At 66.2% G+C, this 57,671-nt stretch carries 46 protein-coding genes and 1 pseudogene (1 of these 47 running past the window's edge); 17 read left to right on the top strand and 30 right to left on the bottom strand.

Annotated features, from left to right (window positions below):
* On the top strand, positions 1 to 205 hold the 3' portion of the coding sequence (locus tag QM682_RS12795) for a hypothetical protein (protein ID WP_415130326.1). Its footprint begins 143 nt before the window's first position; the window shows 205 of its 348 coding nt (coding positions 144-348); its start codon lies beyond the left edge, outside the window; the stop codon is at positions 203 to 205.
* Between the two features lie 99 nt (positions 206 to 304).
* On the opposite strand, the gene ilvN is transcribed toward QM682_RS12795, so the two are convergent.
* The 3 genes from ilvN to QM682_RS12780 all read right to left on the bottom strand — a co-directional run bounded on the left by ilvN (position 305) and on the right by QM682_RS12780 (position 3,647).
* Positions 305 to 865 (bottom strand): acetolactate synthase small subunit, encoded by a 561-nt coding sequence (gene ilvN, locus QM682_RS12790; protein WP_415130364.1) that lies wholly within the window; start codon positions 863 to 865, stop codon positions 305 to 307.
* Positions 866 to 886: 21 nt separating this feature from the next.
* Entirely contained in the window at positions 887 to 2,644 is a 1,758-nt protein-coding gene (locus QM682_RS12785; protein ID WP_415130324.1) for an acetolactate synthase 3 large subunit, read from the bottom strand.
* 169 nt (positions 2,645 to 2,813) lie between these two features.
* The gene (locus QM682_RS12780; protein WP_415130322.1) at positions 2,814 to 3,647 is read right to left on the bottom strand and encodes an arginyltransferase; all 834 of its coding nucleotides are present in this window, start codon (positions 3,645 to 3,647) and stop codon (positions 2,814 to 2,816) included.
* Between the two features lie 288 nt (positions 3,648 to 3,935).
* Here QM682_RS12780 and QM682_RS12775 point away from each other — a divergent pair, with 288 nt between their 5' ends.
* Entirely contained in the window at positions 3,936 to 6,749 is a 2,814-nt protein-coding gene (locus tag QM682_RS12775) for a glutamine-synthetase adenylyltransferase (RefSeq protein ID WP_415130320.1), read from the top strand.
* 269 nt (positions 6,750 to 7,018) lie between these two features.
* Here QM682_RS12775 and QM682_RS12770 read toward each other — a convergent pair whose 3' ends face one another.
* From QM682_RS12770 to QM682_RS12735, 8 genes are all read right to left on the bottom strand, one after another.
* Positions 7,019 to 8,740, bottom strand: coding sequence for a GH32 C-terminal domain-containing protein (locus QM682_RS12770; protein ID WP_415130318.1), 1,722 nt, complete (start codon positions 8,738 to 8,740; stop codon positions 7,019 to 7,021).
* 132 nt (positions 8,741 to 8,872) lie between these two features.
* Positions 8,873 to 10,156, bottom strand: a complete 1,284-nt coding sequence (locus QM682_RS12765; RefSeq protein WP_415130316.1) for an oligosaccharide MFS transporter — start codon at positions 10,154 to 10,156, stop codon at positions 8,873 to 8,875.
* 180 nt (positions 10,157 to 10,336) lie between these two features.
* Positions 10,337 to 11,350: a LacI family DNA-binding transcriptional regulator gene (locus tag QM682_RS12760; RefSeq protein ID WP_415130314.1), complete on the bottom strand. Its 1,014-nt coding sequence runs from the start codon at positions 11,348 to 11,350 to the stop codon at positions 10,337 to 10,339.
* Between the two features lie 114 nt (positions 11,351 to 11,464).
* Positions 11,465 to 12,493, bottom strand: coding sequence for an NAD(+) diphosphatase (gene nudC, locus QM682_RS12755; RefSeq protein ID WP_415130312.1), 1,029 nt, complete (start codon positions 12,491 to 12,493; stop codon positions 11,465 to 11,467).
* Between the two features lie 227 nt (positions 12,494 to 12,720).
* Positions 12,721 to 13,482, bottom strand: a complete 762-nt coding sequence (locus QM682_RS12750; protein WP_415130310.1) for an amino acid ABC transporter ATP-binding protein — start codon at positions 13,480 to 13,482, stop codon at positions 12,721 to 12,723.
* A complete protein-coding gene (locus QM682_RS12745) occupies positions 13,466 to 14,119 on the bottom strand; it encodes an amino acid ABC transporter permease (RefSeq protein ID WP_415130308.1) in 654 nt (217 codons plus the stop codon). The genes QM682_RS12750 and QM682_RS12745 overlap by 17 nt, the downstream gene beginning before the upstream one ends.
* A 3-nt stretch (positions 14,120 to 14,122) precedes the next feature.
* Positions 14,123 to 14,785: an amino acid ABC transporter permease gene (locus tag QM682_RS12740; RefSeq protein ID WP_415130306.1), complete on the bottom strand. Its 663-nt coding sequence runs from the start codon at positions 14,783 to 14,785 to the stop codon at positions 14,123 to 14,125.
* Between the two features lie 15 nt (positions 14,786 to 14,800).
* Positions 14,801 to 15,604 carry a transporter substrate-binding domain-containing protein gene (locus QM682_RS12735; protein ID WP_415130304.1) on the bottom strand — a complete coding sequence of 268 codons (804 nt, stop codon included), beginning with the start codon at positions 15,602 to 15,604 and terminating at the stop codon, positions 14,801 to 14,803.
* 473 nt (positions 15,605 to 16,077) lie between these two features.
* Between QM682_RS12735 and QM682_RS12730 the strand changes: the two genes are divergently transcribed.
* Genes QM682_RS12730 through QM682_RS12705 form a run of 6 tightly spaced genes read left to right on the top strand, consistent with a single transcriptional unit; the run spans position 16,078 to position 21,704 of the window.
* Positions 16,078 to 17,571 carry an ABC transporter substrate-binding protein gene (locus QM682_RS12730; protein WP_415130302.1) on the top strand — a complete coding sequence of 498 codons (1,494 nt, stop codon included), beginning with the start codon at positions 16,078 to 16,080 and terminating at the stop codon, positions 17,569 to 17,571.
* A 15-nt stretch (positions 17,572 to 17,586) separates the two neighbouring features.
* Positions 17,587 to 18,549, top strand: a complete 963-nt coding sequence (locus QM682_RS12725; RefSeq protein WP_415130300.1) for an ABC transporter permease — start codon at positions 17,587 to 17,589, stop codon at positions 18,547 to 18,549.
* Positions 18,546 to 19,355, top strand: coding sequence for an ABC transporter permease (locus tag QM682_RS12720; RefSeq protein ID WP_415130299.1), 810 nt, complete (start codon positions 18,546 to 18,548; stop codon positions 19,353 to 19,355). Before QM682_RS12725 ends, QM682_RS12720 begins: the two co-directional genes overlap by 4 nt.
* Positions 19,352 to 20,164, top strand: coding sequence for an ATP-binding cassette domain-containing protein (locus tag QM682_RS12715; RefSeq protein ID WP_415130297.1), 813 nt, complete (start codon positions 19,352 to 19,354; stop codon positions 20,162 to 20,164). The genes QM682_RS12720 and QM682_RS12715 overlap by 4 nt, the downstream gene beginning before the upstream one ends.
* Entirely contained in the window at positions 20,161 to 20,928 is a 768-nt protein-coding gene (locus tag QM682_RS12710) for an ABC transporter ATP-binding protein (protein WP_415130295.1), read from the top strand. Before QM682_RS12715 ends, QM682_RS12710 begins: the two co-directional genes overlap by 4 nt.
* Positions 20,925 to 21,704: a DUF1684 domain-containing protein gene (locus QM682_RS12705; protein ID WP_415130293.1), complete on the top strand. Its 780-nt coding sequence runs from the start codon at positions 20,925 to 20,927 to the stop codon at positions 21,702 to 21,704. The genes QM682_RS12710 and QM682_RS12705 overlap by 4 nt, the downstream gene beginning before the upstream one ends.
* A gap of 203 nt (positions 21,705 to 21,907) precedes the next feature.
* Here the strand turns inward: QM682_RS12705 and QM682_RS12700 are convergent, their stop codons facing one another.
* Entirely contained in the window at positions 21,908 to 22,885 is a 978-nt protein-coding gene (locus QM682_RS12700) for a LacI family DNA-binding transcriptional regulator (RefSeq protein WP_415130291.1), read from the bottom strand.
* A 202-nt stretch (positions 22,886 to 23,087) separates the two neighbouring features.
* Between QM682_RS12700 and ptsP the strand changes: the two genes are divergently transcribed.
* From ptsP to QM682_RS12685, 3 genes are all read left to right on the top strand, one after another.
* On the top strand, positions 23,088 to 25,595 hold the full coding sequence (gene ptsP, locus QM682_RS12695) for a phosphoenolpyruvate--protein phosphotransferase (RefSeq protein ID WP_415130289.1): 2,508 nt from the start codon (positions 23,088 to 23,090) through the stop codon (positions 25,593 to 25,595).
* The gene (gene pfkB, locus QM682_RS12690) at positions 25,592 to 26,551 is read left to right on the top strand and encodes a 1-phosphofructokinase (RefSeq protein ID WP_415130287.1); all 960 of its coding nucleotides are present in this window, start codon (positions 25,592 to 25,594) and stop codon (positions 26,549 to 26,551) included. Before ptsP ends, pfkB begins: the two co-directional genes overlap by 4 nt.
* Before the next feature lie 72 nt (positions 26,552 to 26,623).
* Positions 26,624 to 28,363: a fructose-specific PTS transporter subunit EIIC gene (locus QM682_RS12685; protein WP_415130285.1), complete on the top strand. Its 1,740-nt coding sequence runs from the start codon at positions 26,624 to 26,626 to the stop codon at positions 28,361 to 28,363.
* A gap of 130 nt (positions 28,364 to 28,493) precedes the next feature.
* On the opposite strand, the gene QM682_RS12680 is transcribed toward QM682_RS12685, so the two are convergent.
* Positions 28,494 to 29,867, bottom strand: coding sequence for a dicarboxylate/amino acid:cation symporter (locus QM682_RS12680; RefSeq protein WP_415130283.1), 1,374 nt, complete (start codon positions 29,865 to 29,867; stop codon positions 28,494 to 28,496).
* A 200-nt stretch (positions 29,868 to 30,067) separates the two neighbouring features.
* Here QM682_RS12680 and QM682_RS12675 point away from each other — a divergent pair, with 200 nt between their 5' ends.
* From QM682_RS12675 to QM682_RS12665, 3 genes are all read left to right on the top strand, one after another.
* Positions 30,068 to 31,774, top strand: coding sequence for a sensor histidine kinase (locus QM682_RS12675; RefSeq protein WP_415130281.1), 1,707 nt, complete (start codon positions 30,068 to 30,070; stop codon positions 31,772 to 31,774).
* Complete coding sequence (locus QM682_RS12670; RefSeq protein WP_415130279.1) at positions 31,771 to 33,114, top strand: sigma-54-dependent transcriptional regulator; 1,344 nt, start codon at positions 31,771 to 31,773, stop codon at positions 33,112 to 33,114. Before QM682_RS12675 ends, QM682_RS12670 begins: the two co-directional genes overlap by 4 nt.
* Before the next feature lie 186 nt (positions 33,115 to 33,300).
* Positions 33,301 to 35,628, top strand: coding sequence for a Tex family protein (locus QM682_RS12665; protein ID WP_415130277.1), 2,328 nt, complete (start codon positions 33,301 to 33,303; stop codon positions 35,626 to 35,628).
* Positions 35,629 to 35,980: 352 nt separating this feature from the next.
* Here QM682_RS12665 and QM682_RS12660 read toward each other — a convergent pair whose 3' ends face one another.
* The 17 genes and pseudogenes from QM682_RS12660 to QM682_RS12580 form a co-directional block, all read right to left on the bottom strand.
* Positions 35,981 to 36,961: a M23 family metallopeptidase gene (locus QM682_RS12660; protein WP_415130275.1), complete on the bottom strand. Its 981-nt coding sequence runs from the start codon at positions 36,959 to 36,961 to the stop codon at positions 35,981 to 35,983.
* A gap of 364 nt (positions 36,962 to 37,325) precedes the next feature.
* A pseudogene (locus QM682_RS12655) lies at positions 37,326 to 37,526 on the bottom strand (IS5/IS1182 family transposase); the annotation flags it as partial.
* Positions 37,527 to 37,687: 161 nt separating this feature from the next.
* Positions 37,688 to 38,524: a pyridoxal kinase gene (gene pdxY, locus QM682_RS12650; RefSeq protein ID WP_415130273.1), complete on the bottom strand. Its 837-nt coding sequence runs from the start codon at positions 38,522 to 38,524 to the stop codon at positions 37,688 to 37,690.
* Complete coding sequence (locus QM682_RS12645; protein ID WP_415130271.1) at positions 38,521 to 39,201, bottom strand: MOSC domain-containing protein; 681 nt, start codon at positions 39,199 to 39,201, stop codon at positions 38,521 to 38,523. Before QM682_RS12645 ends, pdxY begins: the two co-directional genes overlap by 4 nt.
* A gap of 51 nt (positions 39,202 to 39,252) precedes the next feature.
* Entirely contained in the window at positions 39,253 to 40,224 is a 972-nt protein-coding gene (gene nrdF / locus QM682_RS12640; protein ID WP_415130269.1) for a class 1b ribonucleoside-diphosphate reductase subunit beta, read from the bottom strand.
* 66 nt (positions 40,225 to 40,290) lie between these two features.
* The gene (gene nrdE, locus QM682_RS12635; protein WP_415130267.1) at positions 40,291 to 42,417 is read right to left on the bottom strand and encodes a class 1b ribonucleoside-diphosphate reductase subunit alpha; all 2,127 of its coding nucleotides are present in this window, start codon (positions 42,415 to 42,417) and stop codon (positions 40,291 to 40,293) included.
* Complete coding sequence (gene nrdI / locus QM682_RS12630) at positions 42,399 to 42,815, bottom strand: class Ib ribonucleoside-diphosphate reductase assembly flavoprotein NrdI (protein ID WP_415130265.1); 417 nt, start codon at positions 42,813 to 42,815, stop codon at positions 42,399 to 42,401. Before nrdI ends, nrdE begins: the two co-directional genes overlap by 19 nt.
* A gap of 9 nt (positions 42,816 to 42,824) precedes the next feature.
* Positions 42,825 to 43,046 (bottom strand): glutaredoxin-like protein NrdH, encoded by a 222-nt coding sequence (gene nrdH, locus QM682_RS12625; RefSeq protein ID WP_415130263.1) that lies wholly within the window; start codon positions 43,044 to 43,046, stop codon positions 42,825 to 42,827.
* A gap of 369 nt (positions 43,047 to 43,415) precedes the next feature.
* A complete protein-coding gene (gene otnC, locus QM682_RS12620; protein WP_415130261.1) occupies positions 43,416 to 44,057 on the bottom strand; it encodes a 3-oxo-tetronate 4-phosphate decarboxylase in 642 nt (213 codons plus the stop codon).
* Positions 44,050 to 45,315, bottom strand: a complete 1,266-nt coding sequence (gene otnK, locus QM682_RS12615; RefSeq protein WP_415130259.1) for a 3-oxo-tetronate kinase — start codon at positions 45,313 to 45,315, stop codon at positions 44,050 to 44,052. Before otnK ends, otnC begins: the two co-directional genes overlap by 8 nt.
* A gap of 50 nt (positions 45,316 to 45,365) precedes the next feature.
* Positions 45,366 to 46,496, bottom strand: a complete 1,131-nt coding sequence (locus QM682_RS12610; protein ID WP_415130257.1) for a M20/M25/M40 family metallo-hydrolase — start codon at positions 46,494 to 46,496, stop codon at positions 45,366 to 45,368.
* A complete protein-coding gene (locus QM682_RS12605; RefSeq protein WP_415130255.1) occupies positions 46,493 to 47,668 on the bottom strand; it encodes a M20 aminoacylase family protein in 1,176 nt (391 codons plus the stop codon). Before QM682_RS12605 ends, QM682_RS12610 begins: the two co-directional genes overlap by 4 nt.
* Positions 47,625 to 49,325, bottom strand: coding sequence for an ABC transporter ATP-binding protein (locus QM682_RS12600; protein WP_415130253.1), 1,701 nt, complete (start codon positions 49,323 to 49,325; stop codon positions 47,625 to 47,627). Before QM682_RS12600 ends, QM682_RS12605 begins: the two co-directional genes overlap by 44 nt.
* Before the next feature lie 3 nt (positions 49,326 to 49,328).
* Positions 49,329 to 50,204, bottom strand: a complete 876-nt coding sequence (locus QM682_RS12595; protein ID WP_415130251.1) for an ABC transporter permease — start codon at positions 50,202 to 50,204, stop codon at positions 49,329 to 49,331.
* Entirely contained in the window at positions 50,204 to 51,145 is a 942-nt protein-coding gene (locus QM682_RS12590) for an ABC transporter permease (protein ID WP_415130249.1), read from the bottom strand. The genes QM682_RS12595 and QM682_RS12590 overlap by 1 nt, the downstream gene beginning before the upstream one ends.
* Before the next feature lie 69 nt (positions 51,146 to 51,214).
* Positions 51,215 to 52,780: an ABC transporter substrate-binding protein gene (locus tag QM682_RS12585; protein ID WP_415130247.1), complete on the bottom strand. Its 1,566-nt coding sequence runs from the start codon at positions 52,778 to 52,780 to the stop codon at positions 51,215 to 51,217.
* Positions 52,781 to 52,844: 64 nt separating this feature from the next.
* On the bottom strand, positions 52,845 to 54,368 hold the full coding sequence (locus QM682_RS12580; RefSeq protein WP_415130245.1) for a M81 family metallopeptidase: 1,524 nt from the start codon (positions 54,366 to 54,368) through the stop codon (positions 52,845 to 52,847).
* A gap of 134 nt (positions 54,369 to 54,502) precedes the next feature.
* Between QM682_RS12580 and QM682_RS12575 the strand changes: the two genes are divergently transcribed.
* The 3 genes from QM682_RS12575 (at position 54,503) to QM682_RS12565 (ending at position 57,434) form a co-directional block, all read left to right on the top strand.
* Positions 54,503 to 55,240: an IclR family transcriptional regulator gene (locus QM682_RS12575; protein ID WP_415130243.1), complete on the top strand. Its 738-nt coding sequence runs from the start codon at positions 54,503 to 54,505 to the stop codon at positions 55,238 to 55,240.
* A gap of 86 nt (positions 55,241 to 55,326) precedes the next feature.
* Complete coding sequence (locus QM682_RS12570; RefSeq protein ID WP_415130241.1) at positions 55,327 to 56,589, top strand: NAD(P)/FAD-dependent oxidoreductase; 1,263 nt, start codon at positions 55,327 to 55,329, stop codon at positions 56,587 to 56,589.
* A gap of 416 nt (positions 56,590 to 57,005) precedes the next feature.
* Positions 57,006 to 57,434, top strand: coding sequence for a VOC family protein (locus QM682_RS12565; protein ID WP_415130239.1), 429 nt, complete (start codon positions 57,006 to 57,008; stop codon positions 57,432 to 57,434).
* Positions 57,435 to 57,671 lie beyond the last annotated feature (237 nt).

Below are 57,671 nucleotides of genomic sequence, written 5' to 3'. Positions count from 1 at the left end.
GTTGGAATCAGAGACGATCGAGACCCTGCGCCATGCTCGCTCGGTCATCCTGGTTCCGGCGCTGAAACGCTCGGAACTGCCCAGCCTGCTGGGCGAAATGGGCCAGGGCGCGACCACCAGGCAGCAGCCCGTGCTGCGGGTGATATCGAACTCAAACTACGCGGAAAAACCGGCCGCAGCGCAGAAAGTCGCAGTGGCGGGCTGATCGAAGGCCCATTTCACGTCGAAGCGCAATAGGAAAGGTTCCGAGCCATGGCCCGGAACCTTTTTTGTTTTCATCCCGCGCGGGGCGGGTTTAAGGTTCCTAGAGGCCGCGTGCCAGGGCCGCGACGCCGGTGCGTGCCATGTCCGTCAGTCCCAGCGGGCGCATCAATTCGGCAAAGGCGTCCAGCTTTTCGGGCGTGCCGGTCATCTCGAAGACAAAGCTCTCCAATGTCGAATCGACCACGTTGGCGCGAAAGATCTCGGCGATTCGCAGCGCCTCGACCCGCTTTTCGCCCTTGCCACCGACCTTGAAGAGGCCAAGCTCGCGTTCGACGCTGGGGCCTTCGACGGTCAGGTCGTGGACATCGTGGACCGGGACGATACGGCCAAGCTGGGCCTTGATCTGTTCGATCACCGCCGGGGTGCCGCGCGTGACGATGGTGATGCGCGAGCGGTGGCCCAGATGGTCCACCTCGGCCACGGTCAGGCTGTCGATATTGTAGCCCCGGCCGGAAAACAGGCCGATCACGCGGGCCAGGACGCCCGGCTCGTTCTCGACCAGCACGGCCAGGGTGTGGCTTTCGTTCAGCTCGGCATTGGGGTCGCGCAGGTCATAGGCCGAATGGCTGGACGCGCCCTTATGGATGTTCAGTGCCGCCATGTTCATCTCGCTTTCCGTATATCAGACCAGGGCCGCGCCGGCGCCGGTGATGGCGCCATCGGTCGAGGCTTCGCCCAGCAGCATCTCGTTATGCGGCTTGCCCGAGGGGATCATCGGGAAGCAGTTCTCATGCTTCTCGACCATCACGTCCAGGATGAAGGGACCGTCATAGTCCAGCATCTCCTGGATCGCTGCGTCCAGGTCGGCCGGATCGCTGACCAGCCGGCCCTTGCAGCCGAAAGCCTCGGCCAGCTTGACGAAGTCGGGCAGGCTTTCGGACCAGCTTTGGCTGTAGCGTTCGCCATGCAGAAGCTGCTGCCATTGCCGCACCATGCCCAGCCGCTCGTTGTTCAGGATGAACTGCTTGACGGGCGCGCGGAACTGCACGGCCGTGCCCATTTCCTGCATGTTCATCAGCCAGGACGCCTCGCCCGCGACGTTGATCACCAGCGCCTCGGGATGGGCGACCTGCACCCCGATCGAGGCGGGCAGGCCATAGCCCATCGTCCCCAGGCCGCCCGAGGTCATCCAGTGGTTCGGTTCCTGGAAATGCAGGAACTGCGCGGCCCACATCTGATGCTGGCCCACTTCGGTGGTGATGTAGCGGTCGCGGCGGTGTTTGGTCAGCGCCTCAAGCCGTTCCAGCGCGTGCTGCGGTTTGATCACCTTGTCCGAATTGCGGTATTTCAGGCAGCCGACCGATTTCCACGCCTCGATCTGCGCCCACCATTGCGTCAGGCCCGCGCGGTTCACCTTGCGGCCGCGCGACTTCCAGATGTTCAGCATGTCTTCCAGCACATGGCCGACATCGCCGGGGATCGGCAGGTCCACATGGATGACCTTGTTGATCGAACTGGGGTCGATGTCGATCTGCGCCTTGACCGAGCCGGGGCTGAAATCCGCCACCCGCCCGGTGATGCGGTCGTCGAAACGTGCGCCGACGGCGATCATCAGGTCGCAGTCGTGCATGGCCATGTTGGCCTCGTAAAGCCCGTGCATGCCCAGCATGCCGATCCACGCCTTGCCCGCGGCAGGATAGGCCCCCAGCCCCATCAGCGTCGAGGTGACGGGAAAGCCCGTCGCATCGGCCAGTTCGCGCAGAAGCTGGCTGGCACCGGGACCGGAATTGATGACGCCGCCGCCGGTGTAGAGGATCGGCCGCTCGGCCTTTTCCATCAGTTCGACCAGCCGGGTGATCTGTTCCGGGTTGCCTTTCTTCGCCGGCTGATAGCTGGGCTTGGCGATCTGCCTGGGACCGACATATTCGCCGGTCGCGAATTGCACATCCTTGGGGATGTCGATCAGCACCGGCCCCGGACGCCCCGAGGTCGCGACATGGAACGCCTTGTGGATGGTCGTCGCCAGGTCGTCGGTTTCCTTGACCAGCCAGTTATGCTTGGTGCAGGGGCGGGTGATGCCGACGGTATCGGCCTCCTGGAAGCCGTCGGTGCCGATCAGGAAGGTCGGAACCTGACCCGACAGCACGACCAGCGGGATCGAATCCAGAAGCGCGTCGGTCAGGCCGGTGACCGCATTGGTCGCGCCCGGCCCCGAGGTGACCAGGACGACGCCGGGCTTGCCGGTCGAACGCGCATAACCCTCGGCCATGTGGACCGCGCCCTGTTCGTGGCGCACCAGCACATGCTTGATGTCGTTCTGCTGGAAGATCTCGTCATAGATGGGTAGCACCGCGCCGCCCGGATAGCCGAATACCGTATCGACGCCCTGATCGCGCAGAGCTTCGATAACCATTCTTGCACCCGTCATGCTTCGGGACATGCCCATTCTCCTTGATCCAGAACGAAAGCGGCGGGTCATGGGGTGATCCGCGCCGCGCTGGCGGAAACTATGGGCAGAGTCGGGCGGGGTCAATGCCGAATATCCAAGAAAATGACCCTGAAACCCAAATTATTGAAATTTTATTACCGAATATTGATCTTTCTGGCAATTATTTCTGTTTTTGTGGTAAGGTGATCCTGGCCACCTGCTCGACGATGGGGTCGATGGAAAGCGGGTGGATGTCTGACGCGTGCTGCGCCGGGTCGCCGATGGGCTGCCAGACGCCGCCCTTGTAGATCTCCAGCGCCGAAAAGCGGGCCTTGTAATCCATCTTGCGGCTGCCCGGCACCCAGTAGCCTAGGTAGACGAAGGGCAGGCCCGCGCTGCGCGCCAATTCGATATGGTCCAGGATGATATAGGTGCCGATGCTCGACCCCTCGAACCGAGGATCGTAGAAGCTGTAGACTAGGCTCAGCCCGTCATCCAGAACGTCGGTCAGGCAGGTCGCGATCAGCCGGTCCCCGTCCGAGACCGGCGCGCCCGGCTCGGTCAGCCGGTATTCGATGACGCGGGTGCGGACCGGCGTTTCCTCGATCATGGCGGCGAATTCGAAGATGTCCATGTCGGCCATGCCGCCATCGGCATGGCGTTCGTCCAGGTAGCGGCGGAACAGCTCATACTGCTCCTCGGTCGCCCAGGCGCTGGTGGCAAGGCGCCGCAGCCCCTGGTTGCGCCGCAGCACCCGCCTCTGCGTGCGCGAGGGCTGGAATTCCGAAATCCTGATCCGCGCGGACATGCAGGCCACGCAGCTTTCGCAGCTGGGCCGGTAAAGCACGTTCTGCGAGCGGCGGAAGCCCTGCCGCGACAGCGCGTTGTTCAACTCGTTCGCATTGTCGCCCGCCAGGGCGGTGAACAGCTTCCGTTCGGCGCGGCCATGCAGATAGGGGCAGGGCTGCGGCGCCGTCACATAGAACTGCGGCGCGTGGGGAAGGGTGTGGCGCATCAGCCGCGCCCTCGTGCGGACGGTCCATGCGGCCACGGCGAGCGGGGCGAATCTGATCGGTCTGGACTGGCGCGCATCTGTCTGAACGGCGTTTTTCGGTGAAACATGGAATGGAATGTGCCGGAGCCTAGCAACAGTTCCCGCGCCCGCCAAGCGTCGAAACCCGAAGTTTTTCTCGATCGCCGCCAAATCCCTGTCCGGGCGGGCGAAAGCGGTGCCAGACGCGGCCCGTTCGCGTGGCGCGGCGCACCCATTGACCTTGCCCCGGCGCCGTTTAGGCTTTGTCCCATGAGCTTTTCATCGCGCATGACCCGCCTTCCGATTCCCATGGTGCCCGCCCGCGGCCAGGCGGCGGCCGAGCGTCTGGGCCTGTCCGATTCCGCCCTGTCCGACCTTCTGCGCGGCGCGGCGGGGTCCAGCCCCTATCTTGCCGGGCTGATCGAGCGCGAAGCCGAGTGGCTTTCCGCGCGTTTTGGCGGGACGGTCGTCGACCCCGGCCAATTGGTCGCCGAGGAAACGGCGGGCTTCGGCGATCTGACGGCCGACCGGCTTGGCCCATCCCTGCGCCAGGCCAAGCGGCGCGTGGCGCTTTGGACCGCGCTTTGCGATCTGGGCGGGGTGTGGCGGCTTGAGCAGGTGACAGGCGCGCTGACCGACCTGGCGGATCGGGCCACGGATCTGGCGCTGCGCGTCCATGTCGCGCAAGAGCGCGCGCGCGGCAAGCTGCCGGCGACCGATTCCGACGCGGGCGGGATCACCGCGCTTGCCATGGGCAAGATGGGGGCGGGGGAACTGAACTATTCCTCGGACATCGACCTGATCGTCTTTTACGACGATGCCGCCTATGCCCTCGACGACCAGCATGAGGCCCGCGCGGCGCTGATCCGCGCCACCCGCAAGGCGGCGGCGACGCTTTCGGACATTACCGATCAGGGCTATGTCTTCCGCACCGATCTGCGGCTGCGCCCCGACGCGGCGGTGACGCCGGTCTGCATCTCGGTCTCGGCGGCGCTGGCCTATTACGAGGCCGAGGGGCGCACATGGGAACGCGGCGCCTATATCAAGGCGCGACCCTGCGCAGGAAACATTGCCGTGGGCGAGCGTTTCCTGCGTGACCTGACCCCCTTCGTCTGGCGCCGGCACCTGGATTTCGCGACCATCCAGGACACCGACGACATGCGCCGCCGCATTCGTGATCACAAGGGCCTGAACGGCCGGATCGAGGTGCCGGGCCATAACATGAAGCTGGGCCAGGGCGGCATCCGCGAGATCGAATTCTTCACCCAGACCCGGCAATTGATCGCCGGCGGACGCGACCCCGACCTGCGCGTGCGCGGCACCTTGCCGGGCCTGGCGCTGCTGGCCGAAAAAGGCTGGGTGCCGCCCGAGGTGGCCGAGGCCCTGGCCCGCCATTACCGCGAGCATCGCGATATCGAACATCGCATCCAGATGGTGAACGACGCCCAGACCCATCTGGTGCCCTCGACGCCCGATGGGGTGGCGACCATCGCCCATCTTTCGGGCGAGGCCGACACCGCCGCCTGGTCGCGGCGCCTGGCCGGACGCCTGGCCGAGGTCGAGGCGCTGACCGCCGATTTCTTCACCCCGGCGGATCGTGGCAGGCGCCCGGACCTTCCTTCCGAGGCCGAGGCGCTGGTCGCCCGCTGGCCCGCCTATCCGGCGCTGCGTTCGGAACGCGCGCGGCAGGTCTTCACCCGGATCGAGCCGGAACTGCTGAACCGCCTGACCGCCGCCGCCCATGCGGGCGAGGCGCTGGCCCGGTTCGACTCTTTCCTTTCGCGCCTGCCCGCCGGGGTGCAGCTCTTCTCGCTTTTCGAGGCCAATCCGCAGTTGATAGATTTGATCGCGGACATCTGCGGCACCGCGCCGGGCCTGGCCGCCTATCTCGCGCGTCATGCCGAGGTTCTGGACGCGGTCCTGGGGGGCAGCTTCTTTTCGGAATGGCCGGGCGGCACGGCGCTGCGCCGGGATCTGGAAACCACGCTGGCGAATGTGCTGGCCGCACCCGGCGGCGGGTATGAGCGCGCGCTGGACGCGGCGCGGCGTTGGGCGCATGAATGGCAGTTCCGCACCGGGGTGCATCACCTGCGTGCCCTGATCGGCGCCGAAGAGGCCGGGACGCAATATGCCGACATCGCCGATGCGGCGGTGGGCGCGCTGTTTCCGGTGGTGGCGGGCGAATTCGCCCTGCGCCACGGTCCGCCCCCCGGTCGCGGCGCGGTCGTGCTGGGCATGGGTTCGCTTGGCGCGCGCCAGCTTAATGCCGCCTCGGACCTGGATCTGATCGTCATCTATGATTCGGATGGAGCGGAAAGCTCGGCCGGACCGAAGCCGCTGGCGCCGCGCGCCTATTACGCGCGGCTGACCCAGGCGGTGATCACCGCGATTTCCGCGCCGACCTCGGCCGGCAGGCTTTATGAGGTGGACATGCGGCTGCGCCCCTCGGGGCGGCAGGGGCCTGTCGCGACCTCGGTGCAAAGCTTCCGCGACTACCAGATGACCGAAGCCTGGACCTGGGAACATCTGGCCCTGACCCGCGCCCGCGTCATCGGTGTCTGCGGGGCCAAGGGCGCGGAATTGGGAGACCTGGTAGAGGCGCTGCGGGTCGAGGTGATGGCCGCGCGTGGCAACGACGCGCGTGTGATCCCCGACCTGGCCGAGATGCGGGCGCGCATCTTTGCCGCCAAGGCCCCGGATGGCGCCTGGGAGGCCAAGATCGGCCGGGGGCGCTTGCAGGATATCGAGCTTCTGGCGCAAAGCTTCGCCCTGCGCGCCGCCACTCCTGCCCGAGGCGCGATGGCGCAGTTGCGCGCCGGTCCCCGCGCGTCCCTGATCGACCGCGCCCGCGCCGAGGATCTTGCCTCGGCTCGCCGGTTCCTGTGGAATCTGCAAGCGGCGGGCCGGCTCTTGACGGAAAAGCCGCTCGACATGGAGAATATCGGCAAGGGCGGCCAGGCATTTCTGCTGCGCGAGACCGGGACGACCACCCTGGACGAGCTTGCCGCGTGCCTGACCGCGCATGTCGAGACCGCCGGCCAGATCATCGACGCAGCCCTGACCCCTGCCGTGGCCAAAGATTGAAGGCGCCTGCCGCCCGAACCGCCCTCGGAGTGATCGGTGGCTGGATCAAGGATGAAGCCACCCGCATCCGGGGTCGAAAGCGCGCATCGCGCGCGAGTTCACCCCAGTTCGACCCGCAGCCGCCTGGCTGTCGGGTAAAACCGGGGCAGGACCAGATATCCGGGCGTGGAAATCGGATCAGGTCGCGTCCATAAGGACCTGGGCGTTACGCATTGCGGATGGCTCTTTGCCGTCCGGGCGGAAGCGCGGGTTCTTTGGGCGGCGGTGCGTCAGCCTTTCGCCTCCGGCTGGGAATTGCCCTGGGGCAGGGAACCCGCCGGACGCAGGGTCCAGACCTGAACCGTCCCGACCGCATCGGCATCGCCATGAAACCGGATCCCGGTGAATGGTTCATCGCTGTCCAGGCGCTTCGTCGCGCACCAGCGGCCATCGTCGGCATAGATCTCGATCAGGCCGGTATCGACGAAGATGCGCAGCCGGGTGATCGCGGCCTCCTCGGCGGCATAGCGCGGAACCGTCCGTGTGCCCGGCGGATCGAATTGCAATTCCAGCGACGTGCCGGTCGAGACCAGCGCGACATGATGCGTCGGATGCGTCAACTCAAGCGAGAAGGTCGCGCCGGGCGAGGTGAGCTCAAGCTCGATCTCGGCCAGTCCCTGCGGCAGGGCCAGCGGCTGGGCCCGCGACTGGGCCAAGGCGGCGGGATCGTTCAGGATCAGATCCTGGCGCAACTCGGCCACCGTCTCGACCGGCGGGGTCAGCAGCCTCCCGTCCCGCCACAGCAGGCGGCGCGGAAAGGTCATGGCGCTGGGGAAGTCGCGGTCCTTGAACACATCGGTCCAGTTCGCCGCCCAGGCCATCGCGATGGGGCCGTGCTGGCCGTGGCGGAAGCTTTGGAAAGCATAGGCGTCGGTGGCGAAATCGGCCTCGCGCCGGGCGATTTCGTGGAAGCGTTGCCCGTCGAAGCGACCGACCAGCGCATAGGACATGTTGCGCCGGCGCGAAATCTCGTCCCGCGCGCCGATCAGGCCGAAGAACAGCACCCAAAGCCCTTCGCCCTCGCCCTCAAGCGCGATCATGCAGGGGCATTCGACGGGAATGCCTGCCCGCATCGGCTCGGCATGCAGCGGGCCTATGAAGGTCCAGCCGTCGGCGGCCTCGGGGTCGGCGGTTTCGTAAAGCAGCACCAGCCCGCCCGCGTCGTCGCCGCCGCCCAGCAGCATCTTCCACCGCCCGTCCGGGCCGCGAAAGACATAGGGATCGCGCATGTCGCGCCGGAAGCCGGGCAGGGGCGGGCGGTCGCGGACCACGGCCCGCGATTCCGCGGGTGTCAGAAGATCGGCCGTATCGGTCAGCATCTGCCATTCCCAGTTCGGTTCGCGGTCGTCCTGCCGGTCGGTATAGAACAGCCGCAGCGAACCATCGGCCCGGACGATCGCGGAACCCGAAAACGCGCCGCCGACCTTGGCGTCATCGGCCAGCAGTTCCGGCCGGGGATCCAGGAAGATCGGCAGATGCACCCAGTCGACCAGGTTCGCCGAGCAGGCATGGCCCCAATGCATGGTGTTCCAGCGGCGGCTGTGCGGATAGTGCTGGTAAAAGGCATGGGTCACGCCGCCGATCTCGATCATGCCGTTGGGGTCGTTCATCCAGCCCCATGGCGGTTGCAGGTGCAACTGGTAGCGGCGGCCGTCATTGGCATTGCGGGGCGTGGTCCACAGCAGGCGTACGCCGTCCTGGAGCACGCGATTCCCATAGGCATAGGCCAGCGAGACCTGGGTATCGTCATCGGCCCAGCGGACCGTCACCGGACCCGGCGCGGCGATGCGATGGCTGGCCCGGCGGTAGTCGTCGCTTGCGCTGCCCGCCAGTTCCGTCCGGCCGCCCTTGGCGTCAAGGATCTCGACGCGCCACTCGCCATGGTCGGGGCAGGGGCGGGCCCAGATCTCGATGAGGTCATCCTGGGCAAGGACGGTGTCGAAGGCTGGCATGTTCGTTCATTCTCCTAGTGCGCGACTTCGGGTCGCGGAGCCGATGGGTTTGCAGGCGGAAGGCTGGCGGTGATGGGGTTGCCAGCCTTCGTGGTTCTTAAGACTTGTCGGCGCGTTGGCCAACCGGCTGGCTCAGGACAGGCTGCCCTCGGCCTGGGGGCGCTGCCCGTCGCGGATGAACGGCTCGCCCTCGACATCCTCGTCGTCCTTCTTCAGCGCGAAGAACGCCCAGACGCCGGAACAGGCGACGATGCCCGCGATCACGAGGAACGTGGGCTGGTATCCCAGCGCGTCCCGGATGTAACCGAAGGGTGTCGAGAAGAGGGCACTGCCGAGTTGCGCCGAAATCTCGAAGCCGACCATATACATCGTCGCCGAGAGCGATGCCGGGAAATGCAGCGTGAGGTAGCGGAAGATCCCCAGCACGAACAGCGGCACCTCGACGGCGTGGAACATCTTGATGACCGAGACGGCCACCGGGTCGGTGAAGATCGCCGAACCCAGGATGCGCAGGCACATCACCGAGACGCCCATCAGCAGGATGTTGCGCACGCCCACGCGGCGCATCAGCAGCGGCACGAGCATCATGCAGAAGCCTTCCAGGAAGACCTGCGCCGAGTTCAGGACGCCGTAGGTGCGCAGGCCGGTATCCTCGTTCTCGAACAGTCCCCGGTAGAAGTTCGGGAACATCTGATTGTCGTAAAGGTTGTAGAACGTCCAGCTGAAGACCACGAAGCCGATCACGACCCACAGGTTCTTGTATTTCAGCACCGACAGGATTTCGCGCAGGCTCGGCGCGGTCGGGTGTTCGCTGTGCCCCGGCGCGAGCGGCACCTTGTCGGTCTTCCAGAAGATCTGCACCAGCAGGCAGATGATGCCAAGCAGCGAGCCGAGATAGAAGTTGATGTGCGGGTTGATGGTGAAGATGAAGCCGGTGAACAGCGCGGCGACGGCATAGCCGAGCGATCCCCAGCCACGGGCCTGGCCGTAGTCGAAGCCGTAGGTGCGGCTCAGCCGTTCGGAATACGCCTCAAGCAGACCCACCGCGGCGGTATAGCCGAACGGCAGGTAGATGGCGCCGATCAGCACGCCCATGGCGAAGTTGCTCATCATCGGTTCGTAGACGAAGATCACGAACGGGGCCAGGCAGGCCATGACGAAGGACGCCACGATCACCAGGTGCCGCTTCAGCACGAGGCGGTCCTGCGCCATACCGTAAAACAGCAGCACCGCGATGGTGGTGAGCGAGTTCACCGAATAGATCGTGCCGATCTGGCCACCGCTCAGCCCCAGGCTCTTGTCGAGCCAGGTCGAGAAGAACGACCACCAGATGCCCCATGAGGCAAAGAAGATGAACAGCGTCGTGGAGCTTTGCAGATAAGCCCCGTTCTTGAAGAGTTTGGCGGTGTTCGCCATGGATGAACCTCCCTTGTGCCCCGCAGCGCCGTCGCGTTTCGATCGGTCGGGCGGGGCGATGATGATCTGCGAAAATCGAATCCGCGCGACCCTCAGGCCGGCGCGGGTGCAAGGGTGTCGAGAAAACGATTACCCATGCCGATCCTTCCTCCCTCTCGTATTGCCCCCCTCGCCGCCCGCTCAGACCGAGGCGCGCTCGACCAGGCGGAACGGTATTTCCTCCACGTCCTCCGGCGGGCGTCCCACCCCCGCCAGGATTTCCCCGGCCCTGCGCCCCATCTCGCGATGCGGCAGGGCCATGGTCGTCAGCGGCGGGTCCAGCCGCGCCGCGATCTCGACCTGGTTGTCGAAGCTGGCGACGCTGACATCCTGGGGGATGCGCCAGCCGCCCCGGCGCAGGGCGCCGTAAACCTCAAGTGCGATGCGGTCGTTGCCGCACAGGATGGCGTCGGGGCGTTCCTCGGCGGCCATCCACTGGCCGATCCGGTCGTAAACCAGGCTATGCGCCCGATCCCTATAGGCGGGGCCGCGCGTAGCGGATGCCAGCCAGCTTTCCCGGACCGCCAGGCCGTGGGCGGCATGGGCGCGGCGAAAGCCCTGTTCGCGCAATTCGCCGGCCAGCAGTCCGGGCAGGTTCAGGAAGGCGATGGCGCGGCGCCCGCGTTCGATCAGGTGGCTGGCGATGGTGAAGCCGGCCTGCTCCTCGGCCGGGACCAGGGCGGGGATGCCACCGCCCTCGGCGCGGCAGTTGATCAGCAATTCGATGGATTCGCCCGTTCGCGCCGGCATCGGCACCATGCGGTGATACATGCTGGCATAGGCGATGCGGCTGGGCATCAGACGCTGGATCTCGGCGATGCCATGTTCGACGCCGCGCCGGCCGCCGATATCGGTGACCAGCACGCTGAGTCCGTGCATGCGCAGCACATTGTCCAAGCTGCGCATGATCTCGGTGGCGAAGGGCTGGGTGATCAGCCCTTCGCCGATCAGGCCGACGATGGGCAGCGCGCCCTGGCGCATGCCGCGCGCCACCAGATTGGGCTTGTAGCCAAGCTCCTCGGCCAGCTTGCGGATGCGCTGGCGCGTGTCGTCCGACATGCGGATCGAGCTGTTGTGCAATGCGCCCGACACGGTCTTGACCGACACGCCCAGTTGCCTGGCGATATCTTGCAGGGAAACCTTGGGCTGCGGCATGCGGGTGGAATCATGAGTTAACGATTACGCAGTCCTATTGCGGCAACCCCCAACCCGTCAAGGATGCGATCCAGTGGCGCACAAGCGCCTTGGAGACCGGAAGGCGCAAGTTCGTCAGTCGAAACCCGGCACGCGCCCCTCGACCCAGGCTTGCAGGATCGTCCGGGCTATGGCGCCGGGGCGGGCGGGGATGATCCGGTCATTGCGGCCCGCCAGGGCCTCGGCGATCTCGGCCTTGCTGGTCCATAGCGCGTCCTCCATCTCATGCGGGTCGACGGTGATCTGGCGCGATTCCGCCCGCCCCGTGCAGCCCAGCATCAGCGAGGCCGGGAACGGCCAAGGCTGCGAGGTGACATAGCGCACCGCGCCCACCCGGACGCCCGCCTCCTCGGCGACCTCGCGGCGCACGGCCTCTTCGATGGTTTCGCCCGGCTCGATGAAGCCGGCAAGCAAGGAATACATCCTTTCGGGCCAGGCCGCCTGACGGCCCAGCAGCACCCGGTCGCCGTCAAGGATCAGCATGATCACCACCGGATCGACGCGGGGGAAATGCTCGCGTTCGCAATCCGCGCAGCGCGCCCGCCAGCCGCCATGGCTGACCTGATTTCGGCCGCCGCAACCGGCGCAGAACCGATGCGTCCGCCGCCATTCGAAGACGCCCTTCGCCGCCGCCGCGATCCCGGTTTCGGCATGCTCCATCTCGGCCATGACCGAGCGCAGTTCAAGAAAGACGCGGCTGTCGGGCAGTTCGGCCGGGGTCTGGTCCGGCTGCGCGAGATGCGAGACATCGACGGCGAAATGCGCGGTCCCGCCCCCGTCCAGGCCCAGGAAAACCGCGGGTTCCGGGCCTTGGGCAAGCAGCGGATCGGCGGGGGACAGCCAGGCCAGGCGTGGGCCATTCGCGGTCAGATCGAACAGCGGCTGGCCGTGCCAGAAGGGCAGCGCCCGGCTGGATGGATCGGTCAGCAACCGGGCCATTCCCGGCGCATCGGCACGCAGATGGTCGGCTCGATCCAGGTGGTTGCCGGCAAAGGTGACTTCGGATTCGCATATCATGCCGGCAAGCTGCGCCGGGTTGACGCGCTTGGCAAGTGGCTGTCGGCGATGCGGGCATTCCGGCTGCAATCGGAAGCCGCCCGTCATCGGCGGGTCCGTCCCCCGGCGCGGCCATGGGCTTGCCCGCTGATACGCGGCTCATGCCGAAACCGCGCCTGAGGCGGATAATGGAGTATTTTGCGGGCCGGGGGCGGATCTTATATCGGATCGCGGAATTTCGTGGGGGCAGGTCGTCCATCGACTTAAGCTTCTCGGAATGTCCGATTCCGGCGGCTCCGCCCAGCGAAAACGGGATTTCCTGGAACCCTTCCCTGCTAGTCGTGCAGTGAGGACAGGAACTGGCGCAGTTCCGGCGTCTTGGGCGCGCCGAAGATCTCGGCGGGGGGGCCGACCTCATGCACGCGGCCCAGATGCATGAAAACGACCCGGTTGCTGACCCGGCGGGCAAAGGCCATCTCATGCGTGACCATCAGGAGCGTCATCCCCTCGGCTGCCAGCCGCTCGACCACGCGCAGCACCTCGCCGACCAGTTCGGGGTCCAGCGCGGATGTGATCTCGTCGCACAGCAGCACGGCGGGTTCCATCGCCAGCGCGCGGGCGATGGCGACGCGCTGCTGCTGACCGCCGGAAAGCTGGTCGGGGGTGGCGTCGAACTTCTCGGCCAGGCCCACGCGTTCCAGCAGGGCGCGGGCCTGCGCCTCGGCCTGCGCCTTGTCGCGCTTCTTGACCAGCGTGGGGGCCAGCATGACGTTGCGGCCCACCGACAGATGCGGGAACAGGTTGAAGCTTTGGAAGATCATGCCGACGCGCTGGCGCAATTCGCGCATCGCGCCCGCGTTGTCGTGCAGCAAAGGCCGGCCATCGACGATCAACCCGCCCTCCTGGAACACCTCCAGCCCGTTGATGCAGCGCAGCAGCGTGGACTTGCCGGATCCGCTTTTGCCGATGATCGCCACGACCTCGCCCGGCGCGACCTTCAGGTCGATGCCCTTCAGCACCTCGTTCGTGCCGAAGGATTTGCGCAGGCCCGCGATCTCGACGATGGGGCGGATATGGACATCAGCCTCGGGCGGCATGGGTTTTCCTTTCCAGATGGCGCGCGAGCAGGCTGATCGGATAGCAGATCGCGAAATACATGAGCCCGACACAGGCGAAGACGGAAAAAGGCGCGTAGGTGACATTGGCGATCATGTTGCCCGCCCGCGTCAATTCCACGAACCCCACGACCGAGGCCAGCGCCGTGCCCTTGATGACCTGCACCAGAAAGCCGACCGTCGGTGGGATGGCGATTTTCATCGCCTGCGGCAGGATGACATGGCGCAACTGTTCGCCGAAACTCAGCGCCAGGCTGCTCGACGCCTCCCACTGGCCCTTGGGGATGGCGGCGACGCAGCCGCGCCAGATCTCGGTCAGGAAGGCCGATGTGTAAAGCGTCAGCGCCAGCGAGACCGCGACCCAGACCGAGACCTGGATCCCGAACAGCCGCAGCCCGAAATAGCTGAGGAACAGTTGCATCAGCAGCGGCGTGCCCTGGAAAAGCTGGACATAGCCCGAGAAGACCGGCGCGAATGCCCCGGGCCGCCACAGCCGCGCGACCAGCAGCGCCGCCCCCACCACGCCGCCGCCGATAAAGGCGATCAGTGACAGAAGCAGCGTCCACTGGCTGGCGATCAGCAGATTGCGCAGGATGTCCCAAAGGGTGAAGCTGACCATCCCCTACCCTCCGAAAATAAAGCGCGGCCCGGCCCAGTTCAGGGCGCGGCGCAGCGCGATGGCCAGCAGCAGATAGACCAGCGTGGCGATGATATATGCCTCGAAGGTGCGGAAGGTGGCGGCCGAGATGACATTGGCGGCATAGCTGAGCTCCTCGGTCGCGATCTGGCCGCAGACGGCCGAACCCAGCATCACGATGACGATCTGGCTGACCAGCGCCGGCCAGACCCGCTTCAGCGCCGGCGGCAGCACGACGCGGGTGAATGTCTGGAAACCCGTCAGCGCCAGCGACTGCGCCGCCTCGATCTGGCCGCGTGGCGTGGACATCAGGCCCGCGCGCACGATCTCGGTGCCGTAGGCGCCAAGGTTCAGCGTCATCGCCAGCACCGAGGCGATGGGCGGCGACAGCCGGATCCCCAGCGAAGGCAGGCCGAAGAAGATGAAGAACAGTTGCACGATGAAGGGCGTGTTGCGCACCAGTTCGACATAGGCGCCGATGGGCACGGCCAGCCAGACCGGCCCCCGGCTGCGCCCGGCGGCACAGGCGACCGCCACCACAAGGCCGATCGCCATGGCCACGAAGGTCAGGCCCAGCGTCCAGACCACGCCGACCAGCAGCATCGGCCAGTCGCGCAGGACGGCAAGGAAATCAAGCTCGACGTTCATCGTTGCTGCCGCACCCTATTCGCTCAGCGGCAGTTCGCTCTTGATCGGCTGACCCAGCCATTTTTCGGACATGGCGTTCAGCGTGCCGTCCGCCTTGGCGGCCAGGATGATCTCGTTCACCTTGGCGCGCAGCCCGTCCTGACCCTTGGCGATGCCGATGAAGCAGGGGCTGTCCTTGATCAGCAGCTTGAATTCGGCCTCAAGCTTGGGGTTGTTCTGCGTCATCAGGGTCGCGTTCGACACCGAGGTCGCGATCACATCCGTCTGGCCCGCGACGAAGGCGGCGGTCGATGCCGCCTGATCCTCGTAGCGTTTGAACTCCATGCCGGCGGGGCCGAGCTTGACCAGTTCCTGTTCCTCCATCGCGCCCTTGGCGACGGCGATGGTCTTGCCGGCCAGGTCGTCGAAGCTGGCGACGGTCAGCGATTTCGGTCCATAGACCGCCTGGAAGAAGGGCGCATAGGCATGGGTGAAGTCGATGACCTTCATCCGCTCCGCGTTCTTGCCCAGGGTCGAGATCACCAGCTCGACCTGCCCGGTCTGGACATAGGGCACGCGGTTGGCGCTGGTCACGGGAACCATTTCCAGTGTCACGCCCATCTTTTCCGCGATCAGCTTGGCCATGTCGATGTCCAGCCCCTGCGGTTGCAGGTCGGTGCCGACGAAGCCATAGGGTGGATAGTCGGTCGGCACGGCGATGCGGATGGTGCCAGAGCTTTCGACCTTTGCCAGAGCATCCTGCGCATGAACTGCGGGTGCGGCCACAAGGGTCATAAGGGCGGCAAAGGCGGAAAAGACGCGACGGCGACTGATATGCATTGGAATCTCCCTGTCTGATCCCAATGGCGACAGCTCGTCTGGCGGGGTCAATATCGTCGGCGGGCCGATCGGCGGGTTTGCTTCGTCTCGCTGTCTGGATGAACCATGCCGCAGGATTTTGCACAGCAATCGGGCAGCGCGGAAAGGCGCTTGCGGCCCGCTGGCGGCAGAGCATCCAAGGGGATGGGGCGCGTCATCGGGGCCTGGGCTTGATGGCCGGTGGACATGTCCCTGGTCCCCGATCCGCGACGGTCCGCCCGGATATGTGCCATCGCGAGAATCTTCGCGGGCGTGACCGGGGGTGGAAGGGGCGCGAAAAAGGCCGCGGAAGGATTTTCCCGGCGAGGCCCGAAACTGCGAATGGAATGCCTGCGGCAGGCCCATGCTTCGCGACGGCTTTCGCTATGTCCCACTCGTCATTTCATTGGTTTCGGAATAGATTTGGCGCCAGTCAGCCTTTGGAAGGTATCAGGATGAGCTTCACTTTCATGTCTCCCCGCGCGGTCGGTCTGGCATTTTGCGCGCTGGTCGCTGCGGCCGGGCCGGGGATGGCGGCCGATGATCCGGCCGCGATCATCCGCATCGGCTCGCTCTACGAACCGCAGAACCTCGACAATACCGCCGGGGCCGGACAGGGCATCAGCGAAGCCTTCAACGACAATGTTTATGAGGCGCTGTTCCGGCTGAACGACGATGGCTCGGTCTCGCCGGTGCTGGCGGCGGGGCATACGGTCTCGGAGGACGGGCTGACCCACACCTTCACGCTGCAACCCGGCGTGAGCTTTCATTCCGGCGATCCGCTGACCGCGACGGATGTGAAATATTCGATCGAGCGGGTGGCGGCCGAAGCCTCGAAATCCTCGCGCAAGAAAAGCCTTTCGACCATCGCCGGGATCGAGACCCCGGACGAGCGGACCGTGGTGATCAAGCTTTCCTCCAAATCGATCTCGCTGCCCTATAATCTCAGCTATGTCTGGATCGTGAACGACGCGGCGGGCGACATCACCGGCAAAGAGGACGGAACCGGCCCCTATAAGCTGGCCGAGTGGAAGCGCGGCTCGGCGCTGTCGCTTCAGACCTTCGATGGCTATTGGGGCCAGAAGCCCGCGAACGGGGGCGCGATCTTCAGCTATTTCACGGATGCCTCGGCCCAGAACAATGCGTTGCTGACCGATGCCGTGGATCTTATCACCTCGGTCCAAAGCCCCGACGCGCTGGCGCTGTTCGAGGATCCCTCGGCCTTCACCATCTCGGAAGGCAGTTCCACCACGAAAGAGATCATGGCCTATAACGACCGCGTCGCGCCCTTCGACGATGCGCGCGTGCGCAAGGCGCTGGCCCGCGCGGTGGACAAGAAGCGGCTGCTGGAGGCGATCTGGGGCGACCGGGGCGCGGTGCTGGGTTCCTTCGTGCCGCCGACCGATCCCTGGTATGAGGACCTGACCGGCATCGATCCCTATGATCCCGAAAGCGCCAAGGCGCTGCTGGCCGAGGCTGGACATGGCGGGGGCTTTGCCTTCACGCTGGAAACGCCCAATTACGATCCCCATCCCATCGTGGCCGAGTTCCTGAAGGCGGAGCTGGCCAAGATCGGCGTCACGGTGAACATCCATGTCATCACCGCGAACGAATGGTATACTAAGGTCTATCAGGCGCATGACTTCCAGGCCACGCTGCAAGAGCATGTGAACCACCGCGATATCGTCTTCTATGGCAATCCCGACTTCTACTGGGGCTATGACAATCCCAAGGTCTCGGAACTGATCAATGCCGCCGAGGCGTCGGACAGCGAGGACGCGCAGGCGGCGACCCTGCGCGAGGCCAACCGGATCATCGTCGAGGACGCGGCCTCGAACTGGCTTTACCTTTATCCGCAGCTTGTGGTCTCGTCGGCGAAGGTGGCGCACTATCCGGTCAACGGGCTGAACGCGCAGTTCTTCCTGCGCGGCGTCACCAAGTCGCAATGACCTGAAGGGGGCGGGATGGGTCGCTATCTGCTGCGCCGGACCTTCGTGCTGGTCCTGTCGCTGGTCGCGGCGGGGCTGGTGCTGTTCGTGCTGCTGCGGCTTCTGCCCGGTGATCCGGCGGCGGCGCTGCTGTCCGTCGGCGCCGATGAGGCGCAGATCGCCGCCGCCCGCGCCCAGGTCGGCAGCGACCGGCCGCTGCCGGTGCAACTGGGGCTTTTCCTGGCCGACCTGGCGCGGTTCGACCTGGGCATATCCTTCGTCTCGAACGCCCCGGTCCTGCCCGAGATCGTGGCGCGGCTGGGCGTCACCCTGCCGCTGACCTTCGCGGCCTTCGTGCTGGCGATCCTGATCGCGGTGCCTTTGGGCACGCTGGCGGCGGTCAAGTCGGATCGCTGGTATGGCGCGCTGATCTCGGCGGTGTCGCAATTCGGGATCGCGGTGCCGGTCTTCTGGATCGGGATCATGCTGGTCTGGATCGTCGCGGTGAAGTGGCGGCTGCTGCCGGCCTCGGGCTTTCCCATCGGCGGCTGGGCCACGGCGGGCGAGGCCGCGCGCGCCCTGATCCTGCCGGTCGTCACCGTGGCGCTGGTCATGTCGGCCTCGCTTCTGCGCTATGTGCGGGCGGCGGTGCAGGATGTGCTTGGGGCGGATTACCTGCGCAATGCCCGCGCGCTTGGCGCCAGCTTTCCCCAGGCGCTGGTCCGGCACGGGCTGCGCAATGCCAGCGTGCCGGTGATTTCGGTCCTGGGGATCGAACTGGCCTCGACCCTGCTGGGCGCGGTGGTGGTCGAGCGGGTCTTCGCGCTGCCCGGCCTGGGCTCGATGCTGCTTCTGGGCATCCAGCAGCGCGACTATCCCAGCGTGCAGGGGGTGCTTCTGGTGACGACGCTTCTGGTGCTGCTGATCGGCTTCGCCGCCGATGTCATCCAGCGCCTGATCGACCCGCGCCTGCGCGACGCCAAGGGGGGCAGGGCATGAGGCGCCCGGCATTGTGGATCGGGCTCGTTCTGGTCGGGATCAACCTGGCGGTGGCGCTGCTGACGCTGGTCTGGCTGCCCTATGATCCGACCGCGATGGCGGGAGGGCGGCTGAAGCCGCCCTCTTGGCAGCATTGGGCCGGCACCGACCGGCTGGGCCGGGACTACTTCACCCAGGTCATGATCGGCGCGCGCATCGCGCTAAGCGTGGGCATCGGCGCGGCGGCGCTTGGCGGGGTGATCGGGACCGTGCTGGGGGTGCTCGCGGCTTTCGCGCGGCGCGGCGCGGATGATGCGCTGGCGGCGGCGCTGGACATCCTGATCGCCTTTCCGACGCTTTTGCTGGCGATGCTGGTGGTGGCGGCCAGCGACGGGGCCAGCCTGGGCACCGCGATCCTGGCCATCGGCCTTGCCATGTCGGCCATCGTCGCGCGGCTGGTGCGTATTCTGACGAAGCGCGTGCTGGCACAGGATTTCATCACCGCCGCGCGCTGCGCGGGCCTGGGCTGGGGGCGGATCGTGCTGACCCATGTTCTGCCGAATATCGCGCCCACCGTCCTGGTCGCCATCGCCCTGCAATTCGGCCTTGCCGTGATCGCCGAGGCATCGCTTTCCTATCTGGGCCTTGGCGCGCCACCGCCCAACGCCTCCTGGGGCCAGCTTCTGCAACAGGCGCAATCCACGGTCTTTGCCGCGCCGATGGGCGTGATCGCGCCGGGGCTGGCTTTGGTCGCGCTGGTGCTGGGGATCAATTTCCTGGCCGATGGGCTGCGCGACCTGCTGGACCCGGAAAGGAACGCGGCATGACCTTGCTTTCCGTCGAAAACCTGCGCGTCTCGGCACCGGGGGGCGAACTGGTCCACGGTGTCACCTTTACGCTGCAACCGGGCGAGCGGCTGGGACTGGTCGGGGAAAGCGGCTCGGGCAAGTCGCTGACGGCGATGTCGGTGGTGGGTCTGCTGGCGGCGGGCCTGCGGGCCGGGGGTTCGATCCTGCTGGACGGGCGGCAGATGGTGGGCCAGCCCGACCGGCGCATCGTGCCCCTGCGCGGCGCGGTCGCCTCGGTGGTCTTCCAGGATCCGCGCTCGGCGCTTGATCCGCTGATGCGCCTTGGCCGCCAATTGGCCGCTCCGATCCGCCGCCGCGCCGCGCGCGAGGGTCGCGGCCTGACCGCCGCCGCCCTGCGGGCCGAGCAGGCCCGCTGGCTGGAGCGCGTGGCCATAACCGATCCGGGGCGCATCCTGGATGCCTATCCGCATGAGGTCTCGGGCGGGCAGCGCCAGCGCGTCGCCATCGCCATGGCGCTGGCCTGCGGCCCCCGCCTGCTGATCGCGGACGAGCCGACCACGGCGCTGGACGTGACCACGCAGGCCGAGGTGCTGGACCTGCTGGACGGGCTGGTCAGGTCCGAAGGGCTGGCGCTGCTGTTCATCAGCCATGACCTGCCCGTGGTCGCCCGCATCACCGACCGCGTGATCGTCATGCGCCAGGGCGGCGTGGTCGAGACGGGCCCGGCCCGGCGGGTCTTTACCGAACCGCGCCACGATTACACGAAAACGCTGCTCGGCGCCGCGCGCCGGCTGGAAGCCGCCCTGAACCCCGAGGCCGCGCCATGAGCCTTTTCGCGCTGAAGGATGTCTCATACGGCTATGACCGGACAACGCCCGTGCTGCACGGCGTCTCGCTGCGGGTCGAGCAGGGGCAAAGCCTTGGCATCCTGGGGGAAAGCGGCTCGGGGAAATCGACGCTGCTGCGGCTGCTTCTGGGGCTGGCCTCGCCGGGCGCCGGAACGGTCGAGGCCGATGGCAGCCCGCTTGACCTGCGCTCGCGCATGCGGATGACGGCGCATCGGCGCTTTGTCCAGCCGGTGTTCCAGGACCCCTATACCTCGCTCGATCCGCGCATGAAGGTGGGCCGGATCGTCGCCGAACCCCATGCCGCGCTGGACCTGCCTGGCGACATCTCGGCCGAGGTCGCCCGCGTGCTGGCCGCCGTCGGTCTGCCCCCCGACAGCGCCGGGCGCTATCCGCGCGCCTTTTCGGGCGGCCAGCGCCAGCGCATCGCCATCGCCCGCGCGCTGATCGCCCGCCCGCGCGTCCTGATCGCGGACGAGCCGGTCAGCGCGCTGGACCTATCGACCCGCGTGCGCGTCATCGACCTGCTGGCCGATCTTGCACGCGAATTGACGCTGGTTCTGGTCTCGCATGACATTGCCATCGTGGCGGCGCTTTGCCCGCGCATGGTGGTGCTGCAACAGGGCCGCATCGTCGAGGCGGGCGCCACCCGCGACATCCTGCGCGCGCCGAGTCATCCCTATACCCAACGGCTTCTGGCCAGCCTGCCCAAGCTGCCCCGGCCGCAACAAGGACAATCCGCATGACCGCCTATCAGACCGAGATCGCCGAATGGCGCGAGGCCCGCCTGGCCGCGCTTACCGCCGAGGATGGCTGGCTGGACCTGACCGACCGCGTCGAGATCACGCCCGGTCGCATGACGGTGGGCACCGCGCCCGAAAACGACGTGGTGATTTCGGCCGGCCCGGCGCATCTGGGTGTGCTGGACCTGGCCCCGGACGGGCGCGCCAGCTTCGACGCGGGCGAGGGGTCGCGCGACTTCGCCCCGGTGCCCGACAATCCGCCGCGCCTGAAGGTGGGCGCGCTGCTGCTTGAGGCAACCGTGGTCGAGGGGCAGTATGCGTTGCGGGTGCGCGACACGCTGGCGCCCGCCCGCACCGGCTTTCGCGGCATCGACAGCTTCCCGATAGATCCCGCCTGGCGGATCGAGGCCGATTGGCAGGCGCTGGAACAGGCGCGAACCCTTGGCATAGACACGGTGACCGGGATCGCGACCTCGGTGCAACTGACGCACCAGGCGCGTTTCAGCCATGAGGGGGTGGAGATCACGCTGCTGCCGACGCATTGGAAATCCGGCAAGCCCATGTTCGTCATCCGCGACCGCACCTCGGGCCGCGAGACCTATGGCGCCTCGCGCTTTCTGATCGGCGAGGTCAGTGGCGACAAGGTGGTGCTGGATTTCAACAAGGCGTTTAATCCGCCCTGCGCCTTCAGCGAATTCGCGGTCTGCCCGCTGCCTCCGCCCCAGAACATCCTGCGCTTCGAGATCCGCGCCGGCGAAAGGAAGCCTCGCGCTTCCTGAATCTTACGGGGCCAGGCCAGATGCTGCGCCGCGTTCGTCCGATCTGGACGCTTCTTCTTGCGCCCGCCGGCGCAGTAGGGCGTCATGGCCGGCCGTGCGCGCGGCGACCGCCTGATCTCCGGCCTGGAGTTCCTGTCTTCGCGCGATGCCTGTCGCCATATCCGCGGGCCCGGTTGTCTTTCATGCCCAGTATCGTGGTGGGTTCAGGCCGGGAAGGTAGAGCCGCGCGGCACCAGTTCACCCGACAGCATCACCGTGCGGAAGGGTTGCTCCACGCGCGAGATGCGGGATTGCAGCATCAGCATCGCCTCGCGCCCGAAGGCGTCCACGGGCTGGCGGATCACGGTGATGCCAGGATCGACCAGCGCGGTCCAAGGCTCGTCATCAAAGCCGGCCAGCGCAAGATCGCGGGGCACGGACAGCCCTTGCATGCGGGCGACATGCAGGGCGGCGCCCACGAAAAGGCCGTTCGACAGGATCAATGCCTGGGGGTGATGTCGCGCGATCAGCGCCGCGATCGCGGCGCGGCCGGCCTCGGGACTGGGGAGCGCGTTCAGGGCCAGCGGATCAAGGCCGTGGTCCCGCATCCGGGCCTGGAACGCCTCTTGCCGCTCGATCCCCGTGGCCGATGTCGCGCCGAAAAGGCCCGCGATGCGCTGGCGCCCGGTGGCGACCAGGTGATCGACCAATTGCGTGGTCGCGCCGCGATTGTCCAACACCACCGCATCGCGCCCCCCGCCGGGCAGGTTGCGGTCCACCAGCACCACCGGCACCCGGAAATCGGCCAGGGCGGCGGGGTTGAGCGTGCGCGTGGGGGCCAGGATCAAGCCGGCCACGCGTTCCTCGGCCATAAGCTCCAGATACATCGCCTCGCGCGCGGGGTCTTCGTCGGTATTGCACAGAAAGACCCGCATGCCGGCGCGATACGCCTCATCCTCGACCGCGCGGGAAAGCTGGGTGAAGAACGGGTTGCGGATGTCGGCCACCACCAGCCCCACCGTCATCGACTGCTGCGAGCGCAGTTGCCGCGCGGCCAGGTTCGGCCGGTAGCCGATCGCGGCCACCGCGGCCTCGACCTTGCGGCGAACTTCCGCGCTGACGGGGCCTTTGCCCAGGGCGCGCGAAACCGTCGAGGGGGCCACCCCCGCCGCGCGTGCCACATCCTTGATGCCGACGCTCATTTTTTATGGAAACGTTGCTACCCCTGCCTGACGCCGACCATCACCGATCTGTTCCCGCATTGCAAGGATTTCAGCAGAATCGGCGTAAAAACAGGCTTCACCGCGCAAAAAACAAGTGGAAACGTTTCCACATTTACGTTACGAATCGTAAATCTTAGGAGATTGGGAGGAGCCAGTGTCCCCTACTGAAGAAGCGGGTATCTTGCCGCGTGAACTCGTTTGCCTGAAGGCCACGGTCTCGGGCAAGTCCGATGCCATCGCTCAGGCGGCGGCGCTTCTGGTCGCCAACGGCTGTGTCAGGCCCGGATTCGAGACCAGCATGAACAAGCGCGAGGCGGCCTCGAACACCTATCTGGGCAAGGGCATCGCCATTCCCCACGGCATGGTCGAGGATCGCGACCTGATCCTGCGTGACGGCATCGCCGTCTTGCAGGTGCGCGACGGCGTGGAATGGAACGAGGGCCAGCACGCCAATCTGGTCGTGGCCATCGCCGCGCGCTCGGACGCGCATATCGGCATCCTGCGCCGCCTGACCCGGCTGATGCAGGATGAGCCGCGCATCGCCGCGCTGTCGGTCACCGACGATCCGGCCGTGGTCATCGCGGCCCTTTCGGGCGAACCGGCCGAGGCCGCCCAGGCCGCCGAGCCGGTGGGTGATTTCGCGCAGAAATTCGACTGGACCTGCGATTATCCGAACGGTCTGCACGCCCGTCCCGCGACCGAATGGGCCGAGACCGCGCGCCGCTTCGCCGCCCGCATCCGCGTCCGCAACGGTGCCGAGACGGCCGATGCGCGCAACATGATCTCGCTTCTGCAACTGGGCCTGAAGGCGGGCGAGACGATTGCGATCTCGGCCGAGGGCGCCGATGCCGCGGATGCGCTGTCCACCTTGCGCGTCGTCGTGACCGGGCTGAGCGCGCGCGAGAAGGCCGAGGCGAGGAAGGCCGAGGAAAAGCGCAATGCCGCCGCTTTGGCCGGTGGCTGGATCGCCCCCGAGGGCGCCGATGTGGTCGAGGGGGTCGCGGCCTCGCCCGGCCTTGCCATCGGACAGTTGCATCACCTGGAAGCCGGGCCGGTGGTGGTGGCGGATCAGCCGATCGAACTGTCCGTCGCCGCCGACCGGCTGCATGACGCACTGGGCCGCGCGCGCGAACAGCTTGCCGCGCTGGCCGACGATACCGCGCGCCGCCTTGGCGAATCCGACAGCGCCATCTTCCATGCCCAGGCGGAACTGCTGAACGATCCGCAACTGGTGACGGTTGCCTCGCAGAAGCTGGTCGAAGGGCACGGCCTGGCCTGGTCCTGGCATCAGGCGGTGCAGGAAACGGCGCAGGCGCTGCTGAATGTGGGCAATGCCGTGCTGGCGGGCCGCGCGGTGGATCTGCGCGACGTGGGCAACCGCGTGCTGGCGCTGATCGATCCCAGCCTGGCGAAACCGGCTCCGGCCGAAGTGCCGCAGGGCGCGATCCTGATCGCCGACGACCTGACCCCGACCGACACCGCCACCATGGATGCCGAGCGGGTCGCGGGCCTGGTGACGGCGCAGGGCGGGCCGACCTCGCACACGGCGATCCTGGCGCGCACGCTGGGCCTGCCCGCCGTGGTCGGTGCCGGCGCGGCCCTGTCGCGGCTGGTCGATGGCGCGCCCGCGATCATCGACGGCAATGGCGGGCGGCTTTACCTGAACCCGTCCGAGGCCGACCTTGCCTCGGCCCGCGCCTGGATCGCGGATGAGGAAACCAAGCGCGCCCGCGCCGCCGAGGCCCGCGCGCTGCCCGCCCGCACCCGCGACGGGCACGAGGTGCAGATCGGCGCCAATATCAACCTGGCCGAACAGGCTGCCTTCGCGCTTGAGCAGGGTGCCGAGGGCGTCGGCCTGATGCGCACCGAATTCCTGTTCCTGGAGCGCGGCGACAGCCCGACCGAAGAGGACCAGTATCGCGCCTATTCCGCCATGGCCCGCGCCATGGGCGACCGGCCTTTGGTCATCCGCGCGCTGGACATCGGCGGCGACAAGCAGGTAAGCTATCTTGACCTCCCGCGCGAGGAGAACCCGTTCCTGGGCGTGCGCGGCGCGCGGCTGCTGCTGCGCCGCCCCGAACTGCTGGTGCCGCAGGTCCGGGCGCTTTACCGTGCCGCCAGGGACGGGGCGCGGATCCAGGTCATGTTCCCGATGATCACCTCGGTCGCCGAGGTTCTGGCGCTGCGCGAGACCTGCGAGCAGATCCGCGCCGATCTGGACGCGCCGCAGGTGCCCTTGGGGATCATGATCGAGGTGCCCTCGGCCGCGCTTCTGGCGGATCAGTTGGCGAAACACGCGGATTTCTTCTCGGTCGGGACGAACGACCTGACGCAATATGTGCTGGCCATCGACCGGCAGAACCCGGTTCTGGCGCCCGAGGCCGACAGCCTGCACCCGGCGGTGCTGAAGCTGATCGACCTGACGGTGAAGGGCGCCCATGCGCATGGCCGCTGGGTCGGGGTCTGCGGCGGGCTTGCGGGCGATGCCTTCGGCGCCACGCTGCTGACCGGGCTGGGGGTCGACGAATTGTCGATGACCCCGCGCGACATCCCGGCGGTCAAGGAGCGTATCCGCAACTCGGATCAGGCGGTGCTGAAGCTGCTGGCGAGCCGCGCGCTTGACGCAGCCGATGCCGCCTCGGTCCGCGCCCTGGCCGCCGAGCCGGCAACGCGCGAGGCCGCGGCATGATGATCCGCACCGTCGCGCTGAACCCGGCCATCGACCAGACGGTGACCGTGCCCCGCCTTGAGCCGGGCGAGGTGGTCCGCGCCAGCGCCACCCGGCAGGATCCGGGCGGCAAGGCGGTCAACGTCGCCTCATGCCTGGCCGACTGGGGCATGAGGGTGGTGATCACCGGCCTTCTGGGCCGCGACAATGCGGCGAGCTTCGAGCAGCTTTTCGCCGCCAAGGGCATCGCCGACCGCATGATCCGCGTCGAGGGCGCGACCCGCACCAATATCAAGATTCTGGAGCAGGGCGGGCGCACCACGGATGTGAACCTGCCCGGCTTCCAGGCCGGGGCCGCGGACACCAAGGCGGTGTTCAACCAGCTTGATCAGGTGGCGGCGGGGGATCTGGTCGTGGTCTCGGGCAGCCAGCCCTCGGGCCTGCCAGAAGATACGACCGCCCGGCTGGTGGCCGATCTGGCGGGGCGGGGCGCGCGGGTGGTGATGGATGTCTCGGGCGATCCGCTGACCCGTGCGATCGCGGCGCCCAGGGCCGAGCTTCCTTTCGCGATCAAGCCCAACCGGCACGAGCTTGAGGCCCTGCTGGGCCGTGCCCTGGACGATCCGGCGGATCTGCTGGCGGCGGCGCAGAACCTGGTCGCGCGGGGGATAAGCCTGGTCGTGGTCTCGATGGGGGCCGAGGGGGCGCTGTTCGTCACCGCCGATCAAAGCCTGGTCGCGCGCCCGGTGGCGCTGGCCACGGGCAGTTCGGTCGGCGCGGGCGATGCCATGGTCGCCGGGCTGACGGCGGCGCTGGCCGAGGGGCTGGACCTGCCGGGTCTGGCGCGTCAGGCGACCGCCTTCGCGGGCGCCAAGCTGCGCAACCCCGGCCCGCACCTGCCGCCCATGGCCGAGGTCCGGGCGCTGGCCGCCCAGGTCGCGACTACGCCGGCGGCGGCGGCTTTCGCGGCCGGATAAGGAACGGATCGGCCCGCGCCCGCGCGGGTCCAAGGGAATGTCGCGGCGCATGCGCCCGCACAGGAGGACATCATGCAACAGATCATTGCCGTCGTCGGCGCCGGGGATCTTGGCACCCACGCGGTTCTGGCGCGAGAGGCGCTGAAAAAGGCAGCAAAGTCCATCGGCAAGGCCATCACGGTCGAGTTGCGGACTTCGGACGGGGTGCTGGATCCGCTGGACCCGGCGGCGGTCGAAAAGGCCGATGCCGTGCTGCTGGTGGGCGAGATCGCCGAGGAGCCGCGCTTCGCGGGCCTGGCCAAGATCAAGGCGAGCATCGCCGAGGTGCTGGACAATGCCGGCGCCGTGCTGGGCCGCGAGCCGGGCGCCGCAAGCGGGGCCGCGGCCCAGGCGGGCGCCGCCTCGGGCGTGCTGAGGATCGTCGCGATCACCTCGTGCCCGACCGGGATCGCCCATACCTTCATGGCCGCCGAGGGGCTGGCCGAGGGCGCGAAATCCCTGGGCCATCAGATCCGGGTCGAGACGCAGGGCTCGGTCGGTTCGCAGGACCCGCTGACCCCCGAGGAGATCGCCGCCGCCGATCTGGTGATCATCGCCGCCGACCGCCAGGTCGAACTGTCGCGCTTTGCCGGCAAGCGGGTTTATCAGGGACCGACCAAGCCCGCGATCAACAATGGCGCGGCGCTGATCGGCAAGGCGCTGGCCGAGGCCACGGTCCAGGCCGGGGGCGCCGCCGCCGCGCAAGGCTCTGCCGCGACGCCCGCGCACAAGACGGGCGTTTACAAGCACCTGATGACGGGCGTGTCCTTCATGCTGCCCTTCGTCGTCGCGGGCGGTCTTCTGATCGCGCTCGCCTTCGCGTTGGGCGGGATCTATGTCTATGAGGACCAATATGCCGGGACGCTGGGCTATACCCTGTTCCAGATCGGCTCCAAGGGCGCGATGACCCTGATGGTGCCGGCGCTGGCCGGTTATATCGCCTATTCCATCGCCGACAGGCCCGGCATCGCGCCGGGCATGACCGGGGGCGTCATCGCCGGGACCATCGGCGCGGGCTTTCTGGGCGGCATCCTTGCGGGGTTCATCGCGGGCTATTCGATCATGCTGCTGAACCGCGTGATCAAGATGCCGCGCACGCTTCAGGGGCTGATGCCGGTCCTGATCCTGCCGCTGCTGGGCACCGCGATCACCGGGCTTTTGATGTTCTATGTCGTGGGCGCGCCGACGGCCAAGGTGCTGGCCGGGCTGACCGCCTGGCTGCAAGGGATGCAAGGCAGCTCGGCCGCGATCCTGGGCCTGATCCTGGGCGGGATGATGGCCGTGGACATGGGCGGGCCTATCAACAAGGCGGCCTATGTCTTTGGCACCACGCTGATCGCCTCGAACGTGACCGAGCCGATGGCGGCGGTGATGTGCGCGGGCATGACGCCGCCGCTGGCGCTGGCCATCGCCTCGAAGCTGCTGCCGTCGCGCTTCACCCCGGAAGAGCAGGAGGCCGGCAATGCCGCTTTCGTGCTGGGCCTGGCCTTCGTGACCGAGGGGGCGATCCCCTTTGCCGCCCGCGATCCGCTGCGCGTGATCCCGACCCTGATCGCCGGTTCGGCGGTGGCCGGCGCGATCTGCATGATGCTGGGCGTGCAGTTGAAGGTGCCGCATGGCGGGGTGTTCGTGCTGCCGATCCCGAATGCGGTGGTGAACCTGCCCGGCTTCGCCATCGCCCTGGCGGCGGGCACGGCGGTCTCGATCCTGGCGCTGGCGCTGGTCAAGCGCCCGATCCAGGCCCCCGAGGCGGCGGCCGGGCAAGCCGCCTGAGGCTGAAAACCGCGAACGAAGACAGAAACGCCCCCGGAGGATCTCCGGGGGCGTTTCCTTGTGTCGGACCTTGCGGATCGCGGCGCGCTTGGGCGATGCCTTGCCCTTCCGCGCCGGACAGTCGAAAGGATCAGTCGGGGCTTCTTTCGTTCAGTTGCAGCCCGGCGGGGGCGGCTTGCAGTTCGGGGGCGGGATACAGGTCGAAATCCTCATCCACCTCGCCGTTCAGGGCGCGCTCCAACTGCGCGCGGTCCAGCGCGCCTTCCCAGCGGCTGACCACGATGGTGGCGACCGCATTGCCGATGAAGTTGGTGATCGAGCGGCATTCCGACATGAAACGGTCCACGCCCAGGATCAGCGCCATGCCTGCGACCGGCACGGTCGGCACCACCGACAGGGTTGCCGCCAGGGTGATGAAGCCCGCGCCCGTCACGCCCGCCGCCCCTTTCGAGGACAGCATCGCCACCAGCAGCAGCAGCACCTGCTGTTGCAGCGACAGATCGATGTTCGTCGCCTGGGCGATGAACAGCGCCGCCAGCGTCATGTAGATGTTCGTTCCGTCCAGGTTGAACGAATAGCCGGTCGGCACGACCAGGCCCACGACCGAGCGTTTGCAGCCGGCCTTCTCCATCTTCTCGATCAGCGCGGGCAGCGCCGATTCCGAGGAGGAGGTGCCCAGCACCAGCAGGATCTCGGCCTTCAGATAGCGGATCAGCTTCAGGATCGAGAAGCCGTTCACCATGCAGACCGTGCCCAGGATCACGACGATGAACAGCGTGGCGGTCAGGTAGAAGGTGCCGACCAGCGTGGCCAGGTTCACCACCGAGGCGATGCCGTATTTGCCGATGGTGAAGGCGAAGGCCCCGAAAGCGCCGATGGGCGCGGCTTTCATCAGGATGTCCACGACGCGGAAGATGACGTGGCTGATCGCTTCGAAGATGGCGATGACGGGCTTGCCCTTGTCGCCGATCATGATCAGGCCGATGCCGAACAGGATGGCGACGAACAGGACTTGCAGGATATTGCCCTCGACGAAGGCCGAGGTCATCGTGGACGGGATGATGTCCATGACAAAGCCGGTCAGCGTCGATTCATGCGCCTTTTCGGCATAGGTGGCGATCTTGCTGGCATCCAGCGTGGCAGGGTCGATGTTCATGCCCGCGCCGGGGCGCACGACATTGGCGACGATCAGGCCGACGATCAGCGCCAGGGTCGAGAAGGTCAGGAAATAGGCGAAGGCTTTGCCCACGACCGCGCCGACGCCCTTCAGCGTGCCCATGCCGGCAAGGCCGGTCACGATGGTCAGAAAGATGACGGGCGCGATGATCATCTTGACCAGCTTGATGAAGCCGTCGCCAAGGGGTTTCAGGGCCTCGCCCGTCTGGGGAAAGAAATGCCCGATCAGCGCGCCCGCGGCAATGGCGCAAAGCACCTGGAAATAGAGGTGGCGATAGAAGGGGCGGGGGGTGTGATGGACCGGCTGCGCCGAGGTTTCAAATTTCATTGAGGTCTCCTCCAAACCTACGATCTCGTGATGTGCATGTTACGATGCGTGATCTGGCGGCCCAAAACCTGTGTGCATAGCAGCAATGCGCTGATTTCATGGAGGATTGGCTATCAGCAGCGGGCTGGAATGTGTGGTTTTCCGCACAGCCTTGCGCTAATGGTGTGGAAATTCGCACAAAAGCACATGGGAGTGCCGCCTTGCCTGACTCGCCCGTGCCCGATTCGCCGGGGCCTGATTTGCCGGGGATTGGTCCCCGTCCGGTCTGGCTGGTCCTGGCCGTGCTGGGCGCGCTGGCCATCCTGGCGGCCTGCTTCGTGCTGATGCTGCGATCCAGCCGGCACGATCTGGAGGTGGCGCAGCAGGGCGCGGCGCGTTCCCACGCCCAGGCGTTGGAAAGCGTGCTGTCACGGCAGCGGGCGGTGGCGACGGTGCTTTCGGACGATTCGCTGGTGCGCCGCGCGCTGGTCTCGCCCACCCCCGAGAACCGCAAGCTGGTCTCGATGAAGCTGGAGCGGCTGCGCGACCAGACCGACAGCGCGGTGATCTATCTGCTGGACCGGAGCGGCGTGGGCATCGCGGCTTCGAACTGGAACGAAACGCAAAGCTTCATCGGCCAGGATTACAGTTTCCGCGACTATTTCAGCCAGGCGCTGCTGCGGTCCGAGGCGACGCAATTCGCCCTGGGCACGGTCAGCGGCAGGCCGGGGCTGTATCTCTCGCATGATGTGACCCTGCCCGAACCCGAAGGACCGGAGACCGCGCGGGGGGTGATCGTCGTCAAGGTCGAATTCGATGCGCTGGAGGCGAGCTGGGGCGGCGATGGCGGCCTGACCTATGTGCAGGAGGGGTCGGGCCGGATCATCCTGTCCTCGCGCCCGGCGCTGCGCTTCGGCCAGCCGCCGCCGGCGCCCGGACAGATCCGGTCCAGCCTGCCGGTGCCGGGCATGGACTGGCGGCTGGCGGTTCTTTCCTCGGCGGCGCCGGCCTATTACGCGGCGGCGCTGGGGACGGGCACGGTGGGATTCGTGCTGCTGGGGCTGGCGGTGCTTGCGGGCTTTCGCCTGCGCGCCCGCGCCCGGATCGTGCGCGAGGCCGAGGCCGCCCGCCGCTATCGCGCCGATCTTGAGCGCGCGGTCGAGCAGCGCACCCGCGCCCTGTCCGACGAGATGCGCGAGCGCCGCGCGGCCGAGGCGCGGCTGGACCGGATGCAGGCCGATCTTGTGCAGGCCAACAAGCTGGCCGCCCTGGGCCAGATCACGGCGGGCGTCGCGCATGAGGTGAACCAGCCACTGGCGACGATCCGGCTTCTGGCCGAGAACGGCCAGACTTTGCTGGCGCAGGGCGAGATGGGCGATGTCGAGGGCAATCTGGGCGCCATCCGCCGCATGGCCGACCGCATCGCCCGCATCACCGAGCAATTGCGCGGCTTTGCCCGCAAGGCCACGGGCGAGGTGGCGCCGGTGCCTCTGGACCAGGCGATCCGCACGGCGGCCCTGCTGACCGAGAACCGCCGCGAGGCGCAGCGCGTGCGGCTGGACCTGCCGGAACTGGACCCCGCGCTTCGTGTCATGGCCGAGACGGTGCGGCTGGAACAGATCCTGGTCAACCTGCTTCAGAACGCGGAAGAGGCGCTGCGGCAGACGCCCGATGGCCGCATCGCCATCTCCGTCGCGCTTGACGGTCCGGTGGCGCGGATCACCGTGACGGATAACGGGCCTGGGCTTGATCCGGCGATCGCGGCGCAGCTTTTCACCCCCTTCGCCACCTCGAAGCCGCGCGGGCTGGGCCTGGGCCTTGTCATCTCGCAAGAAATCGCACGCGATTTCGGCGGCAGCCTGCATGCTGCGCCTCCGGTGCCGGGCCGGGGCGCAAGCTTCATCCTGGAACTGCCGAGGTGCGCATGAGCGAGCATCCCCGTCTTGTCCGTCTGGTCGATGATGACGAGGATCTGCTTTTCGCGCAGGGCCAGGCGCTGAAGCTGGCGGGCTTCACGGTCGAGCCCTTCGCCTCGGCCCAGGCGGCGCTTGCGGGGCTGGGCCGGTCCTGGCCCGGCGTGGTGCTGAGCGATGTGCGCATGCCCGGCATGGATGGGTTCGAATTCTTCGAAAGGCTGCACGCGCTGGACCCGGATCTGCCGGTGGTGCTGCTGACGGGCCATGGCGATGTGCAGATGGCGGTCGCGGCGCTGCGGCGCGGGGCCTATGACTTCCTGACCAAGCCCGTGGGCGCCGATGTGCTGGCCGCCTCGCTGAACCGCGCCTGCCAGTCCCGCGCGCTGGTCATGGATAACCGCGCCCTGCGCCAACACCAGCAAGAGACGTTGGCCGGCGAGACCCGGCTGATCGGGCAGAGCGCCTTCATGCAGCATCTGCGCGACAGCGTGGCCCGGCTGGCCGAGACGGGGGGCGACCTGCTGCTGACCGGCCCTTCCGGTTCCGGGAAAGAGACCGTGGCAAGGGCGATCCACCGCCAGGGGCCCCGCCGGGTGCGGGGATTCGTGCATGTCCCCTGCGCGACGCTGGACGAGGCGCGTTTCGACGCCGAGCTTCTGGGCAGCGAGGGCGCGGCCCGCCAGCCGCGCGGCGCGGGATGGCTGGAAAAGGCGCATCGCGGCACGCTCTACCTGGACGAGGTGGACAGCCTGCCCCCCGCCTTGCAGGCCCGCATCCTGACCCTGGTCGAGGCCGGGGAATACTTGCCCGCCGGCGCGTCCGCCCCGCGCCCACTGGATGTGCGCGTCATTGCCTCGACGCGGGACGACCCGCAGCGCGGGCTGCGCGATGGCGCGCTGCGGCCGGATCTTTACTACCGCTTGTCCGGCGTGGTCTTGGACCTGATCCCGCTGGCCGACCGCCGCGAGGACATCCCCGAACTGTTCCGCCATTTCCTGCTGGAAGCCAGCGACCGCCTTGGCCTGCCTGCGGCGGCCGTTACCCCGGCGGTCAAGGCGCGGCTCGAAGGCCATGACTGGCCGGGCAATCTGCGCGAACTGCGCCAATTCGCCGAGGGCCATGCCCGAGGTCTCTCGCCTTTCGACAGCCGAGACGAGGGCGGGCCGGGTCAAAGCCTGTCGGAACTGGTCCAGGAATACGAGGCCGGTCTCATCCGCGAGGCGCTGCGCCTGTCCGCCGGCAATGCCAGCCGCGCGATGGAGCGGCTGCAATTGCCGCGCAAGACCTTCTATGACAAGCTGACCCGCCACGGCATCCGGCCCGCCGATTTCCGCAGCGATGGCATGGCCTAGCCGCGTGCCGTCACGCCCCTGTCTGGAAAACGGTGAAAGGCACCGTGCGGTCCGTGCGGGCAGGCGCATGTCTTCTTCGTTTCATAAATACCCAAGCGGCGGTGGCGGCCGGGACGGGCGGCGGAATGCCTTGGCCTTGGCCCTGCGGCGGGTTATCACCCCGGTCCTGGATCAAGGAGTTTCGTCATGGATGCCGCAGCCCGCATTTCCCGCCGGATCGCGACCGAGATCGGCGCCTCTGCCGCGCAGGTCGTCGCGGCGACCGGCCTTCTGGATGGCGGCGCGACGGTGCCCTTCGTCGCGCGCTATCGCAAGGAGGTGACGGGCGGGCTGGACGACACGCAACTGCGCAACCTGGCCGAGCGCCTGACCTATCTGCGCGAGCTTGAGACGCGGCGGACGGCGATCCTGGACTCGATCCGGGGTCAGGGGAAACTGACCGAGGACCTGGCCCGCGCCATCGCCGGGGCCGAGACCAAGGCGACGCTCGAAGACATCTACCTGCCTTTCAAGCCCAAGCGGCGCACCAAGGCAATGATCGCGCGGGAAAATGGCCTTGAAGCCCTGCTGCGCGCGATCCAGGCGGATCGGCAGGCCCAGCCCGAGATGCTGGCGTCGGGCTATCTGGGTCCGAATGTCGCCGATACGAAAGCCGCTTTGGACGGCGCGCGCGACATCCTGGTCGAGGAGCTATCCGAGAACGCGGCGCTGCTGGGGCGCCTGCGCGAGTTCATGCGGGCCGAGGCGGTCATCACCGCGAAGCTCGTCGAGGGCAAGGAGCAGGTCGGCGCCAAGTTCAGCGACTATTTCGACCAGCGCGAGAAATGGGCCGCCATTCCCGCCCATCGCGCCCTTGCGATCCTGCGCGGGGCCAAGGAAGAGGTGCTGACCGTCGAGATCGCCCCCGAAACTGCGACGGGCGAAACTGCGACGGGCGCATCCGAGGCCGGCGCCGCGCGGGCCGAGGGCATCGTCGCCTCGGCCCTGGGACGGTTGGGCGAAGGGCCGGGCGATCGCTGGTTGCGCAAGGTCGCGGGCTGGTGCTGGCGCGTGCGGCTGTCGAATACGATGTATATCGACCTTCTGGCCGAGCTGCGCGCCCGCGCCCATGCCGAGGCGATCAGGGTCTTCGCCCGCAATCTCAAGGATCTGCTGCTGGCCTCGCCCGCGGGTGCGCGGCCGACGCTGGGTCTTGATCCGGGTATCCGCACGGGGGTGAAGCTGGCCGCCGTGGACGCGACCGGCAAGCTGGCCGAGACCGCGACGCTTTATCCCTTCCCGCCCAGATCCGACCTGCGCGGCGCCGAGGCTGCCTTGGCCGCCGCCATCCTGCGCCACAAGATCGAATTGATCGCCATCGGCAACGGCACCGCCAGCCGCGAGACCGAGCGCTTCGTCTCGGACGTGCTCAAGCGCCTGCCCGCCGGGACCAGGGCGCCGCTGAAGGTGATCGTCAGCGAGGCGGGGGCCTCGGTCTATTCGGCCTCCGAGCTGGCGGCGAAAGAGTTTCCCGACCTGGACGTGTCCCTGCGCGGCGCCGTTTCCATCGCGCGGCGCCTTCAGGACCCGCTGGCCGAACTGGTCAAGGTGCCGCCCGAGTCGATCGGGGTCGGGCAATATCAGCATGACGTGGATCAGCGGCAATTGGCCAAGGCCCTGGAGGCGGTGGTCGAGGATGCCGTGAACGGGGTGGGCGTCGATCTGAACACGGCCTCGGCGCCCTTGCTTGCCCATGTCGCGGGACTGGGACCGGCCTTGGCGCAAAACATCGTCGCGCATCGCGACGCCCAGGGCGCCTTTGCCTCAAGGGCGGCGCTGAAGAAGGTCGCTGGTCTGGGGCCGCGCGCCTTTGAGCAATGCGCGGGCTTTCTGCGCATCCGGGATGGCAAAGAGCCGCTGGATGCATCCTCGGTCCATCCCGAGGCGTATGGCGTGGCGCGCAAGATCGTCGCCGCCTGCGGCCGCGACATCCGCCAGATCATGGGCCGCCCCGAGGCGCTGAAGGGTATCCGCGCCGAAGCTTTCGTCGATGCGCATTTCGGCCTGCCCACGGTGCGCGACATCCTGGCCGAACTGGAAAAGCCCGGTCGCGATCCGCGCCCCAGCTTCGTCACCGCAAGCTTCGCCGAGGGTGTCGAGGATATCAAGGATCTGCGCCCTGGAATGCAATTGGAGGGCACTGTCACCAATGTCGCGGCCTTCGGGGCCTTCGTCGATATCGGCGTGCATCAGGACGGGCTGGTTCACATCAGCCAATTGGCCGACCGTTTCGTCAAGGACCCGAACGAGGTGGTGAAGGTCGGCGATGTGGTGAAGGTGCGGGTGACCGAGATCGACGTGGCGCGCAAGCGCATCGGCCTGACCATGCGCAAGGACGCGGGTGCCTCGGCCCGCGAAGCGGGTCACGAGGTCAAGCCGGCAATTCCCGCGCGCGGACCGAAGGTGGCCGCCCCCAAAGCGCAGGCACCGGGCACCTTGGGGGCGGCGTTGATGAATGCGCTGAAGAAAGGCTAGGGGCGCTGCCCCATGCCTGCCGATCCCGTGATGGGCGTTGCCTGATGCCGGGCTTGATGCGCGAAGACCCATGTGGTCCTTGCGCTTATCAGGAAGGTCGTGGGCCTTTGCGCAGGCGCAGGCGCAGGCGCAGGCGCAGGCGCAGGCGCGGTGCTCAGCGGTGAATGGTGATCGAGTGGACGCGGCGCTTGGGCGGAAGATGCCGCCGCAATCCGGTGATAGGGTCAGCGCGTCCCGCCGCGCGGCATTGCCTGAAATATGCCATCTTCCGACCCTGAGTGGATGAATGTCCCAGGCTTTCGGCATTGCTGGATCGCGACCCGCGCTTTCAACAGTATCCGGGACGAAGCGGTCACTCGGCGGGGCGGAGGGTCTGTCCCTTTCGCGGCTCTCCCCGGTCGATCAGGGTGCCGTTCGCTTGATAGTTCGTGAATTGTGCAGGCAAACCTTCGCCATGACCAAGTTTGGGACTGGTCTGCATGTGAAAATGCAGGTGCGGCTCGGTCGTATTGCCACTGTTGCCGCACTGACCGATCTGCTGTCCCAAGGTCACCGGGTCACCTTTTGCGACTTGGACACTATCCTGCCGCAGATGGGCGAGGAACCCGTATTCGCCATTCCCGAAATCGATCACTACATGATTTCCGGCTGGATTAGCCGTATCATTCAAACCGATGACTTGATCCGGCAACCCATCGATGGCCCGCATAACCACGCCGTCGGCCGGAGACAGGATCGGCTGCCCCCAACAATGATAGCTTTCGAGCGACTTGGGGTCTGCGATATGGCTTTTCCCATTCCGCAGGATCAGCAGGTCCAGAGCAAATCTTTGTCCCGCATCGACGGCATGGTAATTATCTTTGATATCGCGCCCACCCCAATAAACGAACCACTCGCCTTCAAAGGGCAGATGCAGTCTCGTCTTCGTTTGATAGTCCAGATATGAACTGGAAGCGGTCGCAGCCTGCGGTCTTATGAAGAAACCGGCGATCTGCTTTGCATCGTCAAAGGCGATGAGAAACTCTATCGGCGCGGTGCTTTCTGTCCAGCGCGAAATGCGCATATATATATCGTGGTCTGCCTTATCCTCTGTTCGTTCGGACAGGATGGTTTCCTCTGTGCCGAAATCGGTCAGCAGGTCATCTCTCATCAACTCCAGATGTTCGACTGATCCAAAGGCGCTCTGCATTTCCGATGTCGATCTTGACCAGATGGCCGCGACATCCCCGCCAAGAAACATCTCCACCGTTTGTCGCCCGATCAAGAGCGGATCTGCCTGCGCGGCGGCTGCGATCATCGTCTGGGATAGGACTGCCACGATCCAAAACTTCATCGTTCTTCCTGCGCCATTCCCGTGCAGTATCGGGGAAAGGACAAGTATCGGCAATTGGTTTTTATGCTCTCTTGAAAAGAACGTTGCCGTGACTTGTAATTCATTTGTCAGGATTATGTCCGAATAGCTCTTGGCATAGGGATGCCTTTATCGCGGACTGGCTGGATGACAGGATGGCATTGCCCTAATGATAACTCATCCCCAGAGTGTTCCGAAGATGCTTTCATACGCATTCTGGATGCGGAATTTCAAGTCTAAGCAGGGATACGGTAAAAGGTAAGATCTTCGGATCTTTATCGTGGCTGCTGATCGGACGCTCGAAGGGCGGGCTGAACTCGAACTCCATGTGCAGCTTGTCGATGCGATGCATCAGCCCGGCGATCAGACGCGGCGAAGTCGCCGGGCGGCCCGCCGCTGCGGGGAAGAACCCGGCCCATTCCCGCTTGAAAAATGCCCAGTCGATCAAGGCGCCAAGCTTTACCAACTCGTGGCGCGGATCGATCATGTCCACCAGCCTGCGGCGCAAAAGGTCGTCCTGTTCGGAGGCGCGGAAATGGGGCTTCACCGCCGACCGGAAATTGCAGGGTTGTCGCGTCCAGATGATGAAACCCTGCGATCCAACGTCAAAAAAAACAGATAGATCATCACATAGTATCAATTTATTCAGAGCCGACGAAAAAGGGCCGGTCACGCGTTGCCCAAAAATACATGGGTATGAAAACGGGCTTAAAGCGACAGAAGCGCCGCGCGGAAGTCAGGATCCGAAAGCACCACCTCTTTCGCCCTGAGCCGGGCGGCACAGGCCAAGGCGCGTGATGTCTGGATCTGGGCGAAGTCGATCGCCTGGGGCAGGGCGCGGCCGCGACCCAGGGCCGCCGTGATCAGGCCCAGGAAAAGATCGCCCGTTCCCGCCATCGAGACCGACAGGCGGGGCGTCGGGTGGCGCGAAATCCCCTGCGGTTCCAGCAGAACGCTTTCCAACATGCCGGGCGGCGTGTCCAGAAGCTGGCAGCCTGTGGCGATCAGCCGGGCGCCGTCAGCCAAGCGCAGATCGGCGAAGGCACGGGGCAGATCCTCGATCCGGGCAATCGGCCGGCCTGTCAGATAGGCGATCTCGAAAGGGTTGGGCGAGGCCAGATCCGCCTGTGGCAGAAGCTGCTCCTTAAGGATGCGCGCGATCGTTTCGGGGACATAAAGACCGGGGTTTTCATCACCCATCACCGGATCGCAATGATAGCGCAGGCCGGGATTTTCCGCCTTGGCACGGGCAATGAAATCCGCCGTCATCCGTGCGATCTCGACCGAGCCGATATAGCCGGTCACGATATAGCTCGCGCGCCGCGGCAGGGCGCGTTCCCACGCGCCTCGCAAAAGCTCGGCGAAGAAATCGGGCGGTATGGCCCGGCCGCGCAGCGTCGGATAATCGGGCGTGTTCGAAAAGACCACCGTGGGGATGGCCGCGACCTCAAGCCCCGCCGCCTGCATCGGAAAGACCGCCGCCGAATTGCCGACATGGCCCAGGACGACCTGGCTTTGAATGGAAATCACCAGGGGCGGGTTCATGGGCGACCCTCAAGGCGGGCGGTCCAATCCTCGACCCGGCCGGTTTCCAGGCGGCGGATGGCATAGTGGCGCCAGCCCTCGGCCAGCAGGTCCAGCGCGGCGATCCCCTGTAACTCCGCATGGTTCAGGCGGTCGACGTAAAGCGCCCGCCAAAGCCGGGCCAGAGTCCATTCGGGTGCAGGGCGGTCTAGCAGCGCAAGGCTGTCGCCGGGCGCGACGCGGCCGGGTTGCAGGACGCGGTAATACCAGCCGGTGCGGCCGGTTTCCTGGACGCGGCGTGCCATGCCGGGGACACCGAAGCGGCGCGAAAGCTTCCAACAGGGTTGCCGGCCCTGGCTGATCTGCACCAGAGCCGTGCCCAGGCGAAAGATGTCGCCGACCGCGACTCGATCCTCGGTCATGCCGGTGGTCGAGATATTTTCTCCGAAGGCGCCCGGTTCGGCCAAAAGGGGCAATGCGCCAAGCTCGGCGGCCCAGGCCGCGTAATGGTCGCGCGGATAGTGATGCACTGCCTTTTCGGGGCCGCCATGGACGCGCCGGTCGGCCTGATGGTCGCCGGCCAGCCCCTCGGCACCAAGGGCGAGCGTGCCAGACACGGGCACCTTGGCGATGCCGCTCAGCGTATCGCTGTCGGGCAGGGGGGCAAGGCCGCCCGTAAGAAGAAGGATCCCGGTCATGGCGCGCAGATTAGCGGATCGGCCCCGTGCGGCAAGACCCGCCGTGCCGGCTCAGAAATCCCAATCCTCGTCCTGCGTCGCGACCGCTTTCCCGATCACATAGCTGGAACCCGAGCCGGAGAAAAAGTCATGGTTCTCGCTGTCGGGCGACAGCGCGGCCATGATGGCGGGATTGACCTCGCAGGCCTGGGGCGGGAACAGTGCCTCATAGCCCAGGTTTTGCAGGGCTTTGTTGGCATTGTAATGCAGGAATGCCTTCACATCCTCGGTCAGGCCGATGCCATCATACAATTCGGCGGTATATTTCGCCTCGATGTCGTAAAGATCAAAGATCAGTGCGAAGGCAAAGTCCTTCAGCTCCTGCCGACGCTCGGCGCTTTCCCTTTCCAGCGCGCGCTGGAACTTATAGCCGATGTAATAGCCGTGGACGGCCTCGTCGCGGATGATCAGGCGGATAAGGTCGGCAGTATTGGTCAGCTTGGCACGGCTGGACCAATACATCGGCAAGTAAAATCCAGAATAGAACAGGAAGCTCTCAAGAAAAACGCTCGCCACCTTGCGCTTGAGTGGATCGGCCTCGGGGGCGTATTTCTCAAGCACCATGCGCGCTTTGGCTTGCAGATGCGGATTTTCCTCGGCCCAGCGGAAGGCTTCGTCCACTTCCTTGGTCAGGCAAAGTGTCGAGAATATCGAGGAATAGGATCGCGCATGCACCGCTTCCATGAAGGCGATATTCGAGAGCACGGCCTCTTCATGGGGGGTCTGCGCATCGGGCATCATCGAGGGTGCGCCGATAGTATTCTGAATCGTGTCCAGAAGAGTCAGCCCGGTAAAGACACGAATGGTCAATTCGCGCTCCTCGGGGCGCAATGTCGCCCAAGACGGCACGTCATTCGATAGCGGCACCTTTTCGGGCAACCAGAAATTCACCGTAAGCCGGTTCCAGACCTCCAGATCCTTCTCATCTTCAAGCCGGTTCCAGTTGATCGCCCGCTGAGGCGTATGCGGCACATGATCCTTCATCGCGAAGAACCCCTTTCTTCGTTTTTCAAATACCCTCGGGGGTGCGGGGGCGGAAAGCCCCCGCGATCACAGCGAGCAGCTCACGCAGCCCTGGACCTCGGTTCCTTCCAGCGCGGTCTGGCGCAGGCGGATATAATAAATCGTCTTGATGCCCTTTTTCCACGCATAGATCTGGGCACGGTTGATGTCGCGGGTCGTGGCCTCGGCCGGGAAGAACAATGTCAGGGAAAGGCCCTGGTCCACATGCTCGGTTGCGGCGGCATAGGTGTCGATGATCGCCTCGGGGCCGATTTCATAGGCATCACGATAATAATCCAGATTTTCGTTCGACATGAAGGCGGCGGGATAATAGACTCGGCCGATCTTGCCCTCCTTGCGGATCTCGATCTTGGCGACGATTGGATGGATCGAGCTGGTCGAATTGTTGATGTAGCTGATCGAGCCGGTCGGCGGCACCGCTTGCAAATTGCGATTATAAAGCCCATGCGCCATCACGTCGCGTTTCAACGCGGCCCAATCCTCGCGCGTGGGCAGGGCCTTGTCTTCGAAGACACGGGCGACATCTGGCAGGGTAGGCAGCCAGTCCGCTTCGGTATATTTGTCGAAGAAACTGCCATCGGCATATTTCGAAAGCTCGAAACCTTTGAAAACGCTTCCATGCTCTTGTGCCAACAGGTTCGAGGCGCGGATGGCGTGATAGGCTACGGCGGCGAAATAGACGCTGGTGAACTCAATGCCTTCGGGGCTGCCGTAATGGATGCGTTCGCGGGCAAGAAAACCATGCAGGTTCATCTGGCCTAGGCCCACGGCATGGGCCTCATCATTGCCGCGCCGGATCGAGGGCACGGAGTCGATGGCCGACATTTCCGACACGGCGGTCAGCGCGCGGATCGCGGCTTCGATCGTGACACCGAAATCAGGGCCGTCCATGGTTGCCGCGATATTCAATGAGCCGAGATTGCAGGAAATATCCGTGCCCAGATGCGAATAAGACAGGTCCTCGTCGAACTCGCTCGCCTCGTTGACTTGCAGGATCTCGCTGCACAGGTTCGACATGGTGATGCGGCCATGCACAGGATTGGCGCGGTTCACCGTATCCTCGAACATGATATAGGGATACCCGCTTTCGAACTGGATCTCGGCCAAGGTCTGGAAAAAGGCGCGGGCATTGATCTTTTTCTTCTTGATACGCTTGTCGTCCACCATTTCGGCATATTTCTCGGAGACCGAGATTTCCGAGAAGGGAACCCCATATACCTTTTCCACGTCATGCGGCGAAAACAGATACATGTCGGCATTTTTCTTGGCCAATTCGAAGGTCACATCGGGAATGACCACGCCCAGGGACAGCGTTTTGATGCGGATTTTTTCATCGGCATTCTCGCGCTTGGTGTCCAGGAAACGCAGAATGTCGGGGTGATGCGCGTTCAGATAGACCGCACCCGCGCCTTGCCGCGCCCCCAATTGGTTCGCATAGCTGAAACTGTCTTCAAGCAGTTTCATCACCGGGATCACGCCCGAGGACTGGTTTTCGATCCCCTTGATCGGCGCGCCCATCTCGCGCAGGTTGGTCAGCATCAAGGCCACGCCGCCGCCGCGCTTGCTCAGTTGCAGCGCCGAGTTGATGCTGCGGCCGATGGACTCCATGTTGTCCTCGATCCGCAGCAGGAAGCACGAGATCAATTCGCCGCGTGATTTCTTGCCTGCATTAAGAAAAGTCGGCGTCGCCGGCTGGAAGCGGCCCGAAAGGATCTCTTCCATGAAGCGCATCGCCAGCCCCTCATCCCCGCGCGCGAGCGCGAGCGAGACCATGACAACGCGATCCTCATATCGCTCCAGGAACCGCTGGCCGTCGCGGGTCTTCAGCGTATAGCTGGTGTAATATTTGAACGCACCCAGGAAGGTGGGGAAACGGAACTTGCGGGCATAGGCGGCATCCCAGATCGCGCGTTGGAAGTTCTTGGAGTATTGATCCAGAACCTCGGGTTCATAATAGCCTTCGTCGACCAGATAGCGCAGCTTCTCGTCCAGGTTATGGAAGAAGACGGTATTCTGGTTCACATGCTGAAGGAAATACTGGCGTGCGGCCATGCGATCCGCGTCGAAGCGGATCTTGCCGTCGCTGTCGTAAAGGTTCAGCATCGCATTCAGCGCGTGATAATCCAGATCAGCCTTTACGCCATGGTCAAGCATTCTGTCCCCCAAAACTGGTCCAGGCCCGACTGCACGCGGGCGATATCAAGTTCATCGCCCGCAAGCTCGAAGGAATAGAGCTGGGGCACATTGCATTTGGTTGCGATGACGCGACCCGAAAGGGCATAGGTCGCGCCGAAATTTCGGTTCCCTGAGGCGATGACGCCGCGGATCATGGCCCTGCGGTCGGGATCGTTCAGGAAATGGATCACCTGCTTGGGCACCGCGCCTCGTCCCTGTCCATCCGAATAGGTCGGGCAGATCAGGACAAAGGGGTGCTCGGGGCGGGGCATCGCCTCTTTGGGCGAGATCGGGATGCGGCTGGCAGGCCGACCAAGCCGCGTGACGAAGCGCGCGGTATTCCCCGATCCCGACGAAAAATAGACCAGCCCGCCCATCGCCCCAAATCAGGACAGGCGGCCGATCATGTCGGGACGGAACCCGGCCCAATGCGCCTCGCCTGCGACCACGACCGGCGCCTGACGATAGCCCAGCGATGTGACAAGTTCCATCGCCGCGTCATCCTCGGTCAGGTCCACGATGTGATAGGCGACGCCCTTGGCATCCAGCGCGCGGGTGGTGGCGGTGCATTGCACGCAGGCGGGTTTGGAATAGACGGTGATGCTCATGCCTGTGGTCCTTTTTTTCATGTCGTCTCGCGGTCGCGGGCTGCCTGCCGGGGACATGCCGACTGGGGGATCCCCATTCATCAACAATGACAACCACTTGCAGTTGCGGCATCTGGCGAGGTGCGGCGATGCTGGGATCGCCCTCCCGACTCGACGCAGCGGAGCCAAGGACCACTATATAACTAGCCGCCGATGATTGTCACCACAATATATGGTGGTCCATTTGCGGAACATCGGGTTTACACAGGGGGGCATCCGGCACCCTTCCCAGCTTTTCCGAGGTGCTGGAAAGACGCGATTCTATCAGGGATTGTGACGATCCCGATGCGCGGGGCCTGTGTCTAGCCCCCGCCACGCCACCCGTCCAGATCAGAAATCGCGCGGAAAGCGCCTTTCCAGATCGGCGACCTGCTCGGGGGTCAGCGGGCGCGTGCGCATGCCGCGCAGCGCCAGGAAAAGCTTTGCCGTTTCTTCAAGCTCTTCGGTGGCATGGACGGCATCCTCAAGCGATCTGCCCGCCACGACAGGCCCGTGATTGGCCAGCAGCACGGCGTGATGGGCCGAGGCCATCTCCTCGACCGCGCGGGCAAGATCCAGGTCTCCGGGCGCGAAATAGGGAATCAGCGGCAGGCGCCCCACGCGCATGACGTAATAGGCCGTCAGCGGGGGCAGCACATCCGCGTGATCGATGTCATGCAGGCAACTGACCGCGACGGAATGGGTCGAGTGCAGATGCACGATGGCCCCCGCGCGGGGCCGCTGGCGATACATCGCCATGTGCAGAAAGCTTTCCTTGGTGGGCCTGTCGCCCGAGATCAGCCGCCCCGTGCCGTCCAGCCGCGAGATCCGGCCGGGATCGATCGCCCCCATGCTGGCGCCGGTGGGCGTCATCAGCCAGCCGCCATCCTCCAGCCGGACCGAGATATTGCCCGAAGATCCAAAGGTCAGCCCCCGCTGAAACAGGGATTTCGCCAGCCGGGCAATGTCGTCGCGCAGCGCGGTTTCAGCCATCCATCATCTCCAGCGCCTCGGGGAACATGGCCGGGCCGCCGAAATTGCCGGATTTCAGGCATAGGGCCAGGGGCTTGCCGGCGACCGTCGCGCCGCACCAGGGCACGCCTGGCGCGACCTCGGGGCCGATGGACATCTCGCGCACCCCAAGGGCCGAGATCACCGCGCCCGAAGTCTCGCCCCCCGCGACGACAAAGCGCGACCAGCCACGCGCCAGAAGCCCGCGCGCGATGCCCGACAGGGCATCCTCGACCATCGCGCCCGCCTTCATGACGCCGTGGCGTTCCTGGTTGCGCGCGACTTCGGCGGGATCGGACGAGCCATAGATCAGGATCGGCCCGTCCTGCGCCTCGGCCCAGTCCAGCGCCTGGCGGACCACATCCTTGCCCGCCGCGATACGGTCCACGTCCAGCTTCATGCTGGGCCAGATCTTGCGCGCATGGGCGATCTGGCCCCGCGTCGCGGTCGAGCAACTGCCCGCCAGCACCACCGAGCGCCCCGGCGCCTCGGGCAGCGCGGCATCCAGCGCCGCGCCCAGTTCGCCCGACTGGCGCAGATTCTCGGGCAGGCCCATGGCGATGGCCGAGCCGCCGGTGACCAGCGCCATCCCGTCCAGCGCCCGGCCAAGGGCCAGCATGTCGGCATCCTTGACCGCGTCGGGCACGGCATAGCTGAAGCCCTCGGCCCGCAGCCGGTCGAAGGCGGCGCGGATCGCGTCCGGGCCCCGCCGCACGGTTTCCAGCGCCACCAGCCCGCAGCGCCCGCGCGCCTGTGCCTGCATCAGCCGGATCAGACTGGAATCGCGCATCGGCGTCAGCGGATGATCCTTCATCGAGCTTTCGGCCAGGGGCAGGTCGCCCACGAACAGGTTGCCCTTGTAGATGGTGCGTCCGTTCCTGGGAAAGGCGGGCGAGATCACGGTGAAATCCTGGCCCATCGCGTCCAGCAGCGCGTCCGTGACGGGACCGATATTGCCCCGCGCCGTCGAATCGAAGGTCGAGCAATATTTGAACAGGATCTGCCGCGCGCCCTGTTCCCGCAGCCAGTCCAGCGCCGAAAGCGATTGCGCGATGGCCTGATCGGGGGCGATGGTGCGCGACTTCAGCGCCACGACCACGGCATCGGCGCCCTCGGGCACGAAACCCGGCTCGGGCACGCCGATGACCTGGATCACGCGGATGCCCGCCTTGACCCAGGTGCTGCACAGGTCGGTCGCGCCGGTGAAGTCGTCGGCGATGGCGCCCAGGATGATGCTCATGTCTTTCCCCCTTCTCCGGCCCCGGATCAAAGCGGGGACGGGGGGGAAGGTCAACGGATCATCATCATCAGGCCGGCGGCAAGCTTCGCGCGTTCGGACAGGCTGTCGATCTGGATATGCTCTTCCAGCGTATGCAGGCCCTTGCCCCGGACGCCCAGAGAATCCAGCGTCGGCACGCCCATGGCGCCGGTGAAATTCCCGTCCGAGCCGCCGCCCGAGCGATGGGCGGTCAGGGTGAAGCCCAGTTCCGCCGAAAGCACCTTGGCCAGTTCGAACAGTTCCATCGTCTGCGGACCCGGCTCCCAGACAGGGCGGGTGACGCCGCGCGCGACCTTGAAGGCGACGCCGTTCCACTCGTCCTGAAGGGCCATGATCGCGGCGACGCCCCGGTCCAGGTCGGCCTGGGTCTTGGCCATGCTCAGCGCCTCGGCCCGGCATTCCGAACTGACGCAGTTCACCCATTGCCCGGCATGGATCACACCGACCGAGAAGGTGCAGTCCTCGGTCGTCATCGCCTCGACCTCGATGATCTTGCGCGCCATGGCCGCGATGGCCGAGCGCCCGTCCTTGAGCGCCCAGCCCGCGTGGCTGGGGCGGCCCTCGGTCAGCAGGTTGAAGCGGGCGATGGCATAGCGGCCCACGACCGCGCCGCCGTCATGCTCGGCCGGTTCGGGCAGCAGCACGGCGCGCTGGCCGCGGGCGTGATCCTCGATCAGGCCGCGGGTGGCGGGGGTGCCCACCTCTTCGTCGGGGGTAAAAAGGAAGGTGACGGGCAAGGGCGTCGTCAGGCCCGCGCGCAGGATCTGGCGCATCGCCTCCATATAGACGTAATTGCCGCCCTTCATGTCCATGATGCCCGGCCCCCAGGCGCGGCCGTCCTGGACCCGGAAGGGCAGCTTCTCCAGCGTGCCCATGGGGTGGACCGTGTCCATATGCCCCGAGATCAGGATGCCGGGCTTGCCCTGGTCGGGATGCGGGAAGCTGGCCCGGATCGAGGTGCCGAAGCCCATGGTGCCGGGGATCGTCTCGACCGTGGCGCCGATGGCCGCCAGGTCGCGCGCGGCCAGGTCCATCATGCGGCTGACCGCCGCGCCGTCCCAGGTCGGGCTTTCGCATTCGATCCAGGGCCGCAGCCCGGCCAGCATCTGGTGATCGTCGAAGGGAAGGTTCAGCGGGTTCATGCTGCGGTCTCCGGGGCAAGGCGGCGTTCGACCAGCCGGGCATAGATCGATGCGCCGACGGGCAGGATGGCGGGGTCCAGGACGAAGCCCGGATTGTGCAGCGGCATGGTGCCGGCATGGCCCAGGCGGCCATAGGCGCCGGGCACGACCTGAAGCATGTCGGCGAAATCCTCCGAGCCGGTGGCGGGTGCCTCGCCATCCGTGACCAGATCCGCGCCCACCACGTCGCGCGCGGCCTCAAGCCAGGCGTCGGCCAGCGCGTCGTCGTTCATGAGCACGTCGAAGACATTGCGCAGGTCGACGGTGATCTCGATCCCATAGGCTTGGGCCATGCCGGCACACAGCTCGCGCATCCGGGTTTCGACCAGGGCGATCACCTCGGGCTTGAAGTAACGGATCGTGCCCGCCAGGGTCGCGGTCTGGGGCACGACGTTATAGGCGCTGCCGGCATGGATCTGCGTCACCGACAGGACGCAGGTGTCCAGCGGCGGCAGGTTCCGGCTGATGATCGTCTGCAATTGCCCGACCAGCCCGCTGGCGATGACCAGCGCATCGCGCGACTGATGCGGCATGGCCGCGTGGCTGCCCTTGCCGTTGACGGTGATGTCGAAAAAGGACGCCCCCGCCATCGCCGCGCCCCGGCAGATCGAGGCACGGTTTGCCTCGCCGCTGGGATTGTTGTGCATTCCGTAAACCTCATCCACGGGGAACCGCTGGAACAACCCCTCGGCGATCATGCCGCGCGCGCCGCCCAGACCTTCCTCGGCGGGCTGGAAGATGAAGACGGCGGTGCCGTCGAAATCGCGGCTTTCGGCCAGGTATTTCGCGGCGCCCAGCAGCATGGTCGTATGGCCGTCATGGCCGCAGGCATGCATCCGCTGCGGCGTTTGCGAGGCATAGTCCAGCCCCGTCGCCTCGGTGATCGGCAGAGCGTCCATGTCGGCGCGCAGCCCGATGCGGCGATTGCCGCCGCCGCGCCCGCGCAGGATGCCGACGACGCCGGTTTTCGCCACGCCCTCATGCACCTCGTCAAAGCCCCAGCCGCGCAGCTTTTCGGCGACGATGCCGGCGGTGCGAACCTCCTGAAAGCCGATCTCGGGGTGGGCATGCAGGTCGCGAAAGATCCTTTCAAGCGCCGGGGCGTCGGCCTGGATCTGGGGCAGGGTGGGCATTCTGGCTTTCCTTCATCGAGCGGAAGTTCTGGAAATCCCAATCGCGGCCGGGGGCGGCGTCGATCAGGGCGCGGGTATAGGCATGGGCGGGATCGGCCAATACCTCGGCGGCGGGGCCTTGCTCGACGACCGTGCCGCGCTGCATCACGATCACCTCGTCGCAGATCTGGGCCGCGACGCGCAGGTCATGGGTGATGAAGACGATGGCGATGCCCAGATCGCTCTGCAACTGGTCCAGCAGTTCCAGCACCTGGGCCTGGACCGAGACATCCAGCGCCGAGACCGCCTCATCCGCGACCAGCACGTCGGGGCGCATCATCACCGCGCGGGCGATGGCGATGCGCTGGCGCTGCCCGCCCGAGAACATATGCGGATAACGCTTCAACGCATCCTTGGGCAGGCCGACGACATTCAGCAGCCGGGCCGCCTCGGCCAGCGCCTCGGGGCGGGGGGTGCCATAGTTCAGGGGCCCTTCGATCAGGCTTTCCGCGATGGTCCAGCGCGGGTTCAGGGACCGCATCGGGTCCTGGAACACGACCTGAAGCTTCTTGCGATGCGGCCGCAGCTTGCCGCGCGACAGGTGCGCGATATCGGCCCCGTCCAGTTCGACCGCGCCCGAGGTCGGGTCGATCAACCGCATGATGCAGCGCGCGACCGTCGATTTCCCCGAGCCGGATTCGCCCACGATCCCCAGCGTCCGCCCCCGCGCCAGGCTGAAGCTGACATCCTTGGCGGCATGGGCCTGCGGCACCTTTTTCAGAAGGCCGCTGCCGCCGTAGACCTTGTTCAGGCCCGTGACCTTCAGCACCGGCTTGGTCCCGGCGGGACGGGCGGGACGCGGCGACAGGCTGGGGACCGAGGCCAGAAGCTTGCGGGTGTATTCCTGGGTCGGCCGGCGCAGCAATTGCTCGACCGGGCCGCTTTCGACGATCTCGCCGTATTTCATCACATAGACGGTATCGGCGATCTCGGCCACCACGCCCATGTCATGGGTGATGAACAGGACGGCGGTGCCGTGCTTGCGCTGCAATTCGTCGATCAGGGCCAGGATCTGTTTCTGCGTGGTCACGTCCAGCGCCGTGGTCGGCTCGTCCGCGATCAGCAGCACGGGTTCCAGCACCAGCGCCATGGCGATCATGATGCGTTGGCGCTGGCCGCCGGAAAGCTGGTGCGGATAGCTGCGGAAGATGCGCTCGACATCGGGCAGATGAACCTGCTCCATGATCTCGATGGCGCGCTGGCGGCGCGCGGCGGCGGAAAGCTGGGTGTGAAGCTCCATCACCTCCATGATCTGTTCGCCCACGCGCAGGACCGGGTTCAGCGCGGTCATCGGCTCCTGGAAGATCATTGCGACGCGGGCGGCGCGCAATTCGCGCATCTGCGCCTGGGACAGGGGCAGCAGGTCCGAGCCTTGCAGGTTGATCCTGCCCCGCGTGACCTTCAGCGCCTGGGGCAAAAGCCCCATGATCGCCAGCGAGGTGACCGATTTCCCCGAGCCGGATTCGCCGACCAGGCAGACCGTCTCGCCCTGGCGGATGGTCACGTCGATGCCCTTCAGCACCTGCGGGCTGCCTTCGGTTTCGGGAAGGGCGACGGCTAGGTCCTGGATCTGGACCGCGACCGAGGCGGCGTCGAAATTGCGAGACTTGAACAGCATGGCTTACCCCGCCCGTTTCTTGAGGCGCGGGTCCAGCATGTCCCGCGCGGCATCGCCCAGAAGGTTGATCGACAGGATGCAAAGCGACAGCATCAGGCCGGGATAGAGGATGAGTTCAGGCTTGATGCGAAAGAACATCCGCCCCTCGGCCATGATGTTGCCCCAGGTCGGCGTCTCGGTGCTGACGCCCGCGCCCAGGAACGACAGGATCGCCTCGGTCAGGATAGCCGAGGCCAGGATATAGGTGCCCTGCACGATCAGCGGCGCCAGCGTGTTCGGCACCAGATGGCGGATCAGGATCTTGGGCATCGAGGTGCCAAGCGCGATGGCGGCCTCGACATAGGGCTCTTCGCGGGCCGCAAGGACCACGGCGCGGACCAGGCGCACGACGCGCGGGATCTCGGGGATGGTGATCGCTCCGATGACCGAGCCGACCGAGGGGCCGTTCAGCGCGACCAGCGCGATGGCCAGCAGGATCGCGGGGATCGCCATCAACGCATCCATCATTCGCATGATGACGGCATCGGCGCTTCGGAAGAAGCCCGCGACCATGCCGATCGCCAGTCCGATCAGGACCGAGACGGCGGCGGTCAGGATCCCGATCAGCAGCGACAGCCGCCCCCCGATCAGCACGCGCGACAGCACGTCGCGGCCGAAATTGTCGGTGCCCAGCGGATGGCCGGGCATCGGCCCCTTTAACCGGACCAGCGGGTCCATCTTCAGCGGATCGTGCGGGGCAAGCCAGGGCGCCATGAGCGTGATCAGCACGATCAGCACCAGCACGGCCAGCGCGATGCGCGGCCCCCAGCCGAATTGCGGCAGGCGCAGCAGGCGCAGGACGGATTGGTTGGCCGAGGCGGGGCGGGGAGGCTGGGACATCAGTAGCGGATCCTCGGGTCAAAGAAGGAATAGCTGAGGTCGATCAGCAGGTTGACCAGGACGTAAAGGAAGCTGGTCAGCAGGATCATCGCCTGGATCACCGGATAGTCGCGGGCCAGGATGGCATCGACGGTCAGCCGCCCGATGCCGGGGATGTTGAACACCGTCTCGGTGACGACGACGCCACCGATCAGCAGGGCGAAGCCCGTGCCGATGACGGTCAGGATCGGGACGGCGGCGTTCTTCAGCGCGTGGCGGAACAGCACCCGGCGCTCGGGCGCGCCCTTGGCGCGGGCGGTGCGGATGTAATCCTCGCCCAGCACTTCCAGCATGTTCGCGCGGGTCATGCGCGCGATCAGCGCCACATAGATCGTCGTCAGCGTCAGCGCGGGCAGGAAGGCGTTTTTCAGGAAGGCCAGCGGCCCCGCCGTGATGGGGGTGAAGCCCTGCACCGGGAACCAGCCCAGCTTCAGCGAAAAGACCAGGATCAGCAGATAGCCGATGACGAAGACCGGGACCGAGAAGCCCAGGACCGAGAAGGTCATCACCGCGTAATCCGCCGCGCTGCGATGCTTCCAGGCGGCCAGCACCCCCATGGGCACCGCCAGCGCCACCGACATCAGGATGGTCAGCAGCGCGATGGACAGCGTAGGCCCCATCCGGTCCGCGATCATCGCCGAGACCGGCGTATGCGAGATCAGCGAGGTGCCCAGGTCGCCGCGCAGAAGCTGCCCCACCCAGGTCGCGAACTGCACCAGGATCGGCTGGTCCAGGCCCATGGCCTCGCGGATGCTGGCAAGCTGTTCGGGCGTGGCCATGTCGCCGGCGATGATCGCCGCCGGATCGCCCGGCGTCAGGCGCAGCAGCAGAAAGACGAAGACGGCGACCAGCAGCATGACCGGAATGACGGCCAGGACGCGGCGCAGAAGGTATCCAAGCATCGTGACACGATCCCCCTGTCAAGACGAAGTCAAGGGGGCGGACCCGCCGCCCCCCGCAAGCACGGGGCCTTACTCGGCCTTCTTGAGGTTCCAGAACACCGGCACGGGCGACGGGATCATGTCGGTGATCGTGGTCCGCCGTGCCTGGGGCAGGCTGTATTGTCCCAGCGGCACCTCAAGCACCGTCTCGATCGCATGGGCCTGGATCTTTTCGCCCACGGCCTTTTGCGCCTCGGGCTCGGCGGCGGCGATATAGTCGTTCTTCAGCCCCTCGATCACGTCATCCTTGGGCCAGCCGAACCATGCCTTGTCCCCGCGCCCGTTCAGCATCGGGTTCGAGATCGGGTTCGAGATTTCGGGCACCATCCAGTTGGTGATGAACATGCTCCAGCCGCCATCCTTGGGCGCGGCCTGGCTGGCGCGGCGCGTGACCAGCGTTTGCCAGTCCATCGGCTGCATGTCCACGGTGAAGCCCGCGTCCCGCAATGCCTGCGAGATCACCACCGGCTGGGTAGCCAGCGCCACCAGATCGGTCGGCGCCATCAGCAGGACCGGCGTGCCGTCATAGCCCGATTCCTTCAAAAGCGCCTTGGCCTCTTCCATGCCGTCGCCCTTGGTCAGCGTTTCGGCCCCGGTTTCCGAGCCAAGCGGCGTGCCGCAGCCCAGCACCGCGCCGCAAAGCTGGTAGTAATCGGGATTGCCGATCATCGCCGCCATCACCTGCTCTTGCGAGATCGCCTTCAGCGCGGCCAGACGCACCTTCTCGTTGTCGAAGGGAGGATGCAGGAAGTTCATCCGCGCCATGGTCTGCATGCCGGTCGGCTCGCGCACCTCGACGGCGATGTTCGGATCGCCTTCCAGCAGGGGCAGCAGATCGACCTGCATCTGTTCGATATAGTCGATCTCGCCACCGGAAAGCGCGTTCACCGCGGTCTGGATGTCGGGCATGTTGACCCATTTCACCTTGTCCACGTTGACGACCTTGCCGCCGGCCATCCAGTTCGCCGGCTCGCTGCGCGGGACGTAATCGGTGTTCTTCTCATAGGTGACGCTGACGCCGGGCTGGAACTCGGCCTGCACGAACTTGAACGGCCCCGAGCCGGTGTAATCCGTGATCGGCTGGTCCACCGGGGTCTCGGCCACGCGGGCGGGCATGATGAAGGGCGGCACGCCCGACTGCTTGGACAGCGTGTCGAGCATCGGCGCGAAGGGCTGTTTCAGCACCCAGGTGACGGTCTTGTCATCGGTCGCGGTCAGGCTGTCGGTATGGTCCATGATGACCTGCCCGCCGGCATCCTTCTGCGCCCAGCGTTTCAGCGAAGCCACCGCGTCCGCCGCCGTCACCGGCGTGCCGTCGTGGAATTTCAGGCCGTCGCGCAGGGTGAAGGCATAGGTCTTGCCATCCTCGGAGACGGTCCATTCCGCCATTTGCGGCTGGGGCTTGAACTCGGAATCCTGGGCGATCAGCACGTCATAGATCATATAGGCGTGGTTGCGGGTGATATGGGCGGTGGTGATCACCGGATCCAGCACGCGCAGGCCGGAATGCATCACGGCGGTCACGGTGGTTTCGGCCCAGGCGGCGCCGGCCAGGATCGTCGAGGCCAGCATGGCGGCGGTCAATCTGTGAAACATCGGTCCTCTCTGTGTGTGTCGATGGGGCGGCCCGGTCTTGTGCCGGTTCCGCGGATTTCAGGTCTCAGGGTGCGAATGCGGCTCCGTTCGGCTCCAGCCGCAGGCCGGGGCGCAGGTGCCGCCAGGGCAGGCTGGCCGGGCTGACGGGCATCGGGCCGGGGGCGATCCCGGTCAGGACGCATTCGGCGATGTCCTGGAAATCGGCGCGGAAATGGACCGAGCTTTTGACCACCAGGATCTTTTGTGTTTCGGGCGGGATGCCCAGGAAGCGGAACATTTCCCGATCCGCCATCTGCGCCTTTTCCGAGACCAGGGCGATGCGGATGCCGCCCAGCCGCAGGCAGGCCGAGGGGCCAAGCCGCAGATGCGCGCCGCCGTAATAGCCGCCCGTGGCATGGCATTCCCCGTCCGAGACGGTCTCGACCAGGAATTCGGCCTCAAGCGGCGCGTCGCCGGCGATACCCGAGGCGCCGCCCAGCGACAGCGCGACCCGCGCGCCGGGACCGGCCGCATGGGCAAGCGCGGCCGACCGGGGATCGGCGATCAGGCCGATGGCGGCGTCCCGCGCATCGCGCGCGACCAGTGCCCGCAGCATCCCCATCGTGTCGCTGTCGCCGCCCGCGCCGGGATTGTCCTGGGTGTCGGCGATGATGACCGGGCGGCGCGAGGTCGCGGCCAGGCGCATCGCCTCGGCCACGGCCTGATGGGCGGGCAGGGGGTGGCCTGCGAATTCCGGCTCGGCCGCCGCCACCGCCGCCGCGATCCGCTCGACCGCCGCATCCGCCGCCGCCTGGCTGTCGCCATAGGCGATGACCGAGGGACCGCAGCCCGCGAAATCCGCCGCCGGAAAGCCCATGAAAAGCGAGGCGTCGTGCAGGCCCGGCGCCGGCTCGGCCGCAAGGCGGTAAAGCCTGCCGCCCGGCTCGCCCAGGGTGGACTGCCAGGCGATGGGGATCAGGAAGTCCAGTTGCCGGAATGCCTTGTGGCTGTGCCCGCCCGCCATCAGCCGATCCAGTTCCGCCGCCGCGCGCCGGCCCGTCCGGGCCATGTCCACATGCGGATAGGTGCGAAACCCGGTCAGCAGATCGGCGGACTGGACCATCAGCGGGGTGATGTTGCCATGCAGATCCAGCGCCGCGACCACCGGCACGCCGGGACCGACGGTCTGGCGGATACGGGCCAGAAGCGCCCCCTCTCCATCCGGCTCGCCCTCGGCCAGCATGGCGCCATGCAGGTCCAGAAACACCCCGTCCAGGGGCAGGGCGGCGGCGATGCTCTGGACGATTTCATCGCTGATCGCGCCGTAGCATTCGGCGGTCACGGGGGCCGAGGGCACCGCCCCCGCCCAGACCAGCGGCACCAGATCCCAGCCCCGCGCCCGTGCATGGCGGATCGCGCCCGCGACCGGAAGGTTCACGCCGTCCGCCCGCTCGGCGATCTCGGCGCCGCGCGACAGCGGCAGATAGCCGCCGCCCTGCCGGAATGCCGCCATGTCGGCGGGGCTGGGGGCGAAGGAATTGCTTTCATGCACGAAGCCCGCCAGGGCCACCCGTTTCGGTTTCGTCTCGGTCTGGACGGTGGCGGCCATATTGTATTGCTATCCAATACGATTGCATTGCATAATGAATTAAGCGAGATCGTCATCGGCCTGTCAACAGTATGAGCACCTTCATCGGCAAAAACGCGGCTTCTGCCCGCCAGCCACCAGAGGATCCTCTTTTCGTGCAGTCGCTTGGCCGGGGCATGCAGGTTCTTGCCGCTTTTTCCGGGGCCGAGCGGGCGCTGAGCCTGTCCGAAATCGCCCAAAGAGCAGGTATCACCCGCAGCGCGGCGCAGCGCATCGTCCATACGTTGCGTGTGACGGGGCATTTGCGGCTTAGCGAGGACGGGCGCGGCTTTCTGCCCGATCTGGGCATCCTTGATCTGACATATGATTACCTGCGGTTGAACCCGCTGATCCGCCGCGCCTCGACCGCGCTGCTGGAACTGCGCCGCAATCTGCGCGAGCGGGTTGACCTGTCGCTTTTCGACGGTCAGCGCATGGTCTATGCCGCGCGGATGCAAAGCAAGCGCGAGATCTTTTTCGCCACGCTGGTCGGGCATTCGGTGCCCACTTTCTGCACCTCGGGCGGCTGGGCGGTGATGGCGCTTCTGCCCGATGTCGAGGTCGATGCGCTGCTTGCAGGCGCGGACCTGCGCCCGCTGACGCCGCGAACGCTGACCGATCCCGGCGCGATTCGCGCCCAGGTCGCACAGGCCCGCGAAACCGGGCATGCCCTTGCGTTGGAACAGATCGTGATGGGCGAGATCGCGCTTGGCATGGCTATTCCCGACCGCGACGGCCGCCCCGTCGCCGCGATCCACGTCGCCGCGTCGCTCGCGGAATGGGAGCCGGAGGAATTTCGTCGCCGCGTCGCCCCCCTGGCTGCCGAGACGGTGCGCGCGATCACCGGCGGCTGAGGCCGGCGCGGGTTGCGCTTTCGCTTTCCTCGGGCCTGGCGCATAATGGCGGGGAACGCCTGTTCCCCCTCGATAGGAGTTTCAGCTTGAAGCATCGGATCGTCGTCATCGGCGCGGGTTTCGCCGGATTGCAGCTTGTTCACGATTTGCGCGGCACGGATTGCCAGATCACCTTGATCGACCAGCGAAATCACCATCTGTTCCAGCCTTTGCTGTATCAGGTGGCGACGACGCTGCTGTCCACCTCGGAAATCGCCTGGCCGATCCGCCGGGTGCTGCGCGAGCGGCGCGACGTGACCACCTTGCTCAGCAAGGTTCAGGGAATCGACCGTGCCGCGCAAGAGGTCGTTCTGGGTGACGGCCAGCGCATTCCCTATGATACGCTGGTCGTCGCGACCGGCGCGCGCCACGCCTATTTCGGCAATGACCAATGGGAAGCGGATGCGCCCGGCCTCAAGACGCTTGAGGACGCGACGACGATCCGCCGCCGCCTGCTGCTGGCCTTCGAGCGCGCCGAACTGACCGACGACGAGGCCGAGCGTCAGGCCCTGCTGACCTTTGCCGTGATCGGCGCCGGCCCGACCGGGGTGGAACTGGTCGGCATCATCGCCGAACTGGCCTATCGCATCCTCCCTCGCGAGTTCCGCCGCGTCGATACCCGCGCCGCCCGCGTCATGCTGATCGAGGCCGGCCCGCGCATCCTGCCCGCCTTTGCCGACGATCTTTCGGCCTATGCGCGCGGGGCGCTTGAGCGGGTGGGGGTCGAGGTGCTGACAGGCGTTCCCGTCACCCAGGTCTCGGAGCAGGGCATCGCGCTGGGCGACCGCCCCATTCCCGCGCGCACGGTGATCTGGGCGGCGGGCGTGCAGGCATCGCGCGCCAAGGATTGGCTGGAGGCCGAGGCGGATCGGGCCGGGCGGGTGATGGTCACGTCCGATCTGACGCTTCCCGGCGATTCTCGGGTCTTCGTCCTGGGCGACACGGCGCATGTCCTTTCCGAGGGCAAGCCCGTTCCGGGCGTCGCCCCCGCCGCCAAGCAGCAGGGCGCCTATGCCGCCCGCGTCATCCGCGCGCGGCTTCAGGACAAGCCCCGGCCCCGGCCCTTTCGCTATCGCCATATGGGCAATCTTGCCACGATCGGCCGTAATGCGGCGGTGATCGAATATGGCCGCTTCAAGCTGCGCGGCTGGCCGGCCTGGTGGGTCTGGGGCATCGCGCATATCTATTTCCTTATCGGCACGCGCTCGCGGCTGATCGTGTTGCTGAACTGGATGTGGATCTTCCTGTCGGGGCATAACTCGGCGCGGCTGATCACGCAGAAAGAGACGTTGAAGGATAGCGCCGGCTAGCCTTGGCATCTGGTGGCGCGGGTCAATGGGCGCCCGGTTCCAGAGCCGGGATTTGCAGGCATGACCGTAAAGCGTAAGATCGTCGGGCGTCCTTGCCGCCGCCCGCCGGTGCCGCGGGAGAGATCGCGCGGGCAAGTCGTGGGAGCCAGCCATCCTTATGTGTCGCGGGCCTGCGCCATCAAGCGCATCGCCGTTCCCGGCCAAGGGTTGCGACGGGGTGGGATACGGCGCTAACATCCGTGGCCTGACCATGATCGCCGGCGGACATGTCCCCGCCTTTCCTCACCATCCCGAACGGTTGGCGGCGGGGCCCATGCCGGCAAGACGACTGGCGGCAGGATACAGCTTGGTGCGCCTTGCTGCCGTTACCCCTGGGCAAAGCGCGGGTTTCTGGCGCTGGAACTAAAGGAAAGACGATGGAAGTTCGCTATCTGCACACGATGGTCCGGGTTTTGGACCTGGAAAAGACCATGCAGTTCTTCGCGCTGCTGGGGCTTGAGGAAATCCGCCGCATCGACAATGAGAAGGGGCGCTTCACGCTGGTTTTCATGGCTCCGCCCGGCCAGCCCGAATGCCCGGTCGAACTGACCTTTAACTGGGACGGCGATGACGGCCTTCCCTCGGACAGCCGCCATTTCGGCCATCTCGCCTATCAGGTCGAAAATATCTATGAGATGTGCCAGAAGCTGATGGATGCCGGCGTCACGATCAACCGCCCGCCCCGCGACGGCCATATGGCATTTGTGCGCAGCCCCGATAACGTCTCTGTCGAGCTATTGCAGGCAGGTGCCCCGCTTCCGTCGCAGGAGCCTTGGGCAAGCATGGAAAATACCGGGCATTGGTGAGGTGAACCGCGCGGGCCCTGGCAGAGGCATCGCCGGTCCCGAAGCTTCCCCGGCATCGTGTTGCCGGGGAGGGGTGACCGGGGTTCAGACGGTCTCCAGGTCTTTCCCACGGGTCTCTGACAGCAGCAAGGTCGCGATGGCTGTGCCCAGCACCAGCATCAGCCCGTTCGAGATCGGCAGCCAAGTATAGATCACCACCATGCACATGGCGCCAAAGGAAACCAGGATGAACTTCCG

This window comes from Paracoccus sp. (in: a-proteobacteria), from assembly GCF_047605025.1.
Classification (GTDB): Bacteria; Pseudomonadota; Alphaproteobacteria; order Rhodobacterales; family Rhodobacteraceae; genus Paracoccus.
Note: the sequence above shows the minus strand (reverse complement) of the source record. Positions and strands in the feature narration are given on the sequence as shown.

Bases quoted from the DNA above. Each gene is read 5' to 3' on its own strand.
- ilvN (WP_415130364.1), bottom strand. From the start codon at position 865: ATGGCGGCACTGAACATCCATAAGGGCGCGTCCAGCCATTCGGCCTAT.
- QM682_RS12785 (WP_415130324.1), bottom strand. From the start codon at position 2,644: ATGTCCCGAAGCATGACGGGTGCAAGAATGGTTATCGAAGCTCTGCGC.
- QM682_RS12780 (WP_415130322.1), bottom strand. From the start codon at position 3,647: ATGCGCCACACCCTTCCCCACGCGCCGCAGTTCTATGTGACGGCGCCG.
- QM682_RS12775 (WP_415130320.1), top strand. From the start codon at position 3,936: ATGAGCTTTTCATCGCGCATGACCCGCCTTCCGATTCCCATGGTGCCC.
- QM682_RS12770 (WP_415130318.1), bottom strand. From the start codon at position 8,740: ATGCCAGCCTTCGACACCGTCCTTGCCCAGGATGACCTCATCGAGATC.
- QM682_RS12765 (WP_415130316.1), bottom strand. From the start codon at position 10,156: ATGGCGAACACCGCCAAACTCTTCAAGAACGGGGCTTATCTGCAAAGC.
- QM682_RS12760 (WP_415130314.1), bottom strand. From the start codon at position 11,350: ATGCCGCAGCCCAAGGTTTCCCTGCAAGATATCGCCAGGCAACTGGGC.
- nudC (WP_415130312.1), bottom strand. From the start codon at position 12,493: ATGACGGGCGGCTTCCGATTGCAGCCGGAATGCCCGCATCGCCGACAG.
- QM682_RS12750 (WP_415130310.1), bottom strand. From the start codon at position 13,482: ATGCCGCCCGAGGCTGATGTCCATATCCGCCCCATCGTCGAGATCGCG.
- QM682_RS12745 (WP_415130308.1), bottom strand. From the start codon at position 14,119: ATGGTCAGCTTCACCCTTTGGGACATCCTGCGCAATCTGCTGATCGCC.
- QM682_RS12740 (WP_415130306.1), bottom strand. From the start codon at position 14,785: ATGAACGTCGAGCTTGATTTCCTTGCCGTCCTGCGCGACTGGCCGATG.
- QM682_RS12735 (WP_415130304.1), bottom strand. From the start codon at position 15,604: ATGCATATCAGTCGCCGTCGCGTCTTTTCCGCCTTTGCCGCCCTTATG.
- QM682_RS12730 (WP_415130302.1), top strand. From the start codon at position 16,078: ATGAGCTTCACTTTCATGTCTCCCCGCGCGGTCGGTCTGGCATTTTGC.
- QM682_RS12725 (WP_415130300.1), top strand. From the start codon at position 17,587: ATGGGTCGCTATCTGCTGCGCCGGACCTTCGTGCTGGTCCTGTCGCTG.
- QM682_RS12720 (WP_415130299.1), top strand. From the start codon at position 18,546: ATGAGGCGCCCGGCATTGTGGATCGGGCTCGTTCTGGTCGGGATCAAC.
- QM682_RS12715 (WP_415130297.1), top strand. From the start codon at position 19,352: ATGACCTTGCTTTCCGTCGAAAACCTGCGCGTCTCGGCACCGGGGGGC.
- QM682_RS12710 (WP_415130295.1), top strand. From the start codon at position 20,161: ATGAGCCTTTTCGCGCTGAAGGATGTCTCATACGGCTATGACCGGACA.
- QM682_RS12705 (WP_415130293.1), top strand. From the start codon at position 20,925: ATGACCGCCTATCAGACCGAGATCGCCGAATGGCGCGAGGCCCGCCTG.
- QM682_RS12700 (WP_415130291.1), bottom strand. From the start codon at position 22,885: ATGAGCGTCGGCATCAAGGATGTGGCACGCGCGGCGGGGGTGGCCCCC.
- pfkB (WP_415130287.1), top strand. From the start codon at position 25,592: ATGATGATCCGCACCGTCGCGCTGAACCCGGCCATCGACCAGACGGTG.
- QM682_RS12685 (WP_415130285.1), top strand. From the start codon at position 26,624: ATGCAACAGATCATTGCCGTCGTCGGCGCCGGGGATCTTGGCACCCAC.
- QM682_RS12680 (WP_415130283.1), bottom strand. From the start codon at position 29,867: ATGAAATTTGAAACCTCGGCGCAGCCGGTCCATCACACCCCCCGCCCC.
- QM682_RS12670 (WP_415130279.1), top strand. From the start codon at position 31,771: ATGAGCGAGCATCCCCGTCTTGTCCGTCTGGTCGATGATGACGAGGAT.
- QM682_RS12665 (WP_415130277.1), top strand. From the start codon at position 33,301: ATGGATGCCGCAGCCCGCATTTCCCGCCGGATCGCGACCGAGATCGGC.
- QM682_RS12660 (WP_415130275.1), bottom strand. From the start codon at position 36,961: ATGAAGTTTTGGATCGTGGCAGTCCTATCCCAGACGATGATCGCAGCC.
- pdxY (WP_415130273.1), bottom strand. From the start codon at position 38,524: ATGAACCCGCCCCTGGTGATTTCCATTCAAAGCCAGGTCGTCCTGGGC.
- QM682_RS12645 (WP_415130271.1), bottom strand. From the start codon at position 39,201: ATGACCGGGATCCTTCTTCTTACGGGCGGCCTTGCCCCCCTGCCCGAC.
- nrdF (WP_415130269.1), bottom strand. From the start codon at position 40,224: ATGAAGGATCATGTGCCGCATACGCCTCAGCGGGCGATCAACTGGAAC.
- nrdE (WP_415130267.1), bottom strand. From the start codon at position 42,417: ATGCTTGACCATGGCGTAAAGGCTGATCTGGATTATCACGCGCTGAAT.
- nrdI (WP_415130265.1), bottom strand. From the start codon at position 42,815: ATGGGCGGGCTGGTCTATTTTTCGTCGGGATCGGGGAATACCGCGCGC.
- nrdH (WP_415130263.1), bottom strand. From the start codon at position 43,046: ATGAGCATCACCGTCTATTCCAAACCCGCCTGCGTGCAATGCACCGCC.
- otnC (WP_415130261.1), bottom strand. From the start codon at position 44,057: ATGGCTGAAACCGCGCTGCGCGACGACATTGCCCGGCTGGCGAAATCC.
- otnK (WP_415130259.1), bottom strand. From the start codon at position 45,315: ATGAGCATCATCCTGGGCGCCATCGCCGACGACTTCACCGGCGCGACC.
- QM682_RS12610 (WP_415130257.1), bottom strand. From the start codon at position 46,496: ATGAACCCGCTGAACCTTCCCTTCGACGATCACCAGATGCTGGCCGGG.
- QM682_RS12605 (WP_415130255.1), bottom strand. From the start codon at position 47,668: ATGCCCACCCTGCCCCAGATCCAGGCCGACGCCCCGGCGCTTGAAAGG.
- QM682_RS12600 (WP_415130253.1), bottom strand. From the start codon at position 49,325: ATGCTGTTCAAGTCTCGCAATTTCGACGCCGCCTCGGTCGCGGTCCAG.
- QM682_RS12595 (WP_415130251.1), bottom strand. From the start codon at position 50,204: ATGTCCCAGCCTCCCCGCCCCGCCTCGGCCAACCAATCCGTCCTGCGC.
- QM682_RS12590 (WP_415130249.1), bottom strand. From the start codon at position 51,145: ATGCTTGGATACCTTCTGCGCCGCGTCCTGGCCGTCATTCCGGTCATG.
- QM682_RS12585 (WP_415130247.1), bottom strand. From the start codon at position 52,780: ATGTTTCACAGATTGACCGCCGCCATGCTGGCCTCGACGATCCTGGCC.
- QM682_RS12580 (WP_415130245.1), bottom strand. From the start codon at position 54,368: ATGGCCGCCACCGTCCAGACCGAGACGAAACCGAAACGGGTGGCCCTG.
- QM682_RS12565 (WP_415130239.1), top strand. From the start codon at position 57,006: ATGGAAGTTCGCTATCTGCACACGATGGTCCGGGTTTTGGACCTGGAA.